The organism is Rossellomorea marisflavi (genome assembly GCF_009806575.1).
GTDB lineage: Bacteria > Bacillota > Bacilli > Bacillales > Bacillaceae_B > Rossellomorea > Rossellomorea marisflavi_A.
Genome location: NZ_CP047095.1, coordinates 40,001 through 97,671 on the forward strand (window position 1 = coordinate 40,001; position 57,671 = coordinate 97,671).

Here is a 57,671-nt window from a genome sequence, read left to right on the forward strand (position 1 = left end):
CCCCAGTAAACGGCGGCCGTAACTATAACGGTCCTAAGGTAGCGAAATTCCTTGTCGGGTAAGTTCCGACCCGCACGAAAGGCGTAACGATCTGGGCACTGTCTCAACGAGAGACTCGGTGAAATTATAGTACCTGTGAAGATGCAGGTTACCCGCGACAGGACGGAAAGACCCCGTGGAGCTTTACTGTAGCCTGATATTGAATTTTGGCACAGCTTGTACAGGATAGGTAGGAGCCTTGGAAGCCGGAGCGCTAGCTTCGGTGGAGGCGTCGGTGGGATACTACCCTGGCTGTGTTGACATTCTAACCCGCGCCCCTTATCGGGGTGGGAGACAGTGTCAGGTGGGCAGTTTGACTGGGGCGGTCGCCTCCTAAAGAGTAACGGAGGCGCCCAAAGGTTCCCTCAGAATGGTTGGAAATCATTCGCAGAGTGTAAAGGCACAAGGGAGCTTGACTGCGAGACCTACAAGTCGAGCAGGGACGAAAGTCGGGCTTAGTGATCCGGTGGTTCCGCATGGAAGGGCCATCGCTCAACGGATAAAAGCTACCCCGGGGATAACAGGCTTATCTCCCCCAAGAGTCCACATCGACGGGGAGGTTTGGCACCTCGATGTCGGCTCATCGCATCCTGGGGCTGTAGTCGGTCCCAAGGGTTGGGCTGTTCGCCCATTAAAGCGGTACGCGAGCTGGGTTCAGAACGTCGTGAGACAGTTCGGTCCCTATCCGTCGTGGGCGCAGGAAATTTGAGAGGAGCTGTCCTTAGTACGAGAGGACCGGGATGGACGCACCGCTGGTGTACCAGTTGTCTTGCCAAAGGCATCGCTGGGTAGCTATGTGCGGAAGGGATAAGTGCTGAAAGCATCTAAGCATGAAGCCCCCCTCGAGATGAGATTTCCCATCACTTTATGTGAGTAAGATCCCTGAAAGATGATCAGGTAGATAGGTCAGAGGTGGAAGTGTGGCGACACATGGAGCTGACTGATACTAATCGATCGAGGACTTAACCAAACGTAATGCAGGCGCGTTGCGCCTGCCAGACTGGCCGATACGCCGGTAATGATTGACTATCAACCCTTTATCTAGTTTTGAAAGAATAATTCTTTCAATGGAATACCTGTCTGGTGACATTGGCGAAGAGGTCACACCCGTTCCCATGCCGAACACGGAAGTTAAGCTCTTCAGCGCCGATGGTAGTTGGGGGATCTCCCCCTGTGAGAGTAGGACGTCGCCAGGCAATGTAGAGAAAAGCAGCTCATTTGATGGGCTGCTTTTTTTGTTGTGTTTTTTTCGTTGGCGGGGAGTGGTGTTGGTCGTGATGTTGGCCGTTTGAAATGGGGTGGGTAGAAAGATGTTGGTTAGGAGGCCGAGATCACGGTTAGAGCATGGGATGATATCGGTGAGCTAGGGCGAAGAGACAGACTTTTAGAGCTTTAATGACCTGTGGGAGTATATGATCAGCCAAGTGGGATGGACAGAGGCGTTGTCTGGAGATGAGGCTAAGGGGGGAGTCGCGCTTATTTGCGACTTTTTTTCATTTCTTGCGAAGGGGGCGTGATACCTGCGGATAGAATGCTTTTATCAGTGATGTTTATTCAGATAAAGTATTCACTTATGTCCCTGACACCATTCGACATTCCTCGCAACATCTTTTTCCCATTTTGAGCACTTAAGGACCCATCGTTCCCCTTCAGGCACGAAAATACCTGCGAAATTCAACCATCTACTTGCGACATTTTTGATTTTATTTGTGAAAAACGACTTTTAATTTGCGAAACGTACCAATGGTCATTTTTCTATTTGCGATCCGACCCGTGTATTTGCGCAAGTCCGTGCATATTTGCGACCTTTCAATCGTAGTTTCAAGTTCGTAAGGGATAAAATTATTACGCTAGTCCCAAAAAAACCCATAACTTGACGCTTTGTCTGTGTACAAAAACCATCGAATATGCTAACGATGTAAACCCCACCCTTGATCAAATTAGAAATTCCTCCCCATCAACCAGTTCATACCAAAACTTGACGTTCTGTCCCTGTACAAACCCAGAAAAGGATGATACAGTTCATCGTCACGAAGCGCCCAACTTTTTTCAGCCTGTGAACACAGACCAAGCCGGTGATACATAAGATGGTAGTACACCGTGATAATTCAGTTAGTTGAAAAGTTGATAATTGCGTATACAATTCGGCAGTTGGTGGCAGAATAGATGTATGGAGGAGGAGAGCCCTATGAGTAATGTGAACGCGAAGGCGGTTGGTGAATGCTGCATTGTTTGCAGTGAGGAGAAGCGGATCGGGATCCATCTGTATACATCGTTTATATGCTATGAGTGCGAGCGGGAGATGGTGGAGACGGAGACAAGTGATCCTCTTTATAAACTGTTCGTGCAAAGGTTGAAGAAAGTGAATACTCCAGAAATCTATTCATAGCCGATTTGGTTATGATTTTTTTTTTGCCCGGGAAGCTCAGGAAGAATAAGCCTGAGCGCAATGGAGCCTGGATATGATACGATAGATGGATAGAGTGTTGGAAGGGTTAGTGGAAGATGAACGTTGATCAATCAAAGATGCCGCTTGTGCAGGCAATCAATAAACATAGTAAAAACGATCCGATTTCGTTTCATGTACCGGGTCATAAAAATGGCATCCTTACGGGAGATCCTGCTCATAAAGGGGATTTGACGGAACTCACGGGTCTGGATGATTTACACGATGCCGAAGGGCCGATTGCGGAGGCGCAGGCGTTGCTTTCGGAATTGTATGGGAGCAGGTCGAGTTATTTGCTTGTGAATGGCAGTACATCAGGGAATATGGCGGCGATCCTGGCTACTTGTGAGGCCGGGGACTATGTACTCGTCCAGAGGAATTGTCATAAGTCGGTTTGGAATGGGATCAGGCTTGCGGGTGCTGTTCCGGTCCTGCTCGAAGCGGAGTGGGAGGAAAAGGGGCAATCCGTTCGTGGTGTCTCTTTAGATACGGTACAGGAGGCACTTGAGGCGTTTCCGGCGGCCAAAGCTTGTGTGCTGACCTATCCGACCTATTATGGATTTACCTACCCCATCCAAGAGATCATCGCGGAACTACACGGGAGGGGGATTCCCTGTATCGTGGATGAAGCGCATGGCGCCCATTTTCAGGCAAGCAATATGTTTCCCGATTCGGCACTCGCTCTTGGAGCGGATATCGTCATCCAATCCGCTCATAAGATGCTGCCTGCCATGACGATGGGTTCTTATTTACATCTGAAGGGTTCCAGGGTGGATGAGCACCGGTTGAAGGAGTATCTCTCCATGCTTCAATCGAGTAGTCCGTCCTATCCCATCATGGCATCCCTTGATTATGCCCGTTCTTACCTTGGGACGATGACACCATCCGATGTGGACAAGGGGTTAGCGGATATCGCCGGGTTCATCTCGGAACTTGGCAGGCTTCATCCGGGACTAAGGGTGGAGAAGCCGGATGATCCCCTTAAGGTTCTTGTCAGATTTTCCGGATGGTCCGGCTACCGCCTTCAGAAAAAGCTGGAGGAAGAGGGTATTTTTGCAGAGCTTGCCGACCCCAATCAGGTGTTGCTCATTTTTCCACTGATGAAGGAATCCGCTGCCTTTCCTTATGGGGAGGCCCTGAGAAGGATCAAGGGTATGCTTGAGGGGGAACCGGCCGGGGTGGAAAGGAAAGAGACGTTCATCCCACCGGCATCCAGCCGATCTTATAGTCTCTTGTCCATGGAGTGGAAGGAAATGAAGGATCGGGAGGAAGAGGCCGTGTCTCTTCAATCGGCTGCAGGTCGCATTTCTTCCCAGATGGTCATACCGTATCCTCCGGGAATCCCCCTGCTCCTGAAAGGGGAACCCGTCACGGATGATGTGATTGGACGACTGAAGGAGTATCTGGATGTGGGCGCAGCGATCCAGGGGCGTCACGAACTGAAAGAAAACAAGATTTTTGTGTTCAAGGAATTGGAGGAACAATCATGATGAATGGTAGCTTCATAACGGTTGAAGGGCCTGAAGGGGCCGGGAAGTCGACTGTATTGGCCGTACTGGCAAAACGATTGGAAGAGGATGGCGTACCCGTTGTCATTACCAGGGAGCCTGGTGGCATCAAGATTGCCGAACAGATACGGGAAGTCATTTTACATACAGAGAATACAGAGATGGATGAGCGAACGGAAGCTTTGCTTTATGCTGCAGCGAGGAGGCAACATCTCGTCGAGAAGGTGCTGCCGGCCCTCCGGGAAGGGAAGGTGGTCCTGTGCGACCGGTTCATCGATAGCTCCCTTGCTTATCAGGGAAAGGCGCGGGGAATCGGGATGCGCGCCATCGAGGAGATCAATGCGTTTGCCATCGAGGATCATATGCCTGACCTTACCCTTTACTTTGATATCGAGCCCGAGGAAGGTTTGAACCGCATCAATCAGCATAAAGGGAGAGAGGTCAATCGTCTAGATCTTGAATCGGTTGAATTCCACCATAAGGTACGGGAGGGGTATTTGGAACTTGTGAATAAATATCCAAATCGCATACAAGTGGTCGATGCGAGTCCTGATGTGACAGCTGTATCCGATGCGGCGTACGACATCGTTAAGGGTTTTTTACAGAAACGGACAGTGTAAGAAAGCACCGTTCAGTGCTATAATAGTAGGAAGTATATGGATGATTGAATGAGAGGATGATTCAGATGAAATTGATTATGGCTGTAGTTCAGGATAAGGATAGCAATAAATTATCAAATGCTCTGCGGGATCATAATTTTCGTTCGACAAAATTGGCGAGCACCGGTGGTTTCCTGAAATCGGGAAATACCACATTCATCATCGGAACGGAAGATATCAGAGTGGATAAAGCCCTTCAAGTCATCAAGGATAACTGTCAGTCCAGGGAACAGATGGTGGCCCCTGTCTCACCTATGGGTGGAAACGCCGATTCATACGTTCCCTATCCGATCGAGGTCGAAGTCGGCGGAGCGACGGTCTTTGTCATGCCGGTTGAGCAATTCCATCAGTTCTAAGAAGGACGTGTAGGGATGAAGATTAATCAGGACCTGCGGATACCCGTCGATAAGATGCCGAAAGATCAACGCCAAGCGGGATCGATGCAAGCCCGCTTCGGTCAAATGGTACAGCAGCATGATCAGAAGCTGCATCTGGAGCAGTTGAATCAACTGTTGTCGACCATCGGGAACGCCGGCTCCCGCTTAGGGAAGAGCCGGTCATTCCGGGATCTGGCCAAATATAAGACGCTAGTGAAGAAGTTTCTCAAGGAAGCGGTGGACTACGGGGTGGAGCTCCAGGAATCCCATACGTGGAATCAATTTGGTGAAGGCAGGAAGCTTCGCCTCGTCGAGACCATCGACCAGCACCTGATCGATCTTGCCGAAGCGGTGATGGATCAGGAGAGGCCATCCATCGAAATCCTTGATAAAATCGGGGAAATCAAAGGATTGCTCATCAATTTATACAGGTAAGAGAGTGATTAGGAAATGATGATTGAAGAATTACAACCGTTCCAGCCCGTCGTTCTCCAAATGCTTCAGAACAGCATCCTGAAGGACCGGGTGGCCCATGCCTATCTGTTTGAAGGGGAGAAGGGGACAAGGAAAAAGGAAATGAGCCTGCTGTTTGCCAAGGCGCTCCTGTGTGAGCGGAAAGTGGACGGGCTTGCCTGCGGAGGGTGCTCCAACTGCAAGCGGATCGATAATGGGAACCACCCTGACCTCCATTTACTGGAACCGGATGGCCTTTCCATTAAAAAAGAACAGATCAAAGCGCTCCAGGAGGAGTTCTCCAAAACCGGAGTGGAGTCCAAGAAAAAGGTATACATCATTGTGCATTCGGATAAAATGACTGCCAATGCTGCCAATTCCCTGCTGAAGTTCCTCGAAGAGCCCCTTGCTGATACGACGGCGATCCTCGTCACGGAGAATGTGCATCGCATCCTGCCGACCATCCTGTCAAGATGCCAGGTTGTATCCTTCAAGCCCCTTCCGAAAGAGCAGCTCGTCAAACAGTTGCTGGAAGAAGGAATCGAACCCCAATTCGCATCTTTGGCCGCGAATTTGACCAATCATTATGAAGAAGCTGTAGAATTATGTCGCAATGAGTGGTTTGCACAAGCAAGAATAATAGTGTTAAAATTATATGAAGTCCTTCAGAAAAGTCCCTTCCAAGCGATGGTGAAAGTCCAGGAGGATTTTGTACAGCACTTCAAAGAGAAAGATCAAGTCGATCGCGCACTGGATCTTTTACTTCTGATATATAAAGACTTACTCCATATCCAGCTGGGAAAAGTCGAACAGCTTGTATACCCGGACCAAAAGGAAAACTGGAAATCCAACGCACTTCATGTATCGACGAACCGTCTTTCTACTAATATGACGGCCATACTTGAAGCCAAACGCAAGTTGAACGCCAATATGAATTCGCAGCTGCTGGTAGAACAGCTTATGCTAAAACTGCAGGGGTGATGGTCCTTTGTACGATGTTGTAGGAGTACGCTTTAAAAAAGCGGGGAAAATCTATTATTTCGATCCGGGTCAGCTCGACGTCCATAAGAATTGTTATGTGATCGTGGAGACGGTACGCGGGGTCGAATTCGGTAAAGTAGTTGTTGAACGTAAGTCAGTGGGTGAGAATGACGTGGTGCTTCCCCTTAAAAAAGTCATTCGGATCGCCGATCAAAAGGATCGGTTGATTGTGGACGAGAATAAGTCGTCCGCGGAGGAAGCCTATAATGTCTGCTGTGATAAGATCAATCAGCATCGTCTGGATATGAAGCTGGTTGACGTGGAATATACATTCGACCGCAATAAGGTCATTTTCTACTTCACAGCGGACGGACGCGTGGATTTCCGGGAGCTGGTCAAAGACCTGGCTTCCATTTTCCGTACGCGCATCGAACTTCGTCAGATCGGCGTTCGTGACGAAGCGAAGATGCTCGGTGGGATCGGTCCTTGTGGCCGTATGCTGTGCTGCTCGACGTTCCTGGGTGATTTTGAGCCTGTATCGATCAAGATGGCGAAGGATCAAAATCTATCCCTCAACCCTACGAAGATCTCAGGGTTGTGCGGACGCCTGATGTGCTGCCTTAAGTACGAGAACGATGAATATGAGGCGGCCAAGGAAGAACTTCCTGATATGGGGGCTGTGATCAAGACACCTCATGGAAAAGGCAAAGTGGTTGGTCTTAATATTCTTGAGCGTATCCTTCAAGTGGAGATCAAGGAGGAAGAACGCGTTCTTGAATTCACATTAGATGAAATTATGAATGAGAGTGCCGTATCATTCCAAGCCACAGAGTAACGGGGTGTAGCATTGTGGATAAGAAAGAATTCTTTGATTCAGTCAGTAATATGGAACAACAAATTGATCATTTACATCGTCAATTGGGTGAGCTCAAGGAGTTCCTGGCTGAGATGGTGGAGGAGAATCATTCTTTGAAGCTTGAGAATGAACATTTACGCCGCAGGCTGGAGCAAACGGAGGCCTCATCCGCAGCGGCTGCCGGGGAAGCGCAAGCGATGGAACGAGCAGGAGAAGGAGAGAAGGCATTGGATATCGGGGAAGGCTACGATAACCTTGCCCGCCTTTATCAGGAAGGCTTCCACATCTGCAATATCCATTTCGGCAGTCCGCGCAAGGATGAAGATTGTCTGTTCTGCCTTTCCTTTTTAAATAAAAAATAGGCAGGAAGAGAACGAAGGACTGATTCCCTAACCGGATTGGTCCTTTTTCTTGATGTAAAACAGGAGGAACGCATGCTTGAATTAAAAGATGATGAACGATTGGATTACTTATTGGCAGAAGATATGAGGATCATCCAGAGCCCCTCGGTGTTTTCATTTTCCCTGGATGCCGTCCTCCTTGCCCACTTCACCTACCTTCCATTGCAAAGGGGGAGGATCGTCGATCTCTGTTCGGGGAACGGAATCATTCCCCTTCTGATGGGAGCGAGGACGAATGTTCCCATCACGGGAGTGGAGATTCAGGAAAGGCTCCATGATATGGCGACGAGGAGCATCCGATACAATAAGCTCGATGATCAGATCGAGATGAAGCTCGGGGACGTGAAAGAGATCGGCGATCTTCTTCATCACTCCCATTATGATGTCGTCACGTGCAATCCCCCGTATTTCGATACACCTGCAGAGGACAAACGGAATGAGAACGAGCACTTTGCGATTGCGAGGCACGAAATCCTCTGCACGCTCGAAGACACGATAGAGGCTGCCGCCTTTGTGTTGAAGCAGCGCGGGAAAGCGGCGTTTGTCCATAGACCGGGACGGTTGGTGGATATCCTTTCTCTGATGAGGAAGCATAGACTGGAGCCGAAGCGATTGCGATTCGTCTATCCGAAAGCCGGGCGCGAAGCCAATACGATCCTGGTGGAGGGCATCAAGGACGGCAAGCCCGATCTGAAGATCCTTCCGCCATTATATGTATACGATGAACACGGAGAGTACACCGAGGAAGTAAGAGAGATGCTCTTCGGGAAGGGAGGCAACAAGGATGAACCAACAGAAAAGCTTTGAAGACACTCAGGCAGGAAGCCTTTACCTCGTCCCGACTCCGATCGGGAACCTGGAAGACATGACGTTCAGGGCAATCAGGATGATGAAGGAAGCGACGGTCATCGCCGCCGAGGATACGCGGAATACGAAGAAGCTCTGCAATTATTTCGAAATCCAGACCCCGATCGTCAGCTACCATGAACATAATAAGGAAGCAAGCGGGCCGAAGCTGATCGAACGGATGAAAGACGGGGAGACCGTAGCCCTTGTAAGTGATGCGGGCATGCCATCGATCTCAGATCCCGGGTATGAGCTTGTACAGCTTGCAATCGAAGAAGGAGTGGCTGTCATACCGCTTCCGGGTGCCAATGCTGCCCTGACCGCCCTTATCGCTTCAGGCCTCGCTCCGCAGCCATTTTACTTCTATGGCTTCTTGCATCGGGGGAAGAAGGATAAGAGGAACGAACTGGAGGAGCTGAAGCAGATCGAGAGCACGTTCATCCTTTATGAATCACCGCACAGGTTAAAAGAAACCCTCAAGGAGCTGCACGCCTCTCTGGGGAACCGCCAAATCGTCGTCTGCCGAGAGCTGACAAAGAAGTTTGAAGAATTCATCAGGGGCTCCCTTGAAGAAGTGATGGAATGGGCACAGGAGGGAGAAGTACGCGGAGAGTTCTGTCTGCTGATCGAAGGTCGTCCTGCAGGTGAAAGGGTGATCGAGGAAGAATGGTGGACATCCCTTCCGGTGAAAGAGCACGTTGAGCATTATATGGAGAAGGAAGGCGCATCTTCAAAAGACGCCATCAAGAAGGTGTCACTGGAGCGCTCCCTTCCGAAGCGTGACGTCTATCAAGCGTACCATGTAGAATAGCAGGGAATAAGAAAAGGACTGGCCAGGGCCAGTCCTTTTTATAACGACAATTATTTTGTAGTAAGCGCGTTTTGGATTTCTTTAAGAAGGATATCCGCACCTTCGCGGCTAAGGATGAGTTTACCGTCAGCTAGTTTGATGTTGTCATCAGATACTTCACCAGTGATTTGGCAAGTCATGCTTGGTTTGTATTTCTTAAGGATGATTCTTTCGTCATCAACGTAGATCTCAAGAGCGTCTTTCTCAGCAATGCCTAGTGTACGACGCAATTCGATAGGAATAACCACACGACCAAGTTCATCAACTTTTCTTACAATACCTGTAGATTTCATAGTAAATCTCCTCCATTAAATAGAAATGAATGTATATCTCTCTGTAGTTCGTCAATATTCGACAAATTTCTTTTACTGCTATTATCATACCAACGATTTGGTAACACGTCAACAAATTAATCTGTAAAAAATTACGAATTTATGGATATTCAAATGTTGTTATAACAACATTATCGGAACCTTGTAAAAAAATGTATTACCAATTAAACATTATTGTAATAAGTGTAACGAATCAGAATATTGTCGAATTTCATTTGCAGACAGCTATTATTCGACTTATTTCGACATGAATACGTCTTTGATTCGACATCGTTTGGGGGGATTCCACCATAGTTGCAGAAACCAGCATTTTTAGGTATATTTTGATGAGATAAGCGGTTAAGATGGTAAGAAGAAAATGGAATTACATAACAATTATACCACTGTAGACCTTTCGGCTGGAATGGGCTATTTGTGGGGGTCGTTTTTATCTAGGAAATGGTTTTTTAGGAAAGCAGGTCGGTGAAATTCCCTGAAGGATGCGGGATGGCCGATTTGTGACAGAAATGAAAACATTGCTCCAGATGAAGATGTTCATCGGGCATTAGGATAACGAGGAGGAATTATGGTGGAAGAGAAATTGAATACCTTCTATTTAACAACACCGATTTACTATCCAAGTGGAAATCTTCATATTGGACATGCGTACACGACTGTGGCGGGGGATGCCATGGCCCGATACAAACGGATGCGCGGGTTCGATGTTATGTATTTGACGGGAACGGATGAGCACGGACAAAAGATTCAGCGCAAAGCGGAAGAAAAGGGGATCACCCCCCAAGCCTATGTAGATGAAATCGTCAGCGGCATCAAGGATCTTTGGGGTAAACTCGACATCTCGTATGACGATTTCATCCGTACGACGGAAACCCGTCATAAGGAAATCGTCGAGAAGATCTTTACCCGTCTGTTGGAACAAGGGGACATCTACCTTGATCAATACGAAGGCTGGTACTGTACGCCGTGTGAATCGTTCTTCACGGAAAGACAGCTGGTGGATGGGAACTGCCCTGACTGCGGACGTCCCGTTGAAAAAGTGAAGGAAGAATCGTACTTCTTCAAGATGAGCAAATACGTTGATCGCCTTCTTGCTTATTATGAAGAGAATCCGGAATTCATCCAGCCTGAGTCCAGGAAGAATGAGATGGTCAATAACTTCATCAAGCCGGGCCTTGAAGATCTTGCCGTTTCCCGTACGACCTTCGATTGGGGAGTGAAAGTGCCTGGTGATCCGAAGCATGTGATCTATGTATGGATCGACGCTCTTTCAAACTACATTACCGCTCTTGGATACGGAACGGAAAACGACCAGAAGTACCAAAAATATTGGCCTGCAGATGTTCATCTTGTCGGAAAGGAAATTGTCCGGTTCCACACCATCTACTGGCCGATCATGCTCATGGCACTCGAGCTGCCGCTGCCTAAGAAGGTCTTTGCCCATGGCTGGCTGCTCATGAAGGACGGAAAAATGTCCAAGTCGAAAGGGAATGTCGTGGATCCCGTGACACTCATCGATCGCTATGGACTGGATTCCCTCCGCTATTATCTTCTCAGGGAAGTACCGTTCGGTTCAGATGGCGTCTTCACGCCTGAAGGATTCGTGGAGCGCATCAATTTTGACCTTGCCAATGACCTCGGAAATCTGTTGAATCGTACGGTTGCCATGATCAATAAATATTTTGACGGCGTCATCCCGAGCTATGCAGGCCCACGTGGCGAGTACGACCGGCAGCTTGCCGAGATGGGACTCGATACAGTGAAGAAATACGAAGAAGCGATGGAGAACATGGAGTTCTCGGTTGCTCTTTCAAGCCTGTGGCAGTTTGTCAGCCGCACGAACAAATACATTGATGAAACACAGCCTTGGGCACTTGCAAAGGATGAAGAAAAGCGCGAAGATCTCGGCAGTGTAATGAGTCACCTGGCAGAATCATTACGAAGGGTCGCCGTTCTATTACAGCCATTCTTGACGCGTACACCGAAGAACATCTTTGAACAGCTGAATCTGCATGATGAAGCTCTTCAAACGTGGGCAAGCCTTGAAACATTCGGAGTGATCCCTGCAGGAACTGAAGTGGTGAAGAAAGGGGAGCCAATCTTCCCCCGCCTTGACCTAGCTGAAGAAGTGGCCTTCATCAAAGAGAAGATGCAGGGGTCGGCGCCTGCTGCAGAGGAAAACCCATCCGTGGAAGATTCCGACGAAATCGCCATCGATGATTTCATGAAGGTGGACCTCCGTGTTGCTCAGGTGACGGCTGCAGAACCGGTGAAGAAAACCGATAAGCTGCTCAAGATCCAACTGGATCTCGGATATGAAAAACGACAAGTCGTCTCCGGCATTGCCAAATTTTATTCTCCGGAAGACCTGGTCGGTCGAAAGGTGATCTGTGTCACCAATCTGAAACCGGTCAAACTCCGCGGGGAATTGTCACAGGGAATGATTCTTGCAGGAGAGGAAAACGGCATCCTGTCCCTTGCAACCGTCGATCAAACCCTTGCCAATGGAGCACGGGTGAAATAAGAATGGAAAGGGGTGTTCCACGTGGAACACCCCTTTATTCTTTTATTATAGTAAGAAAACGATTTTAAGCACGATCTGCATGAATGGATTGTATTGAGAGAAGATAAAGCTATTGCTTATAAAATAAATCATTACCCGATTATGTAATGTATCTTGCCGTTTCCGGTTGAGATCCAATAGACCTATAAACAGATCATTTTGGATTTAAGTCGGCTTTTTATACAATATGTGAAGGACAAAAAGCAACATAAATTACTAAAAACCAACCAATATAACCATAATATGTAACGCAATTGTTACAATTCTGAGAAGCTTGTCATGATTTTTTATATTAAACTAATCTCACACAAGGAGTGTTTAACATGCTATTTGACACACATGTCCACTTGAATGCAGAGCAATTCGATGAAGATGTAGAGGAGGTCATAGCACGGGCAAAAGAGGCTGGGGTTGAGAACATGGTCGTAGTCGGATTTGACCGGCCGACAATCGAAAGGGCAATGGAGCTTGTTGAAACCTATGATTTTCTTTATGCAAGTGTAGGGTGGCACCCTGTGGATGCCATCGATATGAAGGACGAAGATCTTGATTGGATCGAAGAATGGACAAAGCATCCGAAGGTTGTGGCCTTAGGTGAAATGGGCCTTGATTATCACTGGGATAAATCACCCGAGGATGTGCAAAAGGATGTGTTCAGAAGGCAGATCCGTCTGGCTAAGAAAGTGAAGCTGCCGATCATCATACATAATCGCGAAGCCACACAGGACATCGTCGATATCCTCAAGGAAGAGGGGGCTTCAGAAGTGGGGGGCATCATGCACTGCTTCAGCGGAAGTCCGGAAGTGGCGAAGGAATGTGTGGACATGAATTTCTATATATCCCTAGGGGGTCCTGTCACCTTCAAGAATGCGCGAAAGCCGAAGGAAGTGGCAAAGGAGATCCCTCTCGAGAAGCTGTTGGTGGAAACCGATTGTCCGTATCTTGCACCGCATCCCAACAGGGGCAAGCGGAACGAACCGGCCTATGTGAGGCTGGTTGCTGAACAGATTGCCGAGCTGAAAGAAATCTCCATCGAAGAGGTGGAAGCAGCTACAACCCGCAACGCAAAGAAATTATTCAACATTAATTGACAACAGCTGTTGTCGATTTGGGGGAGAGCTTGTCCGGTAGGGCTACAATAACAAAAAGTTCTACAAAGGAAAGTCCTTACATAGGATAACCTTGTCGACAACTCCCCCTTTTCTTTTTTTCTTTCTTTTTGCATAATATGTTTTGTGTTCCCTGAATTTCAACATTTTGCTAGATTAAGAAAAAAGAAGTACAGGTTGACAGTCTTTGGATTACTCTATATAATCACTCCGAGAAAAGGAGGCGTTTTTCATGAATGAGAAAAACATGAAAAGCCTGTTTTCCAAGTCTTTGAGTCGAGGGAAATGGATCGTGACGGTTGCAACGATCGTTACCAGTGCAGCGATCTTCGGAATTCTTTTTTATGAAGGTTCGAAGAAGGCGGTCGCATTGACCCTGGACGGCGAGCAAAAAGAGATAAGAACGCATGCAAATACAATTCAAGATATATTAGAAGAATTAGATGTTTCAAATCGCTCTGAAGACTATTTGTATCCCTCGGGAGATACAAAGGTATCCAACAATATGAAAATAGTATGGGAACCGGCTAAACAGGTAGAAGTGACAGTTGGAGATCAGAACAAGAAGGTCTGGACGACAGCTGACACGGTAAAGGATTTACTCTCTGAACAGGACATTGAATTAGGGGAGCACGACAAGATTCAACCGGACGTATCAGAGAAGATTGACGGGAACACGAAGGTAAAGATTGATACCGCATTTGCCCTGTCCCTTGTAGACGGCGGGAAAAAGAAGAAGGTATGGTCTACTTCGACTACGGTCGCTGACTTTTTAAAGCAACAGGGAATCACACTCAAGAAAACAGACCGAGTTGAACCAGAATTAGACACAGTCATTGGGGAAAAAGATGTCGTAAATGTTGTTCGAGTTGAAAAAGTCACCGATGTAGTGGAAGAGGCAACAGATTTTACGGTTGTTTCCAAAAAAGATGCCGATCTTGAAAACGGCCAGGAGAAGGTTGTTCAAGAAGGGAAAAAAGGTAAGAAGGAAAAGAAATTCGAGATCGTGAAGGAGAATGGGAAAGAAGTCTCCAGAAAGCTGATCAGTGAAAAAACCGTCAAAGAAAGTCAGGATAAGATTGTCAGTGTCGGCACGAAAAAGCTTGTAGCCCAGGTTTCCCGCGGGAAATCGACTGCTGCAGCCAAGCCCGTCAGCACCAGCGCCAAGGAAGAGTCGAGTGGCGGCAAGGAATTCTATGTGAGCTCTACGGCTTATACAGCTTCTTGTAATGGGTGCTCGGGGCATACGGCTTCAGGTTTGAATCTAAAAGCCAATCCGAATGCAAAAGTCATCGCCGTGGATCCATCCGTCATTCCCCTCGGTACGAAGGTATACGTAGAGGGATATGGATATGCGGTTGCCGCTGATACAGGCGGAGCCATCAAAGGCAATAAAATCGATGTGTTCTATTCCGATCATGCCGACGCTTATCGCTGGGGCCGGAAAACCGTGAAAGTGAAGATCTTGGATTAAGGCAGGGGAATTCTCCTGCTTTTTTTTCATTTTTATCAGAAGAAGGTATAATGATCGTTAGGTATTCTATCTATAAGACGGGTGAGACCCGAAAAAAGTTTCAACGACTTTGGAGGAAATATGAAAATTAAAGAAATCATCGTGGTGGAAGGAAAGGATGACACGGTCGCGATCCGTCGCTCCGTGGATGCAGATACAATCGAAACGAATGGTTCTGCCGTTTCTCCCGTAACCATTGAAAAAATAAAGCACGCACATGAAAAGCGCGGGGTCATCATCTTCACGGATCCCGATTTCCCTGGGGAGCGGATCCGGAAGATTGTCAGTGATGCTGTACCTGGCTGCAAGCATGCCTTCATCCATAAGAAGGATGCCCTTCCCAAGGCGGGAAGGGGTATCGGCGTGGAGCATGCCAGTCCCGAAGCGATCAGGGAGGCCTTGAAAGAGGCCCAGGTCATTCAAGAAGATCAGGAAGAGCTGATCACTCAGGAGGACCTCATTGATGCAGGTCTGGTCGGCAGTCCGAAATCAAAGGATCGCCGGATTGCCCTTGGTGAGAAGCTTAGAATCGGTTACACTAATGGGAAACAATTGCACAAGCGTCTGCGGATGTTCAATATTCAAAAGGAAGAATTCAAGAAGGCACTAATGGAGATCATTCAGGAGGAAGAGCATGCATAAAGATATAGCGACACCTATACGAACAAAGGAAATCTTGGAGAAGCACGGATTCTCATTCAAAAAGAGCCTCGGACAGAACTTTTTGATCGATCCGAATATCCTCCGTAATATCACCGACCATGCCGGTCTATCCAAAGAGACGGCGGCCATCGAGATCGGACCCGGGATCGGGGCTTTGACGGAGCACCTTGCCCGGACTTCTGGGAAAGTGGTTGCGTTTGAAATCGACCAGCGCCTGATTCCAATCCTTGAGGACACCCTTTCGCCTTATGACAATGTGACGATCGTGAACCAGGATGTGCTGGAAGCGGATGTGGCATCGATCATCGAGACGGAACTCGCTGGATATGAGGATATTATGGTCGTTGCGAACCTCCCGTATTACGTCACGACGCCGATCATCCTGAAGCTGTTGATGGAGCGCCTGCCGATCCGCGGGATCTGCGTGATGCTCCAGAAGGAAGTAGGGGACCGTATATCGGCCCGTCCCGGGACAAAGGCCTATGGCTCCCTCTCCATCGCCATTCAGTACTATACGGAGGCAGAGATGGTCATGACCGTACCAAAGTCTGTCTTCATGCCGCAGCCGAACGTCGATTCAGCCGTCATCAGGCTGACGAAACGGAGCGTCCCTCCCGTCCAGGTACAGGATGAAGACTTCCTTTTCACAGTTTCACGTGCTTCCTTTGCCCAGCGCAGGAAGACGATCCTGAACAACCTGACAAGTCAGCTTCCCCAAGGGAAAGAAAAGAAAGAGCTTATCCTGGCGGCCCTGTCGAAAGCGGGCGTCGATCCGACTCGTCGCGGGGAGACCCTTTCAATTGAAGAATTCGGCATCCTCAGTGATGCCTTACTACCTGATTTTAAAGAATAACGATGGAAGAGACCGGCTTGGCCGGTCTCTTTTTGTTTTCTTGGACCGCTGACACAGATCAATGGTGGGCTGCATAGGGTAAGTAAAGGAATCTGCAGGATGGATACCTCAGACCTGAGTCTTGATCGTCTATTGGGAGTGACGGATATGAATATCGAAATCAATGATGTCGTCGGCCGGCTATCGTATCAATGTGATATATTATTCCGCGTGATCGATATCCGTATGGTGAACGGCCAGAAAACGGCGATGCTGTATGGGGAAGATTATCGATTGATAGCGGATGCTCCTTTTCACGACCTGAAGAAGATGGATCCGAGGGAACGTGATCGGATCACCAGGGAATTCCGCAACCTCGAGGAGCAATCCTTTGACTTGTTCAAACAGGATATCGAACTCCTCAAACATAAGCAGGAATACAGAGTGACCAATGCCTACAGGGAAGACTATAACTACTTCCAGGTCCCTGGCAAAGTCCTTCATCTTGATGGGGACCCCAGTTATTTAAGGAAATGCCTCGATCTGTACGAAAAGATCGGCGTGCCCGTCAAAGGGATACACTGCAGTGAAACCGAGATGCCGAATCGAATCGGTCCTCTGATTGATAAATACAGACCGAACATTATCGTCCTCACCGGACACGACGCGTATACCAAATCGAAAGGTGGTAAAGGGGAAATCAATGCCTACAGGCACTCTAAGTATTTTGTGGAGGCCGTCAAGGAAGCCAGGAGGAAATCTCCCCATCTTGATCAACTTGTCATCTTTGCAGGGGCATGCCAGTCTCATTTTGAGTCGCTGATCCATGCCGGGGCCAATTTCGCAAGCTCGCCTTCGAGGGTGAATATCCATGCCCTCGATCCCGTCTACATTGTGGCGAAGATCTGCTTTACGGGTTTCAAGGACTCTGTCAACGTGTGGGATGTGATCCGCAATACGCTCACGGGTGAAAAGGGCCTTGGGGGAATCGAGACCAAAGGGGTGCTCCGGACGGGAATGCCATTCAAGATCACAGACGACGAATGAAGATACATCGAGATCTTACAAGGGGATTGTAAGGTCTTTTTGTGTGCTTGTACATTGTGAGATAGCCTGGAACCGGGGTCATATAAGGGCTTTGGACGATTCCTACATAATTTTTCAACTTCTGGGGAAAGGTAGGGGTGTAGAAAAAACGTACTTTTTGTTGAATAAAATATGTTGACAGGTATTCATGGTTCTTGTTAAAATAATAAATTTATTTGACTGAAATTACATAATGTGTTATACTTATCTTTAGTGAGGTGGAAGCGAAATGCCAAAAACATTAGCCGACATTAAAAGGTCCCTTGATTCCAATCTCGGGAAGCGATTAATGCTCAAAGCAAACGGTGGACGTCGCAAAACGATTGAGCGTTCAGGCGTTCTTGCCGAAACGTATCCTTCAGTGTTCGTGGTTCAGCTCGATCAAGAAGAGAATGCGTTTGAAAGAGTTTCTTACAGCTATGCAGATGTTCTCACTGAGACAGTTCAACTAACATTTTATGATGAAGCAGCAGGAAATATCATCTTTAGCCAGCAGTAGACAATCCGTTTACTGCTTTTTTATTTGTCCAAAAAGTTCAATTGGTGCAAACTCCCTTCGTATCCGGCCAGGTGCAGGCACATACTAAGCCCAGGTGGATCTTGAAGGAGGATGACTATGGCTAAACGAAAAGGTGTCATGTCTGATCAATTGAAGGCAGAACTCGCCAAAGATCTAGGTTTTTATGATGTCGTGGAACGCGAAGGCTGGGGCGGCATTTCCTCACGGGACGCAGGCAATATGGTGAAGCGGGCTGTGGAACTCGCAAGCCAGCAGCTGACCTCCAGGAATCAGTCGTAGTCTGCCGACTTTTATCATTTACCGAAGGAGCCTTCCTGTTCAATGGAGGGCTCCTTTCCTTTCAACTGCCCATCGTGATAAAATTACTTACTGCTTTGATGTAAAACACTCGTTATAATTAGTGTATGATACAATATAGAGCAAAGAGATTGGTAAGAAGGTGATGATATGAGGTTATCAGTAAAGGCGCCTGCAAAGATCAACCTGTCTTTGGATGTGTTACATAAGCGGCCGGACGGTTACCATGAAGTCGAAATGGTCATGACGACGATCGATCTTGCGGATCGAATTGAACTGGTGGATCTACCAGAAGATAAAATTACAATTCTTTCGCATAATCGGTTTGTTCCGGATGACGGACGGAATCTTGCTTATCAGGCAGCCCAGTTGTTAAAGAAGAAGTTCAATATCAAAAAGGGTGTGGCCATCACCATCGATAAGGTGATCCCTGTTGCAGCAGGACTGGCAGGTGGCAGCAGTGATGCGGCCGCCACGCTGAAAGGTCTGAACGAGCTGTGGGGTCTTGGATTGAGCATGGACGAGCTTGCGGATCTTGGGGCTGAAATCGGCTCTGACGTTTCGTTCTGTGTGTACGGGGGGACGGCCCTGGCATCGGGGAGAGGGGAGAAGATCCGCCATCTTCCATCCCCGCCGAACTGTTGGGTCATCCTGGCCAAGCCTACGATCGGTGTATCGACGGCAGACGTCTATAAGAATCTGGATGTGAAAAATCTGAAGCATCCGGATACACAAGCGATGATCAATGCGCTGGAAAATGAGAGCTATCATGGGATTTGTGATCATCTCAGCAATGTTTTGGAATCTGTCACATTAAATATGTATCCTGAAGTGGCGCATATTAAAGATCAAATGGAGCGCTTCGGTGCCGATTCGGTATTGATGAGCGGAAGCGGTCCGACGGTATATGGATTGGTGCAATATGAATCGAGGGTCCACCGGATCTACAACGGCCTGCGCGGCTTCTGTGATCAGGTGTTCGCGGTCAGGATGCTTGGTGAATAAGAGGTTCTTGCCTAAATCCGTATAATAATGATATATTTACATTATATTATTCGGATTCGGGAGGTTTCTTTAGTGAAGTTTAAACGAAGTGAGCGATTAATCGACATGACCCATTACATGTTGGATCGTCCTCATCAACTTGTCCCTTTGACTTTTTTCTCTGAGCGGTACGGTTCAGCCAAGTCTTCCATCAGTGAAGACCTGACCATCATCAAGGAGACATTCGAAGGGCGCGGGGTAGGCACGGTCCAGACGGTTCCAGGGGCAGCGGGCGGAGTGAAATATATCCCCAAGGTGAATACGGAGGAAGCAAAGGCGATCATCAGTGAGCTTTGCGAACATATGGAAAGTTCCGATCGTCTTCTGCCTGGAGGATATCTGTTCATGACGGATCTTCTGGGAAATCCTCAGCTGATGAAGAAGGTCGGGAAAATGCTCGCTTCTGCATTCGCTGAAAAGGAAATCGATGTCATCATGACGGTGGCGACCAAGGGGATACCCATTGCCAACGCCATTGCATCATTCCTGAACGTGCCCGTTGTGATCGTCCGTCGCGATAGCCGCGTAACGGAAGGATCCACTGTGAGCATCAATTACGTGTCGGGGTCTTCAAAGCGGATCCAATCCATGGTCCTGTCCAAGCGGAGCCTGAAAGAAGGATCGAAGGTATTGGTCGTCGATGACTTCATGAAGGCTGGTGGTACAGTGAACGGGATGAAGAATCTGCTCGAGGAATTCTCTGCCACCCTGTCGGGGATCGGGGTCCTTGTCGAATCGGATACGTTGGATGAACGGCTGGTGGATGACTATGTTTCCATCCTGAAGCTGTCAGAAGTCAATGAGCGGGATAAACAGATCTCGTTGACGGAGGGGAATTACTTTCAGTCAGGGGTAACGTTTTTACCATAAAGACATGAGGAGGAATACCAATGCGTACAGTTTCAACGAATCAGGCACCTGCAGCCATCGGACCATACTCTCAGGGGATCGTGGTGAATAATCTGTTCTACAGTTCAGGACAGATTCCATTGACTCCGGAAGGGATGATGGTAGAAGGAGATGTGCAGGCGCAGACACATCAAGTGTTCCGCAATCTTCAAGCCGTGCTGAAAGAAGCCGGTGCAAGTCTTGAATCCGTCGTGAAGGCGACCGTGTTCATCAAGAACATGGATGACTTCGGGGCAATCAATGAAGTGTACGGGGAGTATTTCAGCTCTCATAAACCGGCTCGGTCCTGCGTAGAGGTAGCGAAGCTGCCGAAGGACGCACTGGTAGAAATCGAAGTCATCGCACTCGTGAAGTAACGCTTCACGGGTGTTTTTTTGTAGGGGCGAATATGCAAACGGTACCATTTCAAAAGAAGACTAGTTCCTTTGAAATAGAAAAATACGGATAATAAAATAAAATTTTGAAAAAAATATGATCTTTAAGAAGGAATATTCAAAAAAATGTTGAATACATACAGTAGATTTCATCTAGGGAAAAGGTGGTGAACAGAATGGAAGTGACAGACGTAAGATTACGCCGTGTTAACACCGATGGCCGAATGAGAGCGATTGCATCTATCACGTTGGATAATGAATTTGTCGTACACGACATCCGTGTGATCGATGGGAACAATGGCTTATTTGTGGCAATGCCAAGTAAGCGCACTCCTGATGGGGAATTCCGAGATATCGCCCACCCGATTAATTCAGGTACCCGAGGTAAGATCCAAGATGCTGTTTTAGAAGAGTATCATCGTCTAGGTGAGTTAGAAGAAGTAGAACTGGAAGAAGCGGGGGCTTCTTAAGAATTGAATGCATCTAGAGCCTACTACTACGTAAGGCTCTTTTTTTATGTGCGGGGTTTTTGTTTCGCTTACCTAATACCCTCTGTTAAGGGGGGTAAACCTGTTTTTGTGAACTTTTTTCAAAATATGGGTGATTCTTCATCAGGACGGGCAGCCATCGGATGAATCGCTTTCAATTTTCAGGGTGACATTTTTCCTCTTCCATGCAAGCATCCTCTCCTTTAACAAATATATGTACTTTTAGAGGAATCCTTGAAATGGTAGAGTTTTTAGGATATATTCGTTATGGATAAAAAGGTTATTGGAGGATCCGAGATGACAAATAGATACGCCGTTATTTTAGCTGCCGGTCAGGGTACCAGGATGAAGTCTAAGTTATATAAAGTGCTTCATCAGGTGTGCGGGAAGCCCATGGTTGAGCATGTGGTCGATCAAATTTCCACATTGAATGTGGAAAAGACGGTCACGGTTGTCGGTCATGGTGCAGAGCTCGTCAAATCCCATCTTGAAGGGAAGAGCGATTTTGCCCTTCAGTCGGAGCAGCTGGGAACGGCTCATGCGGTAAGGCAGTCGGAAGATGTGTTAGGGAATCTGGAAGGCACTACTTTAGTCGTATGCGGAGATACTCCCCTCATCAAGGGAGAGACGATGGAAGCGTTGGTCGAGCATCATGAACGACTCGGCGCGAAGGCGACCATCCTTACGGGGCATACGGAATCGCCGGATGGATATGGACGTATCATCCGTAATGATCAGGGACTGGTCGAGCGGATCGTTGAGCACAAAGATGCGACAGACGAAGAGCGACGCGTGAAGGAGATCAATACGGGAACGTACTGCTTTGACAATAAAGCTCTTTTCGACGCTTTGACGAAGGTATCCAATGATAATGTCCAAGGGGAATATTACCTCCCGGATGTCATTGAGATCCTTAAGTCAGAAGGGGAGACTGTCAGCGCATATCAGACAGGCGATTTCGCTGAAACGCTTGGTGTGAATGATCGCGTGGCCTTGGCACAGGCCGAGATCACCATGCAGGGGCGCATCAACGAATTTCATATGAGAAATGGTGTAACCATCAAAGATCCACAAAATACGTACATTGATTCAGATATTACGATAGGGAGAGATACGGTCATCCTGCCCGGGACGGTGCTCAAGGGGAACACGGTCATCGGTGAGGATGCAGTGGTCGGACCGAACTCGGAAGTGAAGGATTGCACAATTGGCGACCGCACTGTATTGAGACAATCCGTCGCACACGATAGTTTCATAGGAGCGGATGTCCAGATCGGCCCATTTGCTCATATCCGACCGGCTTCGAACATCGGTGATGAAGTGAAGATCGGGAATTTTGTCGAGGTTAAAAAGGCTTCATTCGGCAAAGGAAGCAAAGCGTCGCATCTCAGCTACATCGGCGATGCCGAGGTAGGCAGTGACGTGAATCTCGGCTGTGGCTCCATCACGGTGAACTATGACGGAAAAAATAAATTCCTCACCAAAATCGAGGATGGTGTATTCGTAGGATGCAACTCGAACCTCGTGGCACCGGTGACGATCGGCCAGGGTGCCTATGTGGCTGCCGGATCGACCATCACGGAAGACGTACCGGGTGAGGCACTCTCTATCGCAAGAGCGCGCCAGGTAAATAAAGAAAATTATGCTCAAAATCTAAATCATAAGAAATAATTGGAGGTCCACCATGCCAAACTCTTATATCAATTCGAAGCTTAAAATATTCTCTCTTAATTCCAACTACCATTTAGCGAAGGAAATCGCAGATGAAGTAGGCGTGGAACTCGGTAAATCTTCTGTTAAACGATTCAGCGATGGAGAAATCCAGATCAATATCGAAGAAAGCATCCGTGGCTGTGACGTATTTGTCATCCAATCGACATGCGAGCCGGTGAACGAAAATCTGATGGAACTTCTGATCATGGTGGATGCCCTCAAACGTGCGTCTGCTAAAACAATCAGCATCGTCATGCCTTACTACGGTTATGCCCGTCAAGACCGTAAAGCGCGTGCCCGTGAGCCTATCACGGCGAAGCTTGTGGCGAACCTTCTGGAGACGGCGGGAGCAGACCGCGTCATCACGCTTGATCTTCATGCTCCGCAGATTCAAGGATTCTTCGATATCCTCATCGATCACCTCATGGGTGTTCCGATTCTTGCGGATTATTTCGAGAAGAGAGACTTCAACCGCGATGACCTCGTGATCGTATCCCCTGACCACGGTGGAGTGACACGTGCCCGTAAGCTTGCAGAACGCCTTAAAGCACCAATCGCCATCATCGACAAACGCCGTCCGCGTCCGAACGTAGCGGAAGTCATGAATATCGTCGGGAATATCGATGGGAAAGTGGCCATCCTCATCGATGACATCATCGATACGGCTGGAACCATCACCCTGGCAGCCAATGCCCTTGTGGAAAATGGAGCGAAGGAAGTCTATGCATGCTGTACGCATCCTGTCCTTTCAGGTCCGGCCATCGAGCGCATTGATAACTCCATGATCAAAGAACTTGTTGTCACGAACTCCATTCCTCTCGGAGACGAGAAAAAGATCGGTAAAATCAAACAGCTTTCCGTTGCACCGCTCATCAGTGAAGCGATCATCCGCGTCTATGAGCAGCAATCTGTCAGCACGCTGTTCGATTAATTTTATGAAAGGATCCTCCAGGTGACTGGAGGGTCTTTTTTTTCGTTTTTCCCAGAAAAAGCTCGAACGCGCACAACCCTTGATATGCCGGCATCCCTCCCACCACGCCAGGATGGTCAGGCCGCATTCATGTTTAAATCGATACTGAATGGGGAATGAAATAGATATAGAAATTTTCATTCAAACGAATTTGGGAAGGTGTTGGATAACTTATGGCAACAGAATTGAAAGCAACGAAACGTAAAGACTTCAAACGTTCTTCACTAACGGAACTACGACATAAAGGTAGCATCCCTGCAGTAGTGTACGGGTATAAAACGGATAATACGGCCATCGAGATCGATGCCATTACATTCATCAAGACGATTCGCGAAGTTGGACGCAACGGGATCATTTCCCTTAATGTGGATGGCAGCAAGCAGAACGTCATCCTGAACGATTATCAGCAGGATCATCTCAAGGATGCCGTCACCCACGTGGACTTCCTGGCAGTCAACATGTCACAGGAAATCGACGCCGATGTACGCATCGATCTATCGGGTGAGTCGGCGGGCGTGAAAGAAGGCGGCGTACTTCAGCAGCCACTGTATGAAGTATCCGTATCAGCCAAACCGTCTGATATCCCAGACAGCATCGAAGTCGATATCGCCGGACTGCAAATCGGGGATACCGTCACGATCGGAGATATCCGTGATCAATTTAACTTCACCATCAACGATGAAGACGAAACAACCATCGCTTCCGTACTCGCACCGCGTCAAGAGGAAGACATTGATTCCGGTGAGAAGCAGGAAGAAGATTCTCCTGAAAGCCAAGGCGGGGAGTCGGAATCCTCTTCTGAAAGCGGATCTGAAGAAGAATAATTTAACGTTTTACAGCGTAACCTTTTGCAGGTTACGCTTTTTGCGTTATTCTATTGATATAAGGTCAAAACGAGGTGTAAGAAATGAAATTGATAGTAGGATTAGGAAACCCGGGTGCGCGCTTTGATCAAACGCGTCATAATATCGGGTTCGACATTATAGATGCCCTTGCCGACAATCTGGGTACCCCCCTCGATCAGTCGAAGTTCAAGGGAGTATATGGGATACACCGGCATAATGGAGAAAAGATCGTCCTTCTCAAGCCGCTTACGTTCATGAATCTATCCGGTGAAAGCATCGTTCCGCTGATGGATTACTTCGACATTGCCAACGAAGACCTCCTCGTCATCTATGATGATCTGGATCTGCCTGTCGGTAAGATCCGACTCCGCCAAAAAGGGAGCGCGGGTGGTCATAATGGAATCAAATCCACGATTGCCCATCTCGGTTCCCAGAATTTCAACCGTATCCGGATCGGGATCGACCGACCGACAAACGGAATGAGCGTCCCTGATTACGTTCTTGGGAAGTTCTCCAAGGAAGATCAGGCGGAGCTCGACAAAGTCATCGCTTCAAGCGTGGAAGCGTGTAAAACGTGGTTTGAAAAACCGTTCATCGAAGTGATGAATCACTTCAACTGATGAATGAATACTTCCTTCCAAAGCCGTTCATACTAATGGGTAACGAAAGGTTTGGAGGGAAGGAAATTTGGCTATTCATTATCAGTGCCGGCACTGCGGTACAAAGGTCGGGACCCTTACCCATGCATGCAACTCTGAAACCCTCGGTCTTGATCGGCTGTCGGATGAGGAGAGGCTGCACATGATCCATTACCGGAATGACGGTGATATCGAGATTAAAACCATTTGTGAAGACTGTCAGGAAAGCCTTGAGCGGTATCCTGACTATCATGGGTTGGACCATATCATCCAGTAAGACGCTTTGGTGAAGAACCAAAGCATTTTTCTGTTTAAATATGAAAGAACGATCATATATATAGATTGAAACACGGGGAGGAGCGTACTCTTGAAAGGAATTCTAACATATGTCCATCAGAGCGAAGAAGTCCAGTCCCTGATCACAGGGATCGAGGAACGTCTTTCAGAGCAGCTTGTGGCAGGACTTTCGGGTTCTTCCAGAAGCGCCTATATAGCAGATGTTTATCTGCAGACGAAGCGGTCGACGATCGTTGTCACACATAATCTGTTCCAGGCACAGAAGATCTATGAGGATCTTGTGCAGTTCCTCAGTGAGGATGAAGTCTATCTTTATTCAGCCAATGAACTGATCGCAGCTGAGCTGAGCGTGGCGAGCCCGGAACTCAGGGCGCAGAGGATCGAAGTGCTGAACAAGCTTTCCCAGCGGCAGAATGGGGTGTACATCGTTCCGGTGTCGGGATTGAGAAAGATCCTGCCGCCGATGGACCTGTGGACCAAAAATCAAATCCGTTTCAACGTCGGTGAAGACATCGATTTGGACGAGGTCTTGAATCAGCTTGTCCAGATGGGCTATCAGCGCGCAGGAATGGTAAGCACACCAGGTGAATTCAGCCTCAGGGGAGGGATCGTCGATATTTTCCCGTTGACATCACAGCATCCGGTTCGGATTGAGCTGTTTGATACGGAGATCGATTCCATCCGTACGTTCTCCGTGGAGGATCAACGGTCCATCGACAAACTGAAAACGGTCGATATCGGGCCGGCGACAGAGGTTCTCCTCACCTATCAGAACATCGAGCGGCTCATTGGAGAGATCAATCAAGGTCTGTCAAAGAGCTTGAAAAAGGTTAAATCCGCAGGCGTCAAAGAAAAGATGACGGAATATATCGGTCATGAAATCGAGCAGCTTGAGAATGGTCAGGTGCCTGAACAGATCTTCAAGTATCTGTCACTCGCCTATGAAACGCCTGCTAGTCTATTAGATTATCTGCCTGAAGACGGTGTCCTCTTCTTCGATGAGTACAGCCGTGTGCAGGAGATGAGCGAGTCCCTTGAGAAAGAGGAGGCCGAATGGTATACCTCGTTGTTGTCCGAGGGGCAGATCATCCACGACATGGTCGTGTCGCATCCTTTTGCATCCCTGATATCGAATGCCAAACGTTCAAAGGTGTATTTCTCCTTGTTCCTTCGTCATATACCGAATACGAGCCCTCAGAATATCTTCAACGTATCCACCAAGCCCATGCAGAACTTCCACGGGCAGATGAATGTGCTGAAAGCGGAGCTCGACCGGTGGAAAAAAGGAAAGTATACCGTCGTTCTACTGGGACCGGATGAAGAGCGTGTGAAAAAGCTTCAGCGCGTGCTGGATGATTATCAGATCGAAATCGCATTCGTGAAAGACGGGGCTCCCCTTCTTGACGGCAAGATCCAGATGATCAATGGAAGTTTGACGAACGGCTTCGAGCTTCCTCTTCAGAAGCTCGCCGTCATCACGGAAGAAGAGCTCTTCAATAAACGTACGCAGAAAAAGCCGAGAAGGCAGAAGATGTCCAATGCCGAGCGGATCAAGAGCTATTCCGAGCTGAAGGTTGGAGATCTCGTCGTCCATGTGAATCACGGGATCGGGAAATACCTCGGGATCGAAACGCTTGAGATCAACGGTGTTCACAAGGACTATCTCCATCTGAAATACCAGGGCAGCGATAAGCTCTATGTACCGGTCGATCAAATCGACTTGGTCCAAAAATATGTCGCGTCGGAAAATAAAGATCCGAAGCTGTATAAACTCGGCGGGAACGAATGGAAGAAGGTTAAATCGAAGGTTGCGTCCTCCGTACAGGATATTGCCGATGACCTCATCAAGCTATATGCGGAAAGGGAAGCGGCTAAGGGATATGCCTTCTCACCTGACGGGGATATGCAGAGGGAATTCGAGATTGCCTTCCCATATGAAGAGACCGAAGATCAGCTCAGGTCCATCCATGAAATCAAGCTGGATATGGAACGGGAGCGTCCCATGGACCGCCTTCTGTGCGGGGATGTCGGATACGGGAAGACCGAAGTTGCTATCCGCGCGGCCTTCAAGGCCATTGCCGACGGAAAACAGGTCGCCCTCCTTGTGCCGACGACGATCCTGGCTCAACAGCATTATGAAACCATCAAGGAACGATTCCAGGACTTCCCGGTGGAGATCAGCCTCTTGAGCCGCTTCAGGACGAGGAAGCAGCAGCAGGAGACAACGAAAGGCCTGAAGGACGGAACGGTCGATATCGTCGTCGGTACCCACAGGCTGTTATCGAAAGATATTCAATACCGTGACCTTGGCCTTCTCATCATCGATGAAGAACAACGCTTCGGGGTCACGCATAAAGAAAAGATCAAACAGCTGAAGACCAATATCGATGTGCTGACGCTCACGGCGACACCGATTCCACGTACCCTTCATATGTCCATGCTCGGGGTGAGGGATCTGTCGGTCATCGAAACGCCGCCTGAAAACCGTTTCCCTGTGCAGACCTATGTGATGGAGTATAACGGTGCCCTCATCAAAGAGGCGATCGAGCGTGAGATGGCACGGAACGGTCAGGTCTACTTCCTATATAACCGCGTCGAGGATATCGAGCGGAAGGCAGATGAAATCTCCATGCTGGTGCCGGATGCCAGGGTGGCGTACGCCCACGGCCAAATGTCAGAGAATGAACTGGAAGCCGTGATCCTCAGCTTCCTGGCAGGGGAATACGATGTGCTCGTCACGACGACCATCATCGAGACAGGGGTAGATATTCCGAACGTCAATACCCTCATCGTCTTCGATGCAGATCGAATGGGCCTCTCCCAGCTCTATCAATTGAGGGGACGTGTCGGAAGGTCCAACCGCGTGGCGTATTCGTACTTCACTTATCGCAAGGATAAAGTCCTGACGGAGGTGGCGGAAAAGAGGCTTCAGGCCATCAAAGAATTCACGGAACTCGGGTCTGGATTCAAAATCGCCATGCGCGATCTGACCATCCGGGGAGCCGGGAATCTGCTCGGTGCCCAGCAGCATGGATTCATTGATTCCGTCGGTTTCGATCTATATTCCCAGATGCTCAAAGAAGCAATCGAGGAGCGTAAAGGCGATCGGCCGAAGCAGCCGGAAGCATCCCTTGAAGTCGATCTTGATCTTGATGCCTACATTCCTGATACCTATATCAAGGACGGACACCAGAAGATCGAGATGTATAAACGGTTCCGTGCCCTTTCTTCCCTCAAGGAAGTCGAAGAGCTCGAAGAAGAGATCCTTGACCGGTTCGGTGAATACCCTGAAGAAGTGGGCTATCTGTTCCTGATATCGGAAATGAAGATCTATGCGAGGAATACAAGGCTCGACAGCGTCAAGCAGGATAAGAAGGGCGTGAACATCTTCATGTCACCGGAAGGGACGGCAGCTATCGACGGATCGAAGGTATTCGACATCTGTTCGAAGCATGGCAGGGTCGTCGGACTCGGCATGGAAGGGTCCAAACTCAAGATCTCCATCAACACCACAAGGCTGAAAGCAGACAAGTGGTTCAATATGGCATATGACATTGTGAAGAATTTGGACCAGGCTTTGAAAACGGAAGTTCATGAAGCCTGATCAATCTTAATATTTGTCATAGAAAACATATACAGTACCGGTTTTCCTTACCAATCGTTATGATAATGTAACTCAAATGTAAATGCGCTCGTAGTTTGATTTTACTATGATAAGGGTATTAGTATTAATGCAGCTGCCATTGATGGAAAAAGATACCTCTATTAGCATTTAAGAGAAATGACAGAAATAATAACTGATTGTGTATAGAACTTCTAAGTTGTAAGATACTAAACTCAATTACGGTAGAGCGGCTTCGATTGCTTTACCCTATAAAATCATCTGATGAAAGTGAGGCAGCTATAGATGAAGGCAACTGGTATTGTTCGTCGTATTGATGATTTAGGTCGTGTAGTCATCCCAAAAGAAATCCGAAGGACCCTGAGGATCCGTGAAGGGGATCCCCTGGAGATCTTCGTCGATCGCGACGGCGAAGTCATCCTGAAGAAATACTCCCCGATCTCGGAGCTTGGAGACTTTGCGAAAGAGTATGGTGAAGCATTGTATGACAGTCTCGGAAGTGCAGTATTGATCTGCGACCGTGATGCCGTCATCGCCATCTCAGGGGCATCCAAGAAGGAATACCTCAATAAGAATGTCGGTGAACTCATCGAGAAGGTGATGGAGGACCGCGCATCTCTCCTTCACACCCAGCAGGGACAAGCCGAGCTTGTTGACGGCCATGGTGAGGATCTTGCTTCCTACACCATCGCTCCGATCGTTGCCAATGGCGACCCTATCGGCGCAGTGGCGATCTTCTCTAAAGATCGCACAGTTGGTGAAGTGGAACAAAAAGCGGTTGAAACGGCAGCTGGCTTCTTGGCAAGACAGATGGAGCAATAATATTTTCATGGGAGCGGCTCTTAGCCGCTCTTTCTTTTTTTGTGGATATTGGAACTCATCCCGCCACTTTCATTTGTGGTAAACTATTTTTAAGAATCCCATGCTTCGATTTATGGGAATACGCTGGGTCCCTTCATAGAAGGAAGCCTTGGAAAGGCAGAGATTTCATTGGGTCATACATACTCCTCCAAAGGGTTTCTAAAGGGTGCGATGATCCTCACCATGGCGGCACTTTTGACAAAGTTATTGAGTGCCGTCTATCGGATCCCTTTTCAGAATATCGTAGGAGATATTGGATTTTATATTTATCAGCAGGTGTATCCTTTTTACGGGATCGCCCTCGCCCTCTCCACTTATGGATTCCCTGTGATCATCTCAAAAATGGTGGCAGAGAAGGTCGACCGGGGTGATCAGGAAGGGGCAAAGAAGGTGGCGGCCACATCCTTCATCTTCCTCCTTCTCGTGGGAGTGATCTGGTTTGTCGCCGTCTATGCAGGGGCCGATATCATTTCGACCTGGATGGGGGATCCGCAGCTCGCCCCATTGATCCGTGTCATTTCCTTATCCTTCTTGCTGCTTGCCCCTCTATCAGTCCTTAGAGGGTACCATCAGGGGAAGGAGCAGATGGTGCCTACGGCGGTGAGCCAGGTGGCAGAGCAAAGCGTCCGTGTCGTGACAATCCTTGTTTCATCCACGGTCCTCCTTGCCAAGGGGAATTCTCTCTACGCTGCCGGACAGGGGGCTCTATTCGGCTCGATCACGGGAGGACTAGCAGCTGTGATCGTCCTGGTTTTATTCACCGCAGCTAAAAAAGAAGGATTGCTGGGGGGCGCATCCTTTTTCCCGAAAGGGTTCAAGGGAGTCTGGACAGCCCTCATGAAGGATGGAACGGCCATCTGTGTGAGTGCCATGCTCCTCGTCCTTCTTCAGTTTGTCGATTCCCTGAATGTATATGCCTTGTTGACTGCACACGGGGTAGAAGAGGGAGCCGCAAAGACCCTTAAAGGTGTATACGACCGGGGACAGCCCTTCATACAGCTTGGGACCGTTGCGGCCACTTCCATCTCACTGACGATCGTTCCCCTGGTCACGACGGCCTACCTGAAAGGGAAGAAGGAGCTGGTAAGGGACTACAGCCAGCTTGCGTTGAAGATAAGCATCCTCATCGGTTTTGCAGCAACACTCGGGCTCGTGAACATCATGGTGCCCACGAATACGATGCTGTTTGAGAATGCAGATGGATCCAGCGTGCTGGCGGTGTTTTCCCTGTCGATTTTCTTTAGCTGTCTGATCCTGACGTTTTCTGGCATCCTGCAGGGGATCGGGAGGATTTATTACCCCGCAGCCATCATCATTGGAGGCATCCCGATCAAGTTCATCCTGAATATGCTCCTTATACCGGTGTTCGGGGTCATGGGTGCATCCCTGTCCACGGTACTTACTTTGGGACTGATTACGATCGGCCTCGTAGTGAAGATGAAGCGATTATTCGGGATCAATTTGATCACCCCGTCATTTTATAAGAGCCTGTTTATCAGCGGTGCAGGAATGACCCTTGTCCTGCAGGGCTTGTTGCTTGGCTACAGGTGGCTCCTGACAAACGGGGCACATGAGCGGATGACCTCGGCGTTCTTCGCCCTAGCCGGGGTGGCAGTGGGGGCGGTGGTGTTTCTCCTCTTGTTCTTAAGAGGGGAGCATCTATCGGAAGAAGAAATCAGCTTTTTGCCATTCGGCAGCAAAATGAACCGGGTGAAGAAAGGCCTTCAGCCCCGGTATAGAAAGTAGTGAATGCAAATGAGCCATACCATCACAGTCATCGGACTCGGTGCAGGGGATCTTGATCAGATCCCCATGGGTGTATATAAACAGTTGAAAAAAGAACAGCATCTTTTCCTCCGTACAAAGGAACATCCTGTCGTGAAGGAATTGGAATCGGAAGGGATGACCTATACATCCTTCGATGCCGTATACGAAAAGCACGAGCGCTTTGAAGCGGTATACGAAGAGATTGTACAGGAGCTTGTGGACGCTTCCATGGAGTATCCTGTCCTCTATGCGGTTCCGGGACATCCCCTCGTGGCAGAGAAGACCGTACAGCTTCTCCTGGACCTCCGGGAGAATGGCGAAGCAGAGGTCGTGATCGGAGGGGGGCAAAGCTTCCTCGATGCCCTGTTTGCTTCCGTGGGTGCCGATCCCATCGATGGCTTCCAGCTGCTTGACGGGACGAGCCTCAGCGTCCACGATATCCAGATGACGCAGCAGCTCATCATCGGGCAGGTGTACGACGGCTTCATCGCCTCGGAAGTCAAACTGACGCTCATGGAGCTTTATCCATATGATTACGAAGTCATGCTTGTAACGGCGGCCGGAAGCTCAGAAGAGAAGGTGGAGCGACTTCCCCTTGTGGAGCTCGATCGTGCTGCACAGCTAAGCAATCTCACCAGCCTGTATGTACCTGCGGTAAAAGATCGATCTCAGCGATACAAGCAGTACAGCGCCCTGAGGGAAATCATTTCGACTTTGAGGGGACCGGACGGATGTCCGTGGGACCGTGAGCAGACCCATCAGTCCCTGAAGAAATACTTGATCGAAGAAACATACGAGCTCTTGGAAGCGATTGATGAGGATGACATCGATCATATGGTTGAAGAATTGGGTGACGTCCTGCTCCAGGTCCTCCTCCATGCCCAGATCGGGGAAGATGAAGGAATGTTCAATATGGAGGAAGTAATGGAAGGACTGTCATCCAAAATGGTGCGGAGGCATCCTCACGTTTTCGGTGATGTCGAGGTCGGGAATTCGGAAGAAGTCAAAGCGAACTGGGCAGAAATCAAGAAGCAGGAAAAAGGCGTAGAGAGCCAGCCGCCGCTTCTAAAAGGTGTCGCCAAAGGGGCACCTGCCCTAATGAAGGCCTACGAATATCAGAAAAAGGCGGCAGGTGTCGGCTTTGATTGGGACAACGTCAAGGGTGCCTGGGAAAAAGTATGGGAAGAACTGAAGGAATTCGAACAGGAAGCCGAGAATGGAAGTGAACAGGACCGGAAGCAGGAGTTCGGTGACGTCCTGTTCGCCCTCGTGAATGTGTCAAGATTTTACCGCATTCACCCTGAAGAGGCCTTGTCCATGACCAATTCAAAGTTCTATCACCGATTCTCCCACGTGGAAGAACGGGTAAAAGAATCAGGGAAATCATTCGAAGAGCATTCCCTTGAAGAGCTGGATGCATTTTGGGATGAAGCGAAGAATCAATCACATTAATGGCTGTTAAGCCGTCAAAGGAGAGAATGAGAATGGCAACCACCATGAGGCTGGATAAGTTTTTGAAGGTATCACGTCTGATCAAACGGAGGACCCTTGCCAAGGAAGTGGCCGACCAGGGAAGGATCTCCATCAATGGAACCCAGGCCAAAGCAAGCTCCAATGTAAAAGTCGGGGATGAGCTCAGTGTGAGGTTTGGGCAAAAGGTCATGAGGGTAAAGATTGAAAGGCTTTTAGAGACGACGAAAAAGGAAGAAGCAAGCGGCCTGTATACGGTCCTTTCAGAGGAAAGGGTCAACCAGGAGGAAGAGTGACCCCTGTTTTGGTTCTAATTCCATCATCCACACCATAACATGGTACAAAGCTTGTACTATGGGATGTGAGGGATGAAGATGAATCAATATCATGATGGCAATAAAGAAAAGGCAGTCTTTCAGGAACATGATGTCATGATGAGGGGACGCAAACTCCTCGATATCACGGGAGTCAAGCAGGTGGAGAGCTTTGATAATGAAGAGTTCCTTCTGGAGACGGTCATGGGCTTTTTATCCGTCCGTGGGCAAAACCTCCAGATGAAGAATCTTGATGTGGATAAGGGAATCGTCTCGATCAAAGGGAAGGTGTTCGACCTCGTCTATCTTGATGAACAAAGCGGGGAGAAAGCTAAAGGTTTCTTTAGCAAGCTGTTTCGATGACACTCACCACCCAATTCTATACGATGCTCTCCATGATCGGCATGGGGGCATTATTCGGGGCGTCCTTGGACACGTACCATCGATTTCTCAACAGGAGCCAGCGGAAGCGCTGGTTCGTCTTCATCAATGATGTCCTGTTCTGGGTCCTGCAGGCCCTCGCCATGTTTTACATTTTATTTGTCGTAAACTTCGGCGAGATCAGGGTGTACATATTCGTGGCCCTGCTCTGTGGATTCGCGGCGTATCAGGCGCTTTTCAAGACCTTGTATACGAACCTGCTGGAGAGGCTCATCCGCTTCACGATTTCCTTTTACCGCTTCTTGGTGAAGATGGGTCAAAAGCTCATCTATTCACCGGTGAAATGGATCATGTTCATGCTTCTTGCAGTTATCCTCTGGCTACTGAAAACGGTATATGCCATCATCCGATTTGTCATCAGGACAGCATGGCGGATCGTATATGGAATACTGAAGGTCGCATTGGCTCCGATCTGGTGGATTTTTCGAACAATATGGAAACTATTGCCGAACCATCTTACAAAAAGAGTCGATAAGTTATATAATAAAATGGCAGGAATTATGAAGTCTAATGGCAAAAAAGTATATACATGGATCCGGAAATGGACCATTAAAAAAAATAAAAAATGACCGCATCGGGGAAAGGGAGGTTTGGAAATGGGAAGAAACGTCACTCCGATGGAGAATGAATATGTCCGCCAGCAGGAAAACAAGCATAAAGCATCCTCTAAAAGAAAAAAACGTTTAGTCCGCCGTCTTTCCGTGTTCTTTGTCCTAGCAATCGCCATCACAGGATTTATGGTCTCGACGCTCATTTCCAGGGCTCAGGTGCTTGAAGACAAGAAAGCAGAAAAGGTGCAGCTCGAGAAAAACCTCGAGGCATTGAAAGAAAAACAAACGGCATTAGAGGAAGAAATCGTTAAATTGAATGATGATGATTATATCGCCAAACTGGCCAGGCGTGATTATTTCCTATCGGATAATGGAGAGATTATCTTTAATATTCCAGAATCAGGTAAGGATAAAGAAAACTAAAGGAGAGGTGTCTTATTGACACTCTTTTTTTTAATTGGCTATAATATAGAGTAGGTTTATCTAACATTCTAAGGAGGAGCATTTCTTTTATGTCAATTGAAGTAGGCAGCAAGTTACAGGGTAAGGTAACAGGAATTACAAATTTCGGAGCGTTCGTGGAATTAGCAGAAGGTACGACGGGGCTGGTTCACATCAGTGAAGTAGCCGACAATTATGTCAAAGACATCAACGAGCACCTTAAAGTTGGAGACGAAGTCACAGTTAAGGTTATCAACGTTGAGAAAGATGGAAAGATCGGCTTGTCCATCCGTAAAGCTAAAGACCAACCACAACGCCCACAGCGCCCGCAACGTCCTCAACGCCCACGCAATAACAAACCGGCTGACACCCGTACGAAGGAAAACTTCGAACAAAAGATGGCGCGCTTCTTGAAAGACAGTGAAGACCGCTTATCTTCCTTGAAAAAAAATACAGAGTCTCGCCGTGGTGGAAGGGGAGCAAAAAGAGGGTAACTTGCTGTCTATTAATCCATATAGCAGGTCCTAATGCAGATGCATTCAATGAATGTATCTGTTTTTTTATTGTTCTCCACCCGCAATCATACAAAAAAGGACCACTTCATGTGAAGTGGTCCTTCTGTATGATGACCCGTACGGGATTCGAACCCGTGTTACCGCCGTGAAAGGGCGGTGTCTTAACCGCTTGACCAACGGGCCTAAAAGATATGGTAGCGGCGGAGGGGATCGAACCCCCGACCTCACGGGTATGAACCGTACGCTCTAGCCAGCTGAGCTACACCGCCATATTATGGCCTTCAAGGCACAAAAACTATAATACCCACAAAGAAATGCAAAGTCAATACTATTTCATAAATAATTTGTCAAAACACCGTTAAGCCTGATAGGAGTTGGGTTCGGAGGCGAAAAGGGAAGAATCACCGATTTATTTTCTGAATATTTTACCACTTCGTCCGGAAACACGTCGAAACTTTTTGGGTATACATTCCCTCATTCTGACAAAGTTCTGAGCATGTCCCATTTATACTAGTAAAAAAAGTTATGGGGAGTGTTTGTTACATGGGGAAAGCTGATCAAACAATCATCGAACCTGTTCAGAACGTAGACATCGAACAAACGAGGGTCGAGATGTCCAAGGGGATCAAATCGATTTATTCGAAGCTGGAGTGGCTCTTCATTGAAAAGGGACTGGCTCTGTTTGTGATTGGCTTTTTACTGGGAAGGGCATTGATTCTCTCTCATCTTACACCCTTTGCCCTGCCGTTCTTTGCAGCTGTCTATCTTGTCCGAAGGGAAAAATCGCCCATTGCGCTCATGGGTCTGCTGGCCGGAGCTGTCACCTTATCCTTCTCCAGTATCAGTTATACGTTCGCAACGGCAATTATATTCCTCCTTGCGTTCCGGCTGACGCAAAAATTCCACCAGAATGATATGAAGATCGTATCCTTTTACGTCCTCTTTTCCGTTGCTTTCGTCAAGCTCGGCTTTGATTACGTCCAGCAGGGGCAGGTTCTCACCCTTTATAATGGAGTGATGGCACTCATCGAGGCGTTCCTTGCTTTCCTCCTTACCTATATCTTCATCCAAAGCGTTCCGTTCGTCACCGTCCAAAGGAGAAGGAGGTCCCTGAAGACGGAGGAAGTCGTCAGCCTGATCATCCTTCTTGCTTCCATCATGACCGGAACCATCGGTTGGGCCTTTCAGGGGCTGTCTGTTGAGCATATCCTCTCAAGGTATCTTGTCCTCCTGTTCTCCTTTGTCGCAGGAGCGACGGTCGGCTCGACGGTTGGCGTCGTCACAGGGCTTGTGTTCAGTCTTGCCAGTGTGGCGAGCTTTCAACAAATGAGCCTTCTTGCTTTTGCGGGCCTTCTCGGGGGCTTGATGAAGGAAGGGAAGAAGTTCGGAGCTGCCATCGGGTTGCTCATTGCCACCCTCCTTATGGGGATGTACGGTGATAACAGTATGGTACTGACGACCACCCTTTATGAGTCAGGGGTGGCGATCGTGCTTTTATTCCTCACGCCCCAGAGCCTGGTCAAGCGGATCGCCAAGCATATCCCGGGCACGGCCGAGTACCATCAGGAGCAGCAAGGCTATATGCGCAAGGTGCGGGACGTGACGGCAAGCCGCGTCACGCAGTTCTCTTCTGTCTTCCAGGCACTTTCGAACAGCTTCCAGCAGGTGGAGGAGAAGATGAAAATGGAAGAAGTCGAGGATAAAGAGTTTGACTATTTCCTCAGCAACGTCACGGAGAAGACGTGTCAGACCTGCTTCAAGAAGGACCAGTGCTGGGCGAGGAATTTCGATAAAACCTACAATATGATGAAAGAGGTCATGACTGAATACGACCAGGGCAGGGTACCGCTGTCTTCCCGATTGTCAAGAGAGGTGGAGAAGCACTGTACAAGGGAGAAAAAGCTGAAAGAGACCATCTATCAGGAGCTGACGTTCTATCAGGCGAATCTGAAGCTGAAGAAGCAGGTGCAGGAAAGCAGGAAGCTTGTGGCCGATCAGTTGCTCGGAGTCTCGGAAGTCATGGGCAACTTTGCGAAGGAGATCCAACGCGAGAGGGAGAACCATTATCTGCAGGAAGAGCAGATCCTGGCGAGCATCGGCGAGTTCGGAATTGAAATTGATCATATTGAAATTTATAACCTTGAACAGGGGAACGTTGATATCGATATGGTGATCCCGTACTCCGGCGGGCACGGTGAAGGAGAAAAATTGATTGCTCCGATGCTGTCGGATATCCTTGGCGAAAACATCGTCGTACAAAAAGAGGACTGTTCCCAATTCCCCAATGGGCAGTGCCATGTCACCTTCCAATCAGCGAAGAAATTCGTAGTGGACACAGGTGTGTCCCATGCAGCCAAAGGGGGAGGTCTGGTTTCAGGAGACAGCTACTCCATGATCGAGCTCGGAAGGGGCAAGTATGCCGTCGCCATCAGTGATGGGATGGGGAACGGGGAACGGGCCCACTATGAGAGCAACGAGACGCTCAGGCTCCTTAAAAAGATCCTTGAATCCGGAATCGAAGAGCAGGTCGCCATCAAGTCGATCAACTCGATCCTATCCCTGCGGACGAATGACGAGATCTTTTCGACACTGGATCTTGCCATGATCGACCTACAGAATGCTTCATCCCGTTTCCTGAAGATCGGATCGACACCGAGCTTCATCAAAAGGAATGACCAAATCATGAAGATTGAAGCGAGCAACCTTCCCATGGGGATGCTGCAGCAGGATTTCGACGTGGATGTCGTCTCCGAGCAACTGAAGGCAGGGGACCTTTTGATCATGATGAGTGACGGGGCATTCGAAGGACCGAAGCACGTGGAGAACTACGATGTATGGATGAAACGGAAGATCAAAGAGCTGCAGACCGATGAGCCTCAGGAAGTGGCTGATATCCTCATGGAAGAAGTGATCCGCTCGAGCTCGGGCATGATCGATGACGATATGACGATCGTCGTCTCCAAGATCAATCATAATATCCCGAAATGGTCATCGATCCCGATCCAGAAGAGCAGGCAGAAAAAGCAGATTTCCTGAAGAAAGGTTCACGTGACCGCCACAAAGAGAGAAGAAAGTAGTTCACTAGAGTATAAATTCCTCCCCATCAGGCGAAGATGATAGCAACTATGAAGGAGGAGGAGACTCTTATGAAAGCAGGTACACTTCGTCAGATTCTATTGATCACGGATGGATGCTCCAATCAGGGGGAAGACCCCATTGCCATGGCCGCGTTAGCAAAGGAACAGGGAATCTCCGTCAATGTCATCGGCGTCATGGACAATGACGTCATCGATCAAAACGGAATGGTGGAGATCGAGGGGATCGCTCTATCAGGAGGAGGGGTCAGTCAGGTCGTTTATGCCCAGCAGCTTTCCCAAACCGTCCAGATGGTCACGCGGAAGGCGATGACCCAGACGCTCCAGGGCGTCATCAATAAAGAGCTGAAGTCGATCCTCGGGAAATCGGCCTCCATGGAGGAGCTCCCCCCGGAACAACGCGGTGAAGTGATGGAAGTAGTGGATGAACTGGGTGAATCGGTGGATATGGAAGTGTTGATCCTTGTCGATACGTCTGCAAGCATGAAGCACAAGCTTCCCACTGTGAAGGAAGCGCTATTGGACCTGTCCCTCAGCTTGAATGCCAGAATGGGAGATAACAAATTTTCCGTTTTCGTATTTCCCGGGAAACGACAAGATGTCGAAAAATTACTGGACTGGACCCCGCGTCTAGAAACCTTATCAAGTATATTCTCGAAACTTTCCCCAGGAGGCATCACACCGACGGGGCCGGCGATTTCAGAGGCAATCACCCATTTCAAGAAAAAACGTTCACTAAGGGGACTGCTCTCTCGTGGCGATGATGAACAATACTTCGAAGAAACCATTTAATCTTCCACCCGGTACGACCATAACAGGGAAATGGCATGGGGCTTCTTATACCATTATGAGAGAGCTCGGATACGGGGCCAATGGAATCGTGTATCTGGTCAGGGACGGGCACGGCTACCAGGCCCTCAAAATGAGCGATAATAATGTGACCATTACATCCGAAGTGAACGTACTCAAAGCCTTTTCCAAACTTCAGGGTACCCCTCTCGGCCCAGGGCTCATGGATGTGGATGACTGGGAATACAGGGGTAAGAAGATCCCTTTTTATACGATGGAATACATCCAGGGTCCTACGCTTCTCTCCTTCGTACAGGGAAAGGGGTTCTCCTGGACGGGTGTCCTCGTAGCACAGCTCCTTGCCGACCTGGAGCGGATCCATCAGGCAGGATGGGTATTTGGGGATCTGAAACCCGAGAATCTGATTGTCACCGGCGCACCCCATCGGATCAGGTGTATCGATGTGGGGGGCACGACCATTCAGGGACGCGCCATCAAGGAATTCACGGAGTTCTTCGACAGGGGCTACTGGATAGGGGGGTCCCGCAGGGCGGAACCCAGCTATGATCTATTCGCTGTCGGGATGATCCTGATCAACCTTGCCTATCCGAACCGATTTCCCAAGCGTGAGAACGGCCAGCTGCAGCAGCTTAAGCTTGCAGTTGAAGGAAAGGACAGCCTGAGGAAGTATCGGGGAACGATCTTCGGTGCATTGGAGGGGACTTTTTCCTCCGCTCAGGAAATGAGAGAGGACCTTCTAAGGGGCATTTCCCGCTCAGCCAATCACGGTCCGGCTAAGAAACAGGCACACAAGCCTGCGGCAGCCCGGAAGACACCCCAAGTTTCTCCGAAGAAGCCGGCTAAACAATCAAGGGCAAGCAGATCCTTGGAGACTGTCCTTATCATCCTCATTGTGGGGTTGATCTATTTCCTCTACATCTACGGGGAACTGTTGTAGCGTCTCCCGTGAGTTTCAAAAGGGATACTGATACAATAAGGAAAAAGGATGGAAAGAGGATTGTTATGCTGGAACAGACATCCCGGGAATTTATTCACATGCATCGATTAATCGAAAAAGGAGACCGGCTCCTCGTTGCCGTTTCGGGTGGCCCTGATTCCCTGGCCCTTCTCCATTTTCTTCATGCACTTCGGGAAGAACTGGACGTGGAAGTCGCCGCGGCCCATGTGGATCACATGTTCAGGGGGCGGGAATCATATGATGATCTGTTGTTCGTCGAAGGGTTCTGCAAGGATCGGGACATCCCCTTTTTTGGGGAGCGCATCAATATACCGGCTATGATGAAAACGGAAAAAGGCAGCCTTCAGGAGATGGCCAGAAAGGCACGCTATGCGTATCTTGAGCAGGTGATGACCACATACGGAGGCAACAAACTTGCACTTGGGCATCACGGGGACGATCAGATTGAAACGATCCTGATGAAGTGGACGAGGGGAGCAGGCGGCAAGGGCCGTGCCGGCATCCCGTTCAGGCGCCCTTTCTCAACGGGGGAGATCATCCGGCCGTTCCTTTCGGTGACCAAGGCCGATATCCTGGATTACTGCGAACGGGAGCGGCTATCCCCGAGGATCGATCCAAGCAATCGCAAGGATACATATACAAGGAATCGATTCCGCTCCAGGGTGCTGCCCTTCTTGAAGGAAGAGAATCCGAATGTCCATCGGAATTTCCAACAATTCAGTGAAGAATCATTGGAAGACGAAGAGTTTTTGGAGGAATTGACCAGGGTAAAGTTGAATAAGGTATGGAAGGTGGAGGAGGATTTTTCCACTCTTGATATCAAACGCTTTCTCCAGATGGCTCAGCCTTTACAAAGAAGAGCGATTAATCTAATATTAAACTATCTTTATAAACTTAAACCCGCTTCTTTATCGTCTATACATATTTACGATGTATTACGTCTGTTAAAGGGGGAGAATCCCAATGCCCAATTGGATTTACCCTCGGGCTTAAGGTTACAAAGGCTTATCAGACATGTTATTTTCACTTCGGGAACCTTTCCGGAGGTCCATACTATTTTGAACTGGAAATCCATTCATCGATCGACCTTCCGACCGGAATCCGGATTTCGCTCATGCCCTCGCCGGGATATGTGCAGGATGACGGGGATGAAACGATCCATGTGAACAGGGATCAAGTCACCCTTCCGCTGATTGTACGCACGAGGGAATCAGGGGATCGCATGAAGGTGAAAGGGATGGAGGGCACGAAGAAGCTAAAGACCCTTTTCATCGATGAAAAAATCCCTTTGCATCTTAGGGATCGGTGGCCGGTCGTCACTGATTCTGAAGGCAGGATCCTTTGGGTTCCCGGATTAAGGAAGTCCGTTTACGATACGGGAGAGGGACGCGAGGATAGTTTAGTGTTACAAGTCAAGAGCAATCATCTTCTAGGAGGCAGTTGAACATTGTTAAATCAGGATATTGAAAAGGTACTTATTTCAGAAGAAGAACTTCAAGAAAAGATCAAAGCGCTGGGTGCTGAACTGACGGATGCCTATCAAGATAAGTTTCCACTTGCAATCGGCGTACTGAAAGGCGCGATGCCATTCATGGCGGATCTGTGCAAGCGCATCGATGCCCATATGGAAATGGACTTCATGGATGTGTCCAGCTACGGCAGTTCCACTGTCTCTTCAGGAGAGGTAAAGATCGTCAAAGACCTCGATACGAAAGTGGAAGGGCGCGACATCCTGATTATCGAAGATATCATCGACAGCGGCTTGACGCTGAGCTATCTTGTCGAACTGTTCCGCTACCGTAAGGCAAAATCAATCAGCATCGTCACTCTGCTCGATAAGCCAACGGGACGCAAAGCAGACATCAAGGCAGATTATGTAGGCTTCATCGTACCGGATGAGTTCGTTGTCGGTTATGGCCTTGATTATGCGGAAAGATACCGTAACCTCCCTTACATCGGAGTACTGAAACCAGCGGTGTATACAACAGGGGAATAACGTCCATCTTAAGAAGAGTCTTCGCAAGTGCAATTTGTTGTAATGCCATGATTTACTATGATACTATTTTACGTAGTTTGTTTACCGTGGGAGGAGGTAAGGGATGAAACGGATCTTTTCTAACACCATATTCTATTTACTGGTATTTCTACTGATCATAGGTGTGGTGAGTTTTTTCAACAACAACAACGAACCAACCAAAACGATCGATTACAGTACGTTTATTAATAAGTTGGAAGACAATCAAGTCAAATCATTCTCCGTCCAGCCTTCAAGGGGCGTCTATGAACTGAAGGGGCAGATGAGGGATTCCAAGAAAGATGAGTACTTCGTCACGCATATCCTGTCTACCGATGGCAAGCTGATGGATCGCATCAATGATGCTGCCACTGGTACAAATGGGGAAAATGCCCTCAAGAAGGTAGATATTGAAATCCTCGAAGCAAAAGAAACCAACGGGTGGATTTCCGTCTTTACGACGATCATCCCATTCGTCATCATCTTCATTCTCTTCTTCTTCTTGCTCAACCAGGCTCAGGGCGGTGGAAGCCGTGTCATGAACTTCGGTAAGAGCAAAGCCAAGCTATACAGCGAAGAGAAGAAGAAAGTCCGCTTCAAGGATGTTGCCGGAGCAGACGAAGAGAAGCAGGAACTTGTGGAAGTCGTTGAATTCCTCAAGGATCCACGCAAATTCTCTGAAATCGGTGCACGCATACCGAAGGGTGTCCTTCTTGTAGGACCTCCGGGTACCGGTAAAACATTGCTTGCCCGCGCAGTAGCCGGTGAAGCAGGCGTTCCGTTCTTCTCCATCAGTGGTTCGGACTTCGTGGAAATGTTCGTAGGGGTCGGTGCATCCCGTGTACGTGACCTGTTCGAAAATGCGAAGAAAAATGCTCCATGTATCATCTTCATCGATGAGATCGATGCAGTCGGTCGTCAACGTGGGGCCGGACTTGGCGGAGGTCACGATGAACGTGAGCAGACGTTGAACCAGCTTCTTGTTGAAATGGACGGATTCGGTGCCAACGAAGGAATCATCATCGTTGCTGCGACGAACCGACCTGACATCCTTGACCCTGCATTGCTTCGTCCAGGACGTTTCGACCGTCAAATCACAGTCGATCGCCCGGATGTAAATGGTCGTGAGGCGGTGCTGAACGTCCATGCGAAGAACAAGCCGCTTGATGATTCAGTGGATATGAAAGCTATCGCTCAAAGGACACCTGGTTTCTCTGGTGCTGATCTTGAAAACCTTCTGAACGAAGCTGCCCTTGTGGCTGCCCGTGAAAATAAGAAGAAGATCGACATGCGTGACATCGACGAAGCGACGGACCGTGTCATTGCAGGTCCTGCCAAGAAGAGCCGTGTCATCTCAGAGAAGGAACGCAAGATCGTTGCTTTCCACGAAGCAGGCCATACCGTCATCGGTTGCGTCCTCGATGAAGCCGATATGGTTCACAAAGTGACCATCGTACCTCGTGGCCAGGCCGGAGGATATGCGGTCATGCTACCTAAAGAAGATCGTTACTTCATGACGAAACCGGAACTCCTTGATAAAATCACAGGACTTCTTGGTGGACGCGTAGCGGAAGAAATCATCTTCGGAGAAGTTTCGACCGGTGCCCATAATGACTTCCAGCGTGCCACAGGCATCGCCCGCAAAATGGTGACGGAATATGGAATGAGTGAAAAACTCGGACCTCTACAATTCGGTCAGCAGCAAGGCGGTCAGGTATTCCTTGGACGTGACATCAACAGCGAGCAAAACTATTCAGACGCCATTGCTCATGATATCGATCTTGAAATGCAGCGCTTCATCAATGAAAGCTATGCGCGTGCTAAAAAGATCCTTACTGAGAATCGCGACAAACTGGAACTCATTGCTAAGACGTTACTTGAAGTCGAGACTCTTGATGCCGCTCAGATTACGAACCTAATGGATCACGGTAAACTTCCAGAGCGTGTATATGAATCCGACGTCGAAACAAGCGACGTGAAGGTCAACATCCAGAAGAAAAATGATGAACCGGCTAGTGGAGACTCCTCAAACGGAGACGATACCGACCGCGTATAATAACGGTTGGGTTTCCAACCAAATGAAAATCCGAACAGCCATTCGATATCCTTCCAGGAATCGGGTGCGTTCGGATTTTTTTGTGATCTTTTTTAGGATCACCAGTAAAGTGTGAAGGTCCATGGCAAGCGGGACGACCCGGAAGAGAGGGGCGTCCAATCTGCTTGCGCATCCACTAGGAGGAAAGCCAGGAAGTCGATCCTTCCTTGTTTTTCAAAAAATCAATGCCTCGCAAACGAAATAACTCCCGCCCCATCCCATACGCGATGGCCTTTCAGTGCTTGTTGGATATTCCCCAACCGATTCTACCCAGTCGCCTCCCCAAACGGATTATGGTATGATGTTGGCAGTGTGAAAACAATGACCGAGTAGGTGAAAATTGTGATTTTTGTAATGGATGTTGGAAATACGAACATTGTGTTCGGTGTATATGAAAATGATGAATTGAAGTATCACTGGAGAGCCGAGACGAATCGCCATAAGACCGAGGATGAATTTGGTATGCTTGTAAAGAATTTGTTTGAGCATGCGAAGCTATCCTTTGATGATATTGATGGTATTATTATATCTTCCGTTGTTCCTCCGATCATGTTCAGTCTTGAAAGGATGTGCGTAAAGTACTTCCACATCACGCCGCTTGTTGTAGGACCTGGAATCAAGACGGGCTTGAACATCAAATATGATAATCCCAAGGAAGTAGGGGCCGACCGTATCGTCAATGCCGTAGCCGGGATTCACGAATATGGAGGACCACTGATCATTGTTGACTTTGGTACAGCGACCACCTATTGCTATGTAAACGAAGACAAGCAGTATATGGGCGGAGCCATTGCCCCTGGGATCGGGATCTCGACGGAAGCACTCTATTCAAAGGCGGCGAAATTACCCCGGATTGAAATCGCACGTCCGGAGAATATTATTGGAAAGAATACTGTCACTGCCATGCAAGCCGGTATTTTATACGGATATGTCGGACAAGTGGAAGGCATCGTACGCCGTATGAAAGAACAAAGTACCCAGGAGCCGACGGTCATCGCCACCGGCGGGTTGGCGACACTGATCTCGAAAGAATCGACGATCATCGATGTGGTCGATCCATTCCTGACGCTGAAAGGCTTGAAGCTGATTTATAAACGCAACATCAACGGATAAGGAAGGAGCTTTTATATGAGCGACTATTTAGTAAAAGCATTGGCCTATGATGGCCAAGTAAGGGCATATGCCGTCAAAAGTACAGAAACCGTAGGGGAAGCGCAGCGCCGCCATAATACATGGCCGACTGCATCTGCAGCCCTTGGACGTTCCATGAGTGCAGGTCTCATGATGGGGGCCATGCTCAAAGGTGAGAACAAACTTACGATAAAAGTGGAAGGTGGCGGACCGATTGGCGCCATCATCGTCGATAGCAATGCAAAGGGTGAAGTAAGGGGATATGTCACCAACCCCCACGTCCATTTTGACCTGAATGAACATGGTAAATTGGATGTGCGACGTGCCGTTGGGACAGAGGGTACCCTCTCTGTTGTCAAAGATATCGGCATGAGGGATAACTTCTCCGGACAGGTGCCAATCGTATCAGGCGAACTTGGAGAAGACTTTACCTATTATTTTGTGACCAGTGAACAGGTTCCTTCTTCTGTCGGAGTCGGTGTACTTGTGAACCCTGACAATACGATCCTGGCATCAGGCGGCTTCATCCTTCAGCTTCTTCCTGGAGCAGAAGATGAGACGATCACGAAGATTGAGGAACGCCTAGGGAAGATCGAGCCGATTTCAAAGCTCATCCAACGCGGTCTTTCACCTGAGCAGATATTGGATGAGGTCCTTGGTGAGGACAATGTGAAGGTCCTTGAAACCATGCCTGTCAACTTCCAATGTCAATGTTCGAAGGAGCGGTTCGGTGATGCGATCATCAGCCTCGGTGAAGAGGAAATCAAAGATATGATCCAAGAAGACGGCATGGCCGAAGCCAAATGCCACTTCTGCAACGAAACCTATATCTTCTCTGAAAAAGAACTGAAAGAGCTTCAGCTGCAAGCAAAATAATACGATCTCAGGCCGGGGAGAATGGATGATGAGAATTAAACGTTCCGTCCTATTGACGGTGATCGGACTTTTATTGGTTACAAATATCCTGACGCTCATCTTCTCCGGTAAAGGGGAAGGAAAGAACACAGAGAGCGTGGCAAGCATCGACGGGAAGGATATCACCCGGGAGGAGTGGCTCCATTCTCTTGAAGACAAGTATGGAAAAGAGGAACTGAAGGTGCTCATCAACCGGAAAGTAATGGATCGATTGGCCCTGAAATACGATATCTCCGTCTCACAGAAGGAAATCGACCGGGAATTCGCCATGATCCAGTCCGCTTATAATGTGTTCGACGAAGGCACCCTGCAGGATGAGAAAGACATCAAGTCCCAGATCAAAGCGGATCTCCTCTTGGAAAAACTCCTCACAAAAGACGTGGAGATTTCCGATAACGAACTGAAGAAGTATTATGAACAGAATGAACGCGTCTATTCCATACCTAAAATGCTGAAATTGAAGCAGATCCAAGTACCGGATCAGTCCGAAGCGGACCAGGTTCTCGAAGAATTAAAAGATGGCTCAAGCTTTGAAGCACTTGCCATGGAAAAATCCATTGACCAAAAGACCGCCCCCCTCGGGGGAGATCTTGGATACATCCCTGAAGACGGGGACATCCTGACCGAGGAAGCAAAAGCAGAGGTCAAGACCCTATCCAAGGGGGAGTGGAGCAAACCTGTTCCGGCTGATGATGGATATCTCATTTATTTTGTGGAGGATACAATCAAGAAGAACCACTATTCCTTCAAACAGGTGAAGGAGCAAATCAGGCGGAAGATCGCCCTTGAGCAGGTTGAGTCCCCCATGCGTGCGGAGTCTTTCTGGGATGAGCTCGATGTGGATTGGTATTATGGGGAAGAGCGTACGAAATAAGAATGTTTGGGTCACCGATTGAGTATCGGTGGCTCTATTTTAATTCCTCGGAAAAAATGCTTTTGCCTGATGCAAATCATAGTAATGATCCGAAAGGCATATGTTAAGTTTGTGTAGGGTCTGGAGTCATATGTGTTGACAAATAAATTGAAAATTGTTACTTTTAATTAAAACCAACAAAAATGCTTGGAATTAGGAGTGAGGAATCATGGTCAGAGTAGCTAATTCAATTTCGGAATTGATCGGGCAGACGCCGATTGTGAAACTGAATCGAATTGTGGAAGATGGAAGTGCCGATGTATATTTGAAGCTTGAATATATGAATCCTGGAAGCTCGGTAAAAGATAGGATTGCCCTTGCGATGATCGAAGCCGGGGAAGAAGCAGGAACTTTGAAAGCCGGGGATACAATCGTGGAACCGACGAGCGGAAACACGGGAATCGGCCTTGCCATGGTGGCTGCGGCGAAAGGGTACCGTGCCCTTCTTGTCATGCCTGATACGATGAGTATGGAGCGTCGCAACCTCCTGCGTGCCTACGGTGCCGAGCTTGTCTTGACCCCTGGGGCAGAAGGGATGGGCGGAGCCATCCGCAAAGCCGAAGAGCTTTCGAAGGAGAAGGGTTACTTCATGCCTCAGCAGTTTAAGAATACGGCCAATCCAAAGGTGCACCGTGAAACGACGGGGCCTGAGATCGTGGAGCAGATGGGTGATCAGCTCGACGCCTTCATCGCAGGGATCGGTACAGGCGGGACCATCACCGGTGTCGGTGAAGTCCTGAAAGAGAAGTATCCTGATATCAAACTGTATGCTGTCGAGCCGTCGGATTCCCCTGTCTTGTCCGGTGGTAAGCCGGGTCCTCATAAAATCCAGGGGATCGGTGCCGGTTTCGTGCCGGATATCCTGAATACCTCCCTTTATGATGAGGTCATCCAGGTCGGGAAGGAAGAAGCGTTCGACTATGCAAGGAGAGCTGCCAGTGAAGAAGGAATCCTTGGCGGAATCTCATCCGGTGCGGCGATCTATGCGGCGAATGAAGTGGCGAAGAAGCTTGGGAAAGGGAAGAAAGTCCTTGCCATCATCCCGAGTAACGGAGAGCGCTATTTGAGCACGCCTCTCTATCAGTTCGACGAAGAGTGATATAATATGCGACCGTGGAGCAGTCTTTGCTTCACGGTCGTTTTTTTGCCTGTATTTTTCATACTTTAATCGATGAAACCTTGTGCTTCTTCATGTATCATGAAAGAAGAAAAACATGAGGGAGTGTGGCCATTGCAGCACGTATACTTTCTGAAGCATCCATCATCCAAAGAACAATTTTTCACATCATATGAACGGATCAGCCGTCATGAATCACATCATCTCCTCCTGGAGAGCGGGCGCGGAGGAAGGTATAGCGTCGCTGGCATCAGGCCAGAAGCCATTCTTACCGGAGTTGCCGACGGTCTTGAAGTTGATAGGGAAGGTTCTGTCGAAGTGCTGGAGGGTGATCCCCTCGTGCAGTTGGAAGGGTGGCTGGCCCAAAGGAAAGCCCCGAGACATGAAGAACTCCCCGACTTTCAAGGGGGTGTGATCGGGTTCATCACCTATGACTATGCGAGGCAGATCGAACGCATCCCGAACGTTGCCCATGATGATCAGTCCCTGCCTGATCTCTACTTTTATTATTTCACCGAGTGGGTGGTCTTTGATCATGAAACCGACTGCCTATGGATCATGATGCTCTCTTCCTTGGGGGATGAGGGCGCTGAGAGCAGGCTGAAAGAACGGCTGGCTGAATGGCGCGAGCCTGCAGGGGGGATCGCTTCAGGTGAAGATGTGTATGAACCGGGAGAGATTCAGGTATCCATGGACGAAGAAGCTTTTTCAGATGCGGTCAGGAAGATCCAGGCGTACATCGCACAAGGCGACGTTTTCCAAGTGAACCTATCCGTTCGGCAATCACAGGAATTGAAAGTCGACCCGTTCCTGGTCTATAAAGAGCTCCGCCTATTGAATCCTTCCCCTTATATGAGCTACCTCCATTCCCCGGATATGCAGGTGGTATCGGGTTCTCCTGAGCTGCTCGTCAAAAAGCAGGGTCTTGAAGTCAGCACCCGGCCGATTGCCGGGACGCGCTCAAGAGGGGCAGACGATGAAGAAGACGCACGCCTAGCTTCCGAGCTCATCCATAATGAGAAGGAGCGCGCCGAGCATGTGATGCTCGTCGACCTTGAGCGGAACGACCTCGGAAGGGTCTGTGAGTATGGAACCGTAGAAGTGAATGAATTCATGGTCATTGAAAAATACTCCCACGTGATGCACATCGTCTCCAATGTGAGAGGAAGGATCCACCCCACGAAGACGGGGGCGGACTTGATCCGCTCGGTGTTCCCTGGTGGGACCATCACCGGTGCCCCGAAGGTAAGGACGATGGAAATCATCGAGGAGCTGGAGCCTGTGAGAAGGGGGATCTATACGGGATCGGTCGGGTGGATCGGCGTGAACGGTGACATGGAACTGAATATTGTCATCCGCACGATGTTGGTGAAGGACGGAGTCGGCCACATCCAGGCTGGAGCGGGTGTCGTCATCGACTCCAATCCTGCCCACGAGTACAAAGAATCCCTCAAGAAGGCAAGGGCCATGTGGGTGGCGAAGGACCGCGCGGAAGGAAGGGGAGTGAAGGCATGATCCTTATGATCGATAACTATGATTCATTTACGTATAATCTGGTTCAATTCCTAGGGGAGCTTGGTGAAGAGCTCATCGTGCGAAGGAATGACGACATTACGATTGCCGGGATCGAGGAGTTGAATCCGGACTATCTGATGATTTCTCCCGGGCCCTGCACCCCAAATGATGCAGGGATCAGTCTTGAGGCGATCCGGACCTTCAAGGGACGGATCCCCATCTTTGGTGTCTGCCTCGGCCACCAATCCATCGCGCAGGTATTCGGTGGAGAAGTGGTCCGGGCCGAGCGACTGATGCACGGCAAGGTCTCCCTTGTTCACCATGACGGAAAGACGATTTTCAAGGATCTTCCCGCTCCGTTTGCCGCCACCAGGTATCATTCCTTGATTGTAAAGAGGGAGACGCTTCCTGACTGTCTGGAGATCACGGGTGAAACGGAAGAAGGGGAAATCATGGGGATCCGTCACAAGCAACTTCCCATCGAAGGCGTGCAGTTCCACCCCGAGTCCATTATGACCGAAGGCGGAAAGCAGCTCCTGGCAAACTTCCTTGCAACCTATAAAAGCACAGGGGTGACGGTATAGGATGTATATCTACTTGAACGGTCAGATCGTACACAGGGATGAAGCCCGCATATCACCATTCGATCACGGGTTTCTATATGGTATGGGCCTGTTTGAAACGTTCCGCACCTACGAGGGACATCCCTTCCTCGTCGGGGACCATCTGGACAGGCTCTCAAGATCCCTCCAGGATATGAAGATCCACTGCTCCCTTCCTGAAAGCAAGGTCGTCGGGATCGTGAAGGACCTACTTGAGCAAAATGGATGGGAGGACGCCTATTGTCGTTTGAATATCTCCGGTGGTCCGGGGGAGATCGGTCTTCCTTCATCGCCTTATGAGGATCCTACGATCATTCTGTTCCAGAAGCCCCTTCCTGACAAAGGACCGGCTTCCAAAGAAGGAGTCTTCCTGTCATTGGCTCGCAATACACCTGAAACCGGTGAGCGGCTTAAATCCCATCACTACCTCAACAACCTGGCCGGTAAAAGGGAAGTGGGCCCTTCCCCGGGCAAAGAGGGCATCTTCTTAACGGAGGAAGGCTGGATCTGCGAAGGAGTGACGTCCAATCTCTTCTGGATGAAAGACGATGTCCTATATACTCCGGCTGTCGGAACGGGGTTGCTGAATGGGATCACCCGCCGCTTCGTTATGGCCCTGGCAGAAAAAGAAGGCATTAGGGTAAGAGAAGGGTACTATAAAAAGGAAGCTCTTCTAGAAGCCGATGAAATCTTTTTCACCAACTCGGTTCAGGAAGTGGTACCGGTCCATCAAATGGGAGAGACCATGTATCCCGGAGCGGAGGGAAGGTGGACTGTGCAGCTGCAACGGGAATATGCAGCCTGCACCTCCACCCTTACAAGAATCAGTGAATTGAGCTAGGAGGCAACAGCGGAATGAAGCAAGTAATCAAATGTGGAAAGTACGAACTCGATTTCAGCGCAAAGACGTTGATCATGGGAATCCTTAATGTGACCCCCGATTCCTTTTCGGACGGAGGGAAATACAATCATATAGAAGCCGCAGTGGAGCGTGCCAAGGAAATGGTGGAAATGGGCGCGGATATCATCGATATCGGAGGCGAGTCCACCCGGCCGGGCTATGAACCTGTATCGGCCGAGGAAGAAATCGCCCGCGTTGTCCCCGTCATTGAAGCGATCGCTTCCCGAGTCGACGTACCGATCTCGATTGATACATTCAAAGCTGAGACGGCCAGAAGGGCCATTGAAGCAGGTGCATCTATCATCAATGATGTATGGGGCGCAAAGAAGGATCCGGATATGGCGAGGGTTGCTGCCGATGCGGGTGTCCCCATCATCTTGATGCACAACCGGGAGACGGAAGAATATGAAGACTTTGTCCGTGACAGCATCCAGGACATCCAGCAAAGCATTTTTCTCGTGAAACAGGCGGGGGTGAAGGATGATCAGATCATCCTCGATCCCGGCATTGGCTTTGCGAAAACGATGGATGACAATATGATGATGATGAGGAATCTTGATATTCTTGTGTCGCTGGGTTACCCTGTCCTTCTCGGTACATCGAAGAAGCGGCTGATCGGTCATGTCCTGGATCTTCCTGTCGACCAACGGATGGAAGGGACGGGTGCAACGGTATGTTACGGTATCCAGAAAGGCTGCCACATCGTTCGGATCCATGATGTGAAGGAAATGGCGAGGATGGCGAAAATGATGGACGCATTAGTCGGAAAGGGGAAGTGGAATGGATAAAATCTATGTGAACGAAATGGAATTCTACGGATATCACGGGGTGTTTGAAGAAGAGAACAAGCTGGGCCAGCGTTTCAGGGTGAGTGCCGAACTTCACCTGGATCTCAGCACATCCGGGAAGAGCGATAACCTGGAAGACTCGGTGAACTATGCTGAAATCTACACGGTCACCAAATCGGTTGTGGAGGGTGAAGCCTTGAACCTTGTTGAGGCAGTGGCAGAGAGGATTGCCGGCAGCCTGCTTGAGTCCTTCCCGAGCGTTGCCGAGTGCAAGATTACCGTTATCAAGCCGGATCCCCCGATTCCCGGTCATTATAAATCCGTAGCGGTCGAAATCACCAGGGGCCGATAATATGTATACCGCTTACATTTCTCTTGGATCCAATATCGGGAACCGGGAGGCATATTTGGAAAAAGCCATTCAAATCCTCGGCAGTCATGGTAAGATAGAAGTCAAAAGGCTCTCTTCCATTTATGAAACAGAGCCTGTCGGATATACGGATCAAGGCGAATTTTTGAACATGGTCATTGCAGTTCAAACCAGTTTGCGTCCAGAAACGCTGTTGCATCAATGCTTGCAGGTGGAAATTGATCTTGGTCGGGAAAGGGAGTTCAAATGGGGTCCAAGGATCATCGATCTTGACGTGCTGCTGTATGAACAAGAGACGATCGAAACCACGGATCTTCTCATCCCCCACCCGAGGATGCAAGAAAGAGCTTTTGTCCTCATACCGCTGTTGGAGATCGCTCCCGGCCTGGAACATCCCTCATTCGGTGCCCCGTTGGAGAATCTTCTGGACGAAATACCTGACAAAGAAGGAGTTCGGCTATGGAAACAGATAAATGGGGAAGACGCATTCGTGCATTCAGGAAATTAAAAGGATTTACACAGGACGGCCTGGCAAAAGAACTCGGAGTGTCTGTCTCGGTCCTGGGAGAGATCGAGCGGGGGAGTCGTGCTCCGAGCGATGATTTTCTCACAAGCGTCTCCGAGGCGTTGAGTGTCCCGGTGGAGGAGCTCTCCCCCTCTGAAGATGAAGAGTGAATAGTGCCCACATTAGCGAACGCTTGGGACAAGCATATGAAAAAGGCTTGAGAAGGTGAGCGGTTGAACCCGCCTGCCCGATCGGCCTTTTTTGGATGTTTTTAGAAGCGGATACTTTAGGGGTGTTACAAACCGAGATATTGTGTAAAATAGTAGGGTATATAATTTAGACAGTCAGTGAAAGTAGATAGAATAGGAGTGAAACAAATGAGCGAAGAAATAAATGACCAGCTTCAGGTCAGACGCGACAAAATGGAAGCCATCCGTGAAAAAGGATTGGATCCATTCGGTAAACGTTTCGACCGTTCTCATAGCTCTCGCGAAATCAAATCTCAATTTGACGAGTTTTCAAAAGAAGAGCTTGAAGAGAAAGACATCACGGTAACTATCGCAGGACGGATCATGACGAAGCGTGGAAAAGGTAAGGCAGGATTCGCGCATCTTCAGGACCTCGAGGGCCAAGTGCAGATCTATGTCCGTAAAGACGCCATCGGTGAAGAGGCTTATGAACTTTTCAATTCAGCAGACCTTGGAGACATCATCGGGGTGACCGGTACGGTCTTCAAAACGAAGGTTGGGGAACTTTCCGTCAAAGCGAAGGAATTCCGCCATCTATCAAAAGCCCTTCGCCCGCTGCCAGAGAAGTTCCACGGACTCAAAGATGTTGAACAGCGTTACCGCCAACGCTATCTTGACCTCATCACGAGCCAGGAGAGCAAAGAAACCTTCATCGCAAGAAGCCGCATCATCCAGTCCATGAGACGCTATCTTGATACAAACGGCTATCTTGAAGTGGAAACACCGATGATGCACAGCATTGCAGGTGGAGCGTCTGCCCGTCCGTTCAAAACGCACCATAATGCCTTGGACATGCCGTTATTCATGAGGATCGCCATCGAGCTTCATCTGAAGCGCCTCATTGTCGGTGGTCTTGAGAAGGTATACGAAATCGGACGCGTATTCCGTAACGAAGGCGTATCAACCCGCCACAATCCAGAGTTCACCATGATCGAACTGTATGAAGCTTATGCGGATTACCGTGATATCATGGCACTGACTGAAAACCTGGTTGCCCATATCGCAAAAGAGGTATTCGGTTCCACCACCGTCCCTTACGGTGACTACGAAGTGAACCTCGAACCGCAATGGACCCGTCTTCACATGGTCGATGCCGTCAAGGAACATTCAGGTGTAGACTTCTGGAAGGAAATGAGCGACGAAGAGGCTCGTGCACTTGCCAAAGAACACGGCATTGAAATCAAAGACAATATGACGTATGGCCACGTCGTGAATGAGTTCTTCGAACAGCTGGTAGAAGAGAAGCTTATTCAGCCTACCTTCATCTATGGTCATCCGGTTGCCATCTCCCCGCTTGCGAAGAAGAACGACGAAGACCCAAGGTTCACGGATCGTTTCGAGCTGTTCATCGTCGGTCGTGAACATGCAAATGCCTTCACCGAGCTCAACGACCCTATCGATCAGCGTGAGCGTTTTGAAGCTCAGTTGAAAGAACGGGAAGAAGGGAACGATGAGGCCCATATGATGGATGATGATTTCATTGAAGCACTAGAGTACGGAATGCCTCCTACAGGAGGACTGGGTATCGGGATCGACAGGCTTGTCATGCTTCTGACAAACTCCCCTTCGATCCGCGACGTCCTGCTCTTCCCCCAAATGCGTCATCGCGACTGATTTACCTGAAAAGGCTGCGGATATCCGCGGCCTTTTTCTATGCCTGAGATCGATGATTAATCATATATATAGAAACAATCTTTTTAAGAGCGGTAAGATCATCGGTAAGGGTTGAAATGTTTTTTTTACAAAGTCGAAATAAAATCGAAAAAAACTATTGCACACCCTTTGATATGGTGGTATAGTATTATCTGTTGCCGCAAACGAGCAACGTTGAAACAACAAGATGAAAAAACTTTTTGAAAAAAGTTATTGACATCGAAACGAAAATCCTGTAACATTATAAGGGTCGCTTCAAACGAAGCAATGAACATTTGAACCTTGAAAACTGAACAAAACAAGACAAACACGTCAACGTTAATTCTAGATTTATTTTAAGAGCTATTCAAACTTTTTATGGAGAGTTTGATCCTGGCTCAGGACGAACGCTGGCGGCGTGCCTAATACATGCAAGTCGAGCGGATCGATGGGAGCTTGCTCCCTGAGATCAGCGGCGGACGGGTGAGTAACACGTGGGTAACCTGCCTGTAAGACTGGGATAACTCCGGGAAACCGGGGCTAATACCGGATAACACCTACCCCCGCATGGGGGAAGGTTGAAAGGTGGCTTCGGCTATCACTTACAGATGGACCCGCGGCGCATTAGCTAGTTGGTGAGGTAACGGCTCACCAAGGCGACGATGCGTAGCCGACCTGAGAGGGTGATCGGCCACACTGGGACTGAGACACGGCCCAGACTCCTACGGGAGGCAGCAGTAGGGAATCTTCCGCAATGGACGAAAGTCTGACGGAGCAACGCCGCGTGAGTGAAGAAGGTTTTCGGATCGTAAAACTCTGTTGTTAGGGAAGAACAAGTGCCGTTCGAATAGGGCGGCACCTTGACGGTACCTAACCAGAAAGCCACGGCTAACTACGTGCCAGCAGCCGCGGTAATACGTAGGTGGCAAGCGTTGTCCGGAATTATTGGGCGTAAAGCGCGCGCAGGTGGTTTCTTAAGTCTGATGTGAAAGCCCACGGCTCAACCGTGGAGGGTCATTGGAAACTGGGGAACTTGAGTGCAGAAGAGGAAAGTGGAATTCCAAGTGTAGCGGTGAAATGCGTAGATATTTGGAGGAACACCAGTGGCGAAGGCGACTTTCTGGTCTGTAACTGACACTGAGGCGCGAAAGCGTGGGGAGCAAACAGGATTAGATACCCTGGTAGTCCACGCCGTAAACGATGAGTGCTAAGTGTTAGAGGGTTTCCGCCCTTTAGTGCTGCAGCTAACGCATTAAGCACTCCGCCTGGGGAGTACGGTCGCAAGACTGAAACTCAAAGGAATTGACGGGGGCCCGCACAAGCGGTGGAGCATGTGGTTTAATTCGAAGCAACGCGAAGAACCTTACCAGGTCTTGACATCCTCTGACAACCCTAGAGATAGGGCTTTCCCCTTCGGGGACAGAGTGACAGGTGGTGCATGGTTGTCGTCAGCTCGTGTCGTGAGATGTTGGGTTAAGTCCCGCAACGAGCGCAACCCTTGATCTTAGTTGCCAGCATTCAGTTGGGCACTCTAAGATGACTGCCGGTGACAAACCGGAGGAAGGTGGGGATGACGTCAAATCATCATGCCCCTTATGACCTGGGCTACACACGTGCTACAATGGACGGTACAAAGGGCTGCAAGACCGCGAGGTTTAGCCAATCCCATAAAACCGTTCTCAGTTCGGATTGTAGGCTGCAACTCGCCTACATGAAGCTGGAATCGCTAGTAATCGCGGATCAGCATGCCGCGGTGAATACGTTCCCGGGCCTTGTACACACCGCCCGTCACACCACGAGAGTTTGTAACACCCGAAGTCGGTGAGGTAACCTTTTGGAGCCAGCCGCCTAAGGTGGGACAGATGATTGGGGTGAAGTCGTAACAAGGTAGCCGTATCGGAAGGTGCGGCTGGATCACCTCCTTTCTAAGGAAGATTTACTAAAACGTTTGACGACGTCGAAGTTTTGTTCAGTTTTGATGGTTTGAGTTTTTTACGAAGCGCAAGCGGAGTAAAATAAACTTCCATCTTCTATATTGTTCTTTGAAAACTAGATAAAGTTTTATTGATAGTCAAGAAATTACCGAGTATCGCCATTTTAGGTTTTTAACCAATTCGGTTAAGTTAATAAGGGCGCACGGTGGATGCCTTGGCACTAGGAGCCGATGAAGGACGGGACTAACACCGATATGCTTCGGGGAGCTGTAAGTGAGCTGATCCGAAGATTTCCGAATGGGGGAACCCACTGTTCGTAATGGAACAGTATCCTTGCTTGAATACATAGAGCTTGGAAGGCATACCCAGGGAACTGAAACATCTAAGTACCTGGAGGAAGAGAAAGCAAATGCGATTCCCTGAGTAGCGGCGAGCGAAACGGGATTAGCCCAAACCAAGAGGCTTGCCTCTTGGGGTTGTAGGACACTCTATACGGAGTTACAAAGGAACGGGGTAGACGAAGAAGTCTGGAAAGGCTCG

56 protein-coding genes, 2 tRNA genes and 4 rRNA genes (2 of these 62 running past the window's edge) are annotated in these 57,671 nt (G+C 48.8%); 59 read left to right on the forward strand and 3 right to left on the reverse strand.

Going from position 1 to position 57,671, the window contains the following annotated elements; genetic code table 11:
* The 12 genes from D5E69_RS00205 to rsmI all read left to right on the forward strand — a co-directional run.
* Positions 1-1,009 (forward strand): 23S ribosomal RNA (locus D5E69_RS00205); it begins 1,925 nt to the left of the window's first position.
* A 109-nt stretch (positions 1,010-1,118) separates the two neighbouring features.
* Positions 1,119-1,235, forward strand: a 5S ribosomal RNA gene (gene rrf / locus D5E69_RS00210).
* A 992-nt stretch (positions 1,236-2,227) separates the two neighbouring features.
* Positions 2,228-2,428, forward strand: a complete 201-nt coding sequence (locus D5E69_RS00215) for a sigma factor G inhibitor Gin (protein ID WP_048007703.1) — start codon at positions 2,228-2,230, stop codon at positions 2,426-2,428.
* A gap of 116 nt (positions 2,429-2,544) precedes the next feature.
* Positions 2,545-3,975, forward strand: a complete 1,431-nt coding sequence (locus tag D5E69_RS00220; RefSeq protein ID WP_159129078.1) for an aminotransferase class I/II-fold pyridoxal phosphate-dependent enzyme — start codon at positions 2,545-2,547, stop codon at positions 3,973-3,975.
* Positions 3,975-4,613 carry a dTMP kinase gene (gene tmk / locus D5E69_RS00225; protein WP_200843182.1) on the forward strand — a complete coding sequence of 213 codons (639 nt, stop codon included), beginning with the start codon at positions 3,975-3,977 and terminating at the stop codon, positions 4,611-4,613. Before D5E69_RS00220 ends, tmk begins: the two co-directional genes overlap by 1 nt.
* Before the next feature lie 65 nt (positions 4,614-4,678).
* Positions 4,679-5,008 carry a cyclic di-AMP receptor DarA gene (locus tag D5E69_RS00230; RefSeq protein WP_048007747.1) on the forward strand — a complete coding sequence of 110 codons (330 nt, stop codon included), beginning with the start codon at positions 4,679-4,681 and terminating at the stop codon, positions 5,006-5,008.
* A 15-nt stretch (positions 5,009-5,023) separates the two neighbouring features.
* Entirely contained in the window at positions 5,024-5,464 is a 441-nt protein-coding gene (locus D5E69_RS00235; RefSeq protein WP_048014334.1) for a YaaR family protein, read from the forward strand.
* Positions 5,465-5,479: 15 nt separating this feature from the next.
* Complete coding sequence (gene holB, locus D5E69_RS00240; RefSeq protein ID WP_048007707.1) at positions 5,480-6,463, forward strand: DNA polymerase III subunit delta'; 984 nt, start codon at positions 5,480-5,482, stop codon at positions 6,461-6,463.
* A 7-nt stretch (positions 6,464-6,470) separates the two neighbouring features.
* Complete coding sequence (locus D5E69_RS00245; RefSeq protein ID WP_048007708.1) at positions 6,471-7,298, forward strand: PSP1 domain-containing protein; 828 nt, start codon at positions 6,471-6,473, stop codon at positions 7,296-7,298.
* 14 nt (positions 7,299-7,312) lie between these two features.
* Positions 7,313-7,681, forward strand: a complete 369-nt coding sequence (gene yabA, locus D5E69_RS00250) for a DNA replication initiation control protein YabA (RefSeq protein WP_048007709.1) — start codon at positions 7,313-7,315, stop codon at positions 7,679-7,681.
* 72 nt (positions 7,682-7,753) lie between these two features.
* Positions 7,754-8,527: a tRNA1(Val) (adenine(37)-N6)-methyltransferase gene (locus D5E69_RS00255; RefSeq protein WP_159129079.1), complete on the forward strand. Its 774-nt coding sequence runs from the start codon at positions 7,754-7,756 to the stop codon at positions 8,525-8,527.
* Positions 8,505-9,377, forward strand: a complete 873-nt coding sequence (gene rsmI / locus D5E69_RS00260) for a 16S rRNA (cytidine(1402)-2'-O)-methyltransferase (RefSeq protein ID WP_048014336.1) — start codon at positions 8,505-8,507, stop codon at positions 9,375-9,377. The genes D5E69_RS00255 and rsmI overlap by 23 nt, the downstream gene beginning before the upstream one ends.
* 50 nt (positions 9,378-9,427) lie before the next feature.
* Here the strand turns inward: rsmI and abrB are convergent, their stop codons facing one another.
* A complete protein-coding gene (gene abrB / locus D5E69_RS00265; RefSeq protein WP_048007712.1) occupies positions 9,428-9,709 on the reverse strand; it encodes a transition state genes transcriptional regulator AbrB in 282 nt (93 codons plus the stop codon).
* A gap of 607 nt (positions 9,710-10,316) precedes the next feature.
* Between abrB and metG the strand changes: the two genes are divergently transcribed.
* The 26 genes from metG to D5E69_RS00395 all read left to right on the forward strand — a co-directional run bounded on the left by metG (position 10,317) and on the right by D5E69_RS00395 (position 35,567).
* A complete protein-coding gene (gene metG / locus D5E69_RS00270) occupies positions 10,317-12,269 on the forward strand; it encodes a methionine--tRNA ligase (protein WP_159130307.1) in 1,953 nt (650 codons plus the stop codon).
* Positions 12,270-12,631: 362 nt separating this feature from the next.
* Positions 12,632-13,399: a TatD family hydrolase gene (locus D5E69_RS00275; RefSeq protein WP_048007713.1), complete on the forward strand. Its 768-nt coding sequence runs from the start codon at positions 12,632-12,634 to the stop codon at positions 13,397-13,399.
* A 250-nt stretch (positions 13,400-13,649) separates the two neighbouring features.
* Positions 13,650-14,891, forward strand: coding sequence for a G5 and 3D domain-containing protein (locus D5E69_RS00280; protein ID WP_187427121.1), 1,242 nt, complete (start codon positions 13,650-13,652; stop codon positions 14,889-14,891).
* A 120-nt stretch (positions 14,892-15,011) separates the two neighbouring features.
* Positions 15,012-15,572 carry a ribonuclease M5 gene (gene rnmV / locus D5E69_RS00285; protein ID WP_048007714.1) on the forward strand — a complete coding sequence of 187 codons (561 nt, stop codon included), beginning with the start codon at positions 15,012-15,014 and terminating at the stop codon, positions 15,570-15,572.
* Entirely contained in the window at positions 15,565-16,446 is an 882-nt protein-coding gene (gene rsmA, locus D5E69_RS00290) for a 16S rRNA (adenine(1518)-N(6)/adenine(1519)-N(6))-dimethyltransferase RsmA (protein ID WP_048007715.1), read from the forward strand. Before rnmV ends, rsmA begins: the two co-directional genes overlap by 8 nt.
* Before the next feature lie 147 nt (positions 16,447-16,593).
* The gene (yabG, locus tag D5E69_RS00295) at positions 16,594-17,472 is read left to right on the forward strand and encodes a sporulation peptidase YabG (protein ID WP_048007750.1); all 879 of its coding nucleotides are present in this window, start codon (positions 16,594-16,596) and stop codon (positions 17,470-17,472) included.
* A 268-nt stretch (positions 17,473-17,740) separates the two neighbouring features.
* Positions 17,741-18,010 carry a biofilm formation stimulator Veg gene (veg, locus tag D5E69_RS00300; RefSeq protein WP_048007716.1) on the forward strand — a complete coding sequence of 90 codons (270 nt, stop codon included), beginning with the start codon at positions 17,741-17,743 and terminating at the stop codon, positions 18,008-18,010.
* A gap of 117 nt (positions 18,011-18,127) precedes the next feature.
* A complete protein-coding gene (locus D5E69_RS00305; protein ID WP_048007717.1) occupies positions 18,128-18,310 on the forward strand; it encodes a small, acid-soluble spore protein, alpha/beta type in 183 nt (60 codons plus the stop codon).
* A gap of 168 nt (positions 18,311-18,478) precedes the next feature.
* Positions 18,479-19,333, forward strand: coding sequence for a 4-(cytidine 5'-diphospho)-2-C-methyl-D-erythritol kinase (gene ispE / locus D5E69_RS00310; protein ID WP_048016357.1), 855 nt, complete (start codon positions 18,479-18,481; stop codon positions 19,331-19,333).
* A gap of 72 nt (positions 19,334-19,405) precedes the next feature.
* Entirely contained in the window at positions 19,406-20,242 is an 837-nt protein-coding gene (purR, locus tag D5E69_RS00315; protein ID WP_048007719.1) for a pur operon repressor, read from the forward strand.
* A 20-nt stretch (positions 20,243-20,262) separates the two neighbouring features.
* Positions 20,263-20,637 carry a RidA family protein gene (locus D5E69_RS00320; RefSeq protein ID WP_048007720.1) on the forward strand — a complete coding sequence of 125 codons (375 nt, stop codon included), beginning with the start codon at positions 20,263-20,265 and terminating at the stop codon, positions 20,635-20,637.
* A 194-nt stretch (positions 20,638-20,831) separates the two neighbouring features.
* Positions 20,832-21,125 carry a septation regulator SpoVG gene (gene spoVG, locus D5E69_RS00325; RefSeq protein WP_048007721.1) on the forward strand — a complete coding sequence of 98 codons (294 nt, stop codon included), beginning with the start codon at positions 20,832-20,834 and terminating at the stop codon, positions 21,123-21,125.
* A 315-nt stretch (positions 21,126-21,440) separates the two neighbouring features.
* On the forward strand, positions 21,441-22,814 hold the full coding sequence (gene glmU, locus D5E69_RS00330; RefSeq protein ID WP_048014340.1) for a bifunctional UDP-N-acetylglucosamine diphosphorylase/glucosamine-1-phosphate N-acetyltransferase GlmU: 1,374 nt from the start codon (positions 21,441-21,443) through the stop codon (positions 22,812-22,814).
* Positions 22,815-22,827: 13 nt separating this feature from the next.
* The gene (locus tag D5E69_RS00335; RefSeq protein ID WP_048007723.1) at positions 22,828-23,787 is read left to right on the forward strand and encodes a ribose-phosphate diphosphokinase; all 960 of its coding nucleotides are present in this window, start codon (positions 22,828-22,830) and stop codon (positions 23,785-23,787) included.
* Between the two features lie 212 nt (positions 23,788-23,999).
* A complete protein-coding gene (locus D5E69_RS00340) occupies positions 24,000-24,650 on the forward strand; it encodes a 50S ribosomal protein L25/general stress protein Ctc (RefSeq protein ID WP_159129080.1) in 651 nt (216 codons plus the stop codon).
* Between the two features lie 83 nt (positions 24,651-24,733).
* Positions 24,734-25,291, forward strand: a complete 558-nt coding sequence (gene pth, locus D5E69_RS00345; RefSeq protein ID WP_048016356.1) for an aminoacyl-tRNA hydrolase — start codon at positions 24,734-24,736, stop codon at positions 25,289-25,291.
* A gap of 67 nt (positions 25,292-25,358) precedes the next feature.
* On the forward strand, positions 25,359-25,586 hold the full coding sequence (fin, locus tag D5E69_RS00350) for an anti-sigma-F factor Fin (RefSeq protein WP_048007726.1): 228 nt from the start codon (positions 25,359-25,361) through the stop codon (positions 25,584-25,586).
* Between the two features lie 90 nt (positions 25,587-25,676).
* Positions 25,677-29,210, forward strand: a complete 3,534-nt coding sequence (mfd, locus tag D5E69_RS00355) for a transcription-repair coupling factor (RefSeq protein ID WP_048016355.1) — start codon at positions 25,677-25,679, stop codon at positions 29,208-29,210.
* A gap of 303 nt (positions 29,211-29,513) precedes the next feature.
* Entirely contained in the window at positions 29,514-30,050 is a 537-nt protein-coding gene (gene spoVT / locus D5E69_RS00360) for a stage V sporulation protein T (protein ID WP_048007728.1), read from the forward strand.
* Positions 30,051-30,218: 168 nt separating this feature from the next.
* Positions 30,219-31,835: a putative polysaccharide biosynthesis protein gene (locus tag D5E69_RS00365; RefSeq protein WP_249931539.1), complete on the forward strand. Its 1,617-nt coding sequence runs from the start codon at positions 30,219-30,221 to the stop codon at positions 31,833-31,835.
* A gap of 9 nt (positions 31,836-31,844) precedes the next feature.
* Positions 31,845-33,308, forward strand: coding sequence for a bifunctional methyltransferase/pyrophosphohydrolase YabN (yabN, locus tag D5E69_RS00370; RefSeq protein ID WP_063190663.1), 1,464 nt, complete (start codon positions 31,845-31,847; stop codon positions 33,306-33,308).
* Between the two features lie 44 nt (positions 33,309-33,352).
* Positions 33,353-33,622 carry an RNA-binding S4 domain-containing protein gene (locus D5E69_RS00375; RefSeq protein ID WP_048014352.1) on the forward strand — a complete coding sequence of 90 codons (270 nt, stop codon included), beginning with the start codon at positions 33,353-33,355 and terminating at the stop codon, positions 33,620-33,622.
* Positions 33,623-33,700: 78 nt separating this feature from the next.
* Complete coding sequence (gene yabP, locus D5E69_RS00380) at positions 33,701-34,003, forward strand: sporulation protein YabP (protein ID WP_048007754.1); 303 nt, start codon at positions 33,701-33,703, stop codon at positions 34,001-34,003.
* Positions 34,000-34,650 carry a spore cortex biosynthesis protein YabQ gene (gene yabQ / locus D5E69_RS00385; RefSeq protein WP_048007729.1) on the forward strand — a complete coding sequence of 217 codons (651 nt, stop codon included), beginning with the start codon at positions 34,000-34,002 and terminating at the stop codon, positions 34,648-34,650. The genes yabP and yabQ overlap by 4 nt, the downstream gene beginning before the upstream one ends.
* 27 nt (positions 34,651-34,677) lie before the next feature.
* Positions 34,678-35,055, forward strand: a complete 378-nt coding sequence (locus tag D5E69_RS00390) for an FtsB family cell division protein (RefSeq protein WP_048007730.1) — start codon at positions 34,678-34,680, stop codon at positions 35,053-35,055.
* Positions 35,056-35,144: 89 nt separating this feature from the next.
* The gene (locus D5E69_RS00395) at positions 35,145-35,567 is read left to right on the forward strand and encodes a S1 domain-containing RNA-binding protein (protein WP_048007731.1); all 423 of its coding nucleotides are present in this window, start codon (positions 35,145-35,147) and stop codon (positions 35,565-35,567) included.
* Between the two features lie 132 nt (positions 35,568-35,699).
* Here D5E69_RS00395 and D5E69_RS00400 read toward each other — a convergent pair.
* Positions 35,700-35,771, reverse strand: a tRNA-Glu gene (locus D5E69_RS00400).
* A 9-nt stretch (positions 35,772-35,780) separates the two neighbouring features.
* Positions 35,781-35,857 (reverse strand) — tRNA-Met (locus D5E69_RS00405).
* A 274-nt stretch (positions 35,858-36,131) separates the two neighbouring features.
* Between D5E69_RS00405 and spoIIE the strand changes: the two genes are divergently transcribed.
* The 21 genes from spoIIE to D5E69_RS00505 form a co-directional block, all read left to right on the forward strand.
* The gene (spoIIE, locus tag D5E69_RS00410) at positions 36,132-38,624 is read left to right on the forward strand and encodes a stage II sporulation protein E (RefSeq protein ID WP_048014345.1); all 2,493 of its coding nucleotides are present in this window, start codon (positions 36,132-36,134) and stop codon (positions 38,622-38,624) included.
* An 89-nt stretch (positions 38,625-38,713) separates the two neighbouring features.
* A complete protein-coding gene (locus D5E69_RS00415) occupies positions 38,714-39,475 on the forward strand; it encodes a VWA domain-containing protein (RefSeq protein ID WP_079513602.1) in 762 nt (253 codons plus the stop codon).
* Positions 39,444-40,430, forward strand: coding sequence for a serine/threonine protein kinase PrkT (locus D5E69_RS00420; protein ID WP_048014353.1), 987 nt, complete (start codon positions 39,444-39,446; stop codon positions 40,428-40,430). The genes D5E69_RS00415 and D5E69_RS00420 overlap by 32 nt, the downstream gene beginning before the upstream one ends.
* A 98-nt stretch (positions 40,431-40,528) precedes the next feature.
* Entirely contained in the window at positions 40,529-41,617 is a 1,089-nt protein-coding gene (gene tilS, locus D5E69_RS00425; protein WP_249931540.1) for a tRNA lysidine(34) synthetase TilS, read from the forward strand.
* Positions 41,614-41,895, forward strand: a complete 282-nt coding sequence (tilS, locus tag D5E69_RS23510; protein WP_249931541.1) for a tRNA lysidine(34) synthetase TilS — start codon at positions 41,614-41,616, stop codon at positions 41,893-41,895. The genes tilS (D5E69_RS00425) and tilS (D5E69_RS23510) overlap by 4 nt, the downstream gene beginning before the upstream one ends.
* A gap of 3 nt (positions 41,896-41,898) precedes the next feature.
* Complete coding sequence (gene hpt / locus D5E69_RS00430; RefSeq protein WP_048007735.1) at positions 41,899-42,447, forward strand: hypoxanthine phosphoribosyltransferase; 549 nt, start codon at positions 41,899-41,901, stop codon at positions 42,445-42,447.
* Between the two features lie 103 nt (positions 42,448-42,550).
* Positions 42,551-44,521: an ATP-dependent zinc metalloprotease FtsH gene (gene ftsH / locus D5E69_RS00435; protein WP_159129081.1), complete on the forward strand. Its 1,971-nt coding sequence runs from the start codon at positions 42,551-42,553 to the stop codon at positions 44,519-44,521.
* 381 nt (positions 44,522-44,902) lie between these two features.
* Positions 44,903-45,673 (forward strand): type III pantothenate kinase, encoded by a 771-nt coding sequence (locus D5E69_RS00440; protein WP_197082337.1) that lies wholly within the window; start codon positions 44,903-44,905, stop codon positions 45,671-45,673.
* Between the two features lie 15 nt (positions 45,674-45,688).
* Positions 45,689-46,567: an Hsp33 family molecular chaperone HslO gene (hslO, locus tag D5E69_RS00445; RefSeq protein WP_048007737.1), complete on the forward strand. Its 879-nt coding sequence runs from the start codon at positions 45,689-45,691 to the stop codon at positions 46,565-46,567.
* 25 nt (positions 46,568-46,592) lie between these two features.
* Positions 46,593-47,480: a peptidyl-prolyl cis-trans isomerase gene (locus D5E69_RS00450; RefSeq protein WP_159129082.1), complete on the forward strand. Its 888-nt coding sequence runs from the start codon at positions 46,593-46,595 to the stop codon at positions 47,478-47,480.
* Positions 47,481-47,688: 208 nt separating this feature from the next.
* On the forward strand, positions 47,689-48,618 hold the full coding sequence (cysK, locus tag D5E69_RS00455) for a cysteine synthase A (RefSeq protein ID WP_048007739.1): 930 nt from the start codon (positions 47,689-47,691) through the stop codon (positions 48,616-48,618).
* Positions 48,619-48,717: 99 nt separating this feature from the next.
* Positions 48,718-50,151 carry an aminodeoxychorismate synthase, component I gene (gene pabB, locus D5E69_RS00460; RefSeq protein WP_159129083.1) on the forward strand — a complete coding sequence of 478 codons (1,434 nt, stop codon included), beginning with the start codon at positions 48,718-48,720 and terminating at the stop codon, positions 50,149-50,151.
* Positions 50,148-50,735: an aminodeoxychorismate/anthranilate synthase component II gene (gene pabA / locus D5E69_RS00465; RefSeq protein WP_048007741.1), complete on the forward strand. Its 588-nt coding sequence runs from the start codon at positions 50,148-50,150 to the stop codon at positions 50,733-50,735. The genes pabB and pabA overlap by 4 nt, the downstream gene beginning before the upstream one ends.
* A 1-nt stretch (position 50,736) precedes the next feature.
* Positions 50,737-51,594 carry an aminodeoxychorismate lyase gene (gene pabC / locus D5E69_RS00470; protein WP_048014348.1) on the forward strand — a complete coding sequence of 286 codons (858 nt, stop codon included), beginning with the start codon at positions 50,737-50,739 and terminating at the stop codon, positions 51,592-51,594.
* Between the two features lie 14 nt (positions 51,595-51,608).
* Positions 51,609-52,442, forward strand: a complete 834-nt coding sequence (gene folP, locus D5E69_RS00475) for a dihydropteroate synthase (RefSeq protein ID WP_048007743.1) — start codon at positions 51,609-51,611, stop codon at positions 52,440-52,442.
* The gene (gene folB, locus D5E69_RS00480; RefSeq protein WP_048007744.1) at positions 52,435-52,794 is read left to right on the forward strand and encodes a dihydroneopterin aldolase; all 360 of its coding nucleotides are present in this window, start codon (positions 52,435-52,437) and stop codon (positions 52,792-52,794) included. Before folP ends, folB begins: the two co-directional genes overlap by 8 nt.
* A gap of 1 nt (position 52,795) precedes the next feature.
* Positions 52,796-53,320, forward strand: a complete 525-nt coding sequence (folK, locus tag D5E69_RS00485; RefSeq protein ID WP_048007745.1) for a 2-amino-4-hydroxy-6-hydroxymethyldihydropteridine diphosphokinase — start codon at positions 52,796-52,798, stop codon at positions 53,318-53,320.
* Entirely contained in the window at positions 53,272-53,487 is a 216-nt protein-coding gene (locus D5E69_RS00490; protein WP_063190656.1) for a helix-turn-helix domain-containing protein, read from the forward strand. The genes folK and D5E69_RS00490 overlap by 49 nt, the downstream gene beginning before the upstream one ends.
* 207 nt (positions 53,488-53,694) lie before the next feature.
* On the forward strand, positions 53,695-55,179 hold the full coding sequence (lysS, locus tag D5E69_RS00495) for a lysine--tRNA ligase (protein WP_048007746.1): 1,485 nt from the start codon (positions 53,695-53,697) through the stop codon (positions 55,177-55,179).
* A 393-nt stretch (positions 55,180-55,572) separates the two neighbouring features.
* Positions 55,573-57,122: ribosomal RNA gene (locus tag D5E69_RS00500) — 16S ribosomal RNA — on the forward strand.
* A gap of 191 nt (positions 57,123-57,313) precedes the next feature.
* Positions 57,314-57,671: ribosomal RNA gene (locus D5E69_RS00505) — 23S ribosomal RNA — on the forward strand (it continues 2,576 nt past the right edge of the window).
* The 16S and 23S rRNA genes sit together here, the layout of an rRNA operon.

Coding starts and splice junctions, on each gene's coding strand:
- D5E69_RS00215 (WP_048007703.1), top strand. CDS start 2,228: ATGAGTAATGTGAACGCGAAGGCGGTTGGTGAATGCTGCATTGTTTGC.
- D5E69_RS00220 (WP_159129078.1), top strand. CDS start 2,545: ATGAACGTTGATCAATCAAAGATGCCGCTTGTGCAGGCAATCAATAAA.
- tmk (WP_200843182.1), top strand. CDS start 3,975: ATGAATGGTAGCTTCATAACGGTTGAAGGGCCTGAAGGGGCCGGGAAG.
- D5E69_RS00230 (WP_048007747.1), top strand. CDS start 4,679: ATGAAATTGATTATGGCTGTAGTTCAGGATAAGGATAGCAATAAATTA.
- D5E69_RS00235 (WP_048014334.1), top strand. CDS start 5,024: ATGAAGATTAATCAGGACCTGCGGATACCCGTCGATAAGATGCCGAAA.
- holB (WP_048007707.1), top strand. CDS start 5,480: ATGATGATTGAAGAATTACAACCGTTCCAGCCCGTCGTTCTCCAAATG.
- D5E69_RS00255 (WP_159129079.1), top strand. CDS start 7,754: ATGCTTGAATTAAAAGATGATGAACGATTGGATTACTTATTGGCAGAA.
- rsmI (WP_048014336.1), top strand. CDS start 8,505: ATGAACCAACAGAAAAGCTTTGAAGACACTCAGGCAGGAAGCCTTTAC.
- abrB (WP_048007712.1), bottom strand. CDS start 9,709: ATGAAATCTACAGGTATTGTAAGAAAAGTTGATGAACTTGGTCGTGTG.
- D5E69_RS00275 (WP_048007713.1), top strand. CDS start 12,632: ATGCTATTTGACACACATGTCCACTTGAATGCAGAGCAATTCGATGAA.
- D5E69_RS00280 (WP_187427121.1), top strand. CDS start 13,650: ATGAATGAGAAAAACATGAAAAGCCTGTTTTCCAAGTCTTTGAGTCGA.
- rnmV (WP_048007714.1), top strand. CDS start 15,012: ATGAAAATTAAAGAAATCATCGTGGTGGAAGGAAAGGATGACACGGTC.
- rsmA (WP_048007715.1), top strand. CDS start 15,565: ATGCATAAAGATATAGCGACACCTATACGAACAAAGGAAATCTTGGAG.
- yabG (WP_048007750.1), top strand. CDS start 16,594: ATGAATATCGAAATCAATGATGTCGTCGGCCGGCTATCGTATCAATGT.
- veg (WP_048007716.1), top strand. CDS start 17,741: ATGCCAAAAACATTAGCCGACATTAAAAGGTCCCTTGATTCCAATCTC.
- D5E69_RS00305 (WP_048007717.1), top strand. CDS start 18,128: ATGGCTAAACGAAAAGGTGTCATGTCTGATCAATTGAAGGCAGAACTC.
- ispE (WP_048016357.1), top strand. CDS start 18,479: ATGAGGTTATCAGTAAAGGCGCCTGCAAAGATCAACCTGTCTTTGGAT.
- D5E69_RS00320 (WP_048007720.1), top strand. CDS start 20,263: ATGCGTACAGTTTCAACGAATCAGGCACCTGCAGCCATCGGACCATAC.
- spoVG (WP_048007721.1), top strand. CDS start 20,832: ATGGAAGTGACAGACGTAAGATTACGCCGTGTTAACACCGATGGCCGA.
- glmU (WP_048014340.1), top strand. CDS start 21,441: ATGACAAATAGATACGCCGTTATTTTAGCTGCCGGTCAGGGTACCAGG.
- D5E69_RS00335 (WP_048007723.1), top strand. CDS start 22,828: ATGCCAAACTCTTATATCAATTCGAAGCTTAAAATATTCTCTCTTAAT.
- D5E69_RS00340 (WP_159129080.1), top strand. CDS start 24,000: ATGGCAACAGAATTGAAAGCAACGAAACGTAAAGACTTCAAACGTTCT.
- pth (WP_048016356.1), top strand. CDS start 24,734: ATGAAATTGATAGTAGGATTAGGAAACCCGGGTGCGCGCTTTGATCAA.
- spoVT (WP_048007728.1), top strand. CDS start 29,514: ATGAAGGCAACTGGTATTGTTCGTCGTATTGATGATTTAGGTCGTGTA.
- yabN (WP_063190663.1), top strand. CDS start 31,845: ATGAGCCATACCATCACAGTCATCGGACTCGGTGCAGGGGATCTTGAT.
- D5E69_RS00375 (WP_048014352.1), top strand. CDS start 33,353: ATGAGGCTGGATAAGTTTTTGAAGGTATCACGTCTGATCAAACGGAGG.
- yabP (WP_048007754.1), top strand. CDS start 33,701: ATGAATCAATATCATGATGGCAATAAAGAAAAGGCAGTCTTTCAGGAA.
- yabQ (WP_048007729.1), top strand. CDS start 34,000: ATGACACTCACCACCCAATTCTATACGATGCTCTCCATGATCGGCATG.
- D5E69_RS00390 (WP_048007730.1), top strand. CDS start 34,678: ATGGGAAGAAACGTCACTCCGATGGAGAATGAATATGTCCGCCAGCAG.
- D5E69_RS00395 (WP_048007731.1), top strand. CDS start 35,145: ATGTCAATTGAAGTAGGCAGCAAGTTACAGGGTAAGGTAACAGGAATT.
- spoIIE (WP_048014345.1), top strand. CDS start 36,132: ATGGGGAAAGCTGATCAAACAATCATCGAACCTGTTCAGAACGTAGAC.
- D5E69_RS00415 (WP_079513602.1), top strand. CDS start 38,714: ATGAAGGAGGAGGAGACTCTTATGAAAGCAGGTACACTTCGTCAGATT.
- D5E69_RS00420 (WP_048014353.1), top strand. CDS start 39,444: ATGATGAACAATACTTCGAAGAAACCATTTAATCTTCCACCCGGTACG.
- tilS (WP_249931540.1), top strand. CDS start 40,529: ATGCATCGATTAATCGAAAAAGGAGACCGGCTCCTCGTTGCCGTTTCG.
- ftsH (WP_159129081.1), top strand. CDS start 42,551: ATGAAACGGATCTTTTCTAACACCATATTCTATTTACTGGTATTTCTA.
- hslO (WP_048007737.1), top strand. CDS start 45,689: ATGAGCGACTATTTAGTAAAAGCATTGGCCTATGATGGCCAAGTAAGG.
- D5E69_RS00450 (WP_159129082.1), top strand. CDS start 46,593: ATGATGAGAATTAAACGTTCCGTCCTATTGACGGTGATCGGACTTTTA.
- cysK (WP_048007739.1), top strand. CDS start 47,689: ATGGTCAGAGTAGCTAATTCAATTTCGGAATTGATCGGGCAGACGCCG.
- pabB (WP_159129083.1), top strand. CDS start 48,718: ATGAAAGAAGAAAAACATGAGGGAGTGTGGCCATTGCAGCACGTATAC.
- pabA (WP_048007741.1), top strand. CDS start 50,148: ATGATCCTTATGATCGATAACTATGATTCATTTACGTATAATCTGGTT.
- pabC (WP_048014348.1), top strand. CDS start 50,737: ATGTATATCTACTTGAACGGTCAGATCGTACACAGGGATGAAGCCCGC.
- folP (WP_048007743.1), top strand. CDS start 51,609: ATGAAGCAAGTAATCAAATGTGGAAAGTACGAACTCGATTTCAGCGCA.
- folB (WP_048007744.1), top strand. CDS start 52,435: ATGGATAAAATCTATGTGAACGAAATGGAATTCTACGGATATCACGGG.
- folK (WP_048007745.1), top strand. CDS start 52,796: ATGTATACCGCTTACATTTCTCTTGGATCCAATATCGGGAACCGGGAG.
- D5E69_RS00490 (WP_063190656.1), top strand. CDS start 53,272: ATGGAAACAGATAAATGGGGAAGACGCATTCGTGCATTCAGGAAATTA.
- lysS (WP_048007746.1), top strand. CDS start 53,695: ATGAGCGAAGAAATAAATGACCAGCTTCAGGTCAGACGCGACAAAATG.